The following is a 52,583-nucleotide window of genomic DNA, read 5'->3' as shown; positions in this document are numbered from 1 at the left end:
TTGCGTCTCTGCCCAACCTTGACATGATTCAGGTATGCTTGATTTTGGCGACTTGGCTAGGTTTTCGATTAGCTTTATGGCTCTATTCTTTAGTCGTTTATCACCTAAATCTAAATTACGAAATTCTCTATTTGCCCAATTCATAGCTAAAATGATTCTACTTTACTAAATCTTAACAACTTGTGTGTAAGGAGATGGGTTTAGATTGGTAATGTATACGATTGTCTTCATGACGCAAGCACAAAAAGATGCTAAAAAGATATATGCCAGCGGGCTTAAAAACAAAACCTTAAAGTTAATAAACATTATCAGTGAAAATCCGTTGCAATACCCACCTGACTTTGAATATTTAAAAGGCGACATGAAAGGCCTTATCAGCAGACGAATAAACAAACAACACCGTCTTGTCTACGAAGTTATAGAAACAGAGAATTTGACGTATGTGGAGCCATTACGAATAGACAAATAGTCTCAAAACAAAGCCCTCTATTCATTGTTTAGCATTTAACATAAGCGCCATCATGCGCCGCCGGAGGACGACGGAAAAAAGGAGAAAAGAGGAAGAAAAAAGCGGGTTTCAATCGAGTCTGACCCCATTGACTGTTTGCATTGGTTTTTCTTAAACAGGAAAGAACGCTTTGAGGATTAAAGTCAAAATACCACCAAGCACCAAACCTACCATCCATTTAATAACTATCAATTCGCGCTCCAGGCGATTTATATCCGATTTTGTCGACAACTGCGAATCCATTGCTTCAGAAAAAGCAGTTACCAATGCTTCCGCCTCCGCTTTAGCCTGTGCTTCAGGAACACCTCCAGCCTTAAGTTTTTCAACAAACATTTAAGGTATCAAATGTAATTGTTGCCATAACACACTCCATCAAATTCAGTACGACGATTAGTTTAACATACATACAAATAAACAAACCGTGCCTCAGGTTTCAAATCCGGTTAATTTAACATAACCCCAATTATGAGAAGCTTATTTTACTCTGACCCCAATTATTCCGGCTTATAAAATCTTTACCAACGTAGCAACTGCTCCTATTGCAACAACCATTAACCCGCCTAATTTGATAATCATGCGCTGTTCCAGTTGAAGCAATCGCGCATCCAGTCTTTCATTTAATCGTTCTTCCATTTGTTTTAGGTCTTCACGAGTAGCAACTTCTTTCAAATTCAACTCAAAAACTTCTGCTAGCGCTTCTGCTTCAGCCTCTGCTATCCGTGATTCGGCTCCTGCCGCTTTTAGCCTATTAGCATACTTTAAGGTATCAAACGTAATTGCAGCCATAACCAAATACTCATCAAAAATCACTAAAACCAAAGTATAACACAACAAAAAGCCCTATTGATAACTCCCCACCGATTATTCCTTCATTTGATTTAACATAACCCCAATTATGAGAAGATTATTTTACTCTGACCCCAATTATTTTCCCACGCGGGAGCGTGGGAACGAGGAACATCAAGCTCAGTATCAAGGGCTCCCACGCTCCCGCGTGGGAGCCCATACCGGCTTTGTGTGTGTGGGAATGAGGAAGTTACGCGATGGACATGGTCGAACCGCCGGTGAGGGTTGCCAGCGTAGTGATGCCGCTCAATTGGATCAACTGGTCATCGGCATTGCCGGCGGCGGTGCCGGCGTAATAGACGTAGGTGTTGCCACCGTCAACGAACATCCCGACCGATCCGGCCACATCAAGTTCAGTATCGGCTTGAACCGCAGCAATCTTCAGCGCCAGGGTGCTGTCATCGGCGTGAAAGCCAATCAGGCCGCCGGCAGTCGTTTGCACGTTGGCGCCCGCGACCAGATCCGTTGCATCAACAGCCAGCACCGTGGTGGTAGCGCCAAAGGTCAGGATATCCGTACCGCCAACGTTAAAGTCGGTGATACTATCCATCGACACGCCGATAATCGAATCGTTAGCGCCAAAGACAAAGGTATCGACGCCGCCGCCGCCGGTCATTTTATCCGCGCCAAGGCCGCCGGTAATCAGGTCACTTCCCAGACTCGCCACGATGGTATCGTTACCGGCGCCGGTGCTAATGGTATTGATGGTGCCGGCCGCCGCCGTGGTGGTGACGGTATCGTTGCCGGCACCGGTGGTAATATGCTGTAGGCCCGAAGTGGAGATCGCGGTCACGGCGGTATCAGCGGTGTTGGTGCTGGTAATCGTCTGCGTGCCTGAATTGGCTGTGGCGTTCACCATAGTAAGACTTGCGCCGTTACCGCCCGCATCGCCAATAGTCTGCGCTCCGGCGCCGGTGGTGGTGGCCGACACCAGGGCAAGCCCTATGCCTTTAATGTCCAATGCCCCGGCGTCGGATATTGCTGTCACTGTTGTCAGACCTGAACCGGTCACAAGGGTCTGCGCACCGGCAACGGAGGTGGTGTTGAGCACTGCCTCTCCGGTAAAGGTGCTCATGTCAAGCGTAATCGCACCGGCGCCCGACGTCGTTGTCGTCAGCGCCACGCCTGCCGCGAATGCCGCTTCAAAGTTAACGCCGGTGGTCAGGGTTTGTGCGCCATCACCGGTGGTGTTGATGACGACTTTTTCGATATTGCTAAGCCCCGTCCACAGGGTGTCAGGCGGGGTAATGGCTACATCGATAAGATGGTCGATTTTCAGCGTATCGATACCGCCAAGTCCATCGATAATATCGTCAACACCCAAGGTATCTGTCGCTACGCCGCCATCATAGGTCGCGTTAAAGGTGTCATTACCGGCAGTTCCGGCAAGGTTGTCTCCGCCCGTAGTGAGCGTAAAAGTCTGCCCAGGATTATCCGCAGTCCCAGCCACAATAGCAGCCACAATAGCAGCCAAAGACGCTTGCTGCGTCGCTAAAGAAGCATCGTCCGTCACAGCCGACAACCAGGTTTTAGCCGCCGCATAATTATAAGCCACAAGTTCAGGAGCTGTTTCCAATGCCACAGTAAACGCAGTAGCCGCTATCACTTTATTGTTGAAAGTGGTTAAATCGGTGGTTAGCGCGCCGGCGGCAATATGGGTAACCGCGTCGCTAACCGTCATTCTGCCATCGTCCAAGGCCTTAGCCCAAAATGCCGAGCCTTCGTCTTCAGCGGGGCGGCCAAACAGGTTTTGATAAATGGTGTTGACAACAGCGACGTTACTCATGCCGGCGAAAGCCGCGACATATTCAGGTGATTGGCTAAAGGCGGCGCTAATGGGCGCGGTGTTGCCGGCGTTGTTGGCAACAACACCCTCCCAGTACGCCAAACCGGCAGGATCGGCAGGACGGTTGAAATATGCCACATACAGTTTTTGTACAGAATCCGTGTAAATACCCATGAATAGATCTCCAGTAATTAAAAAATAAATGTTTAAAGAATTAAGAGATTAGAGATTTTTGTTAGGAAGAAAACCTATAGTGCGTTTGTATCTCAGGGTCTGACCCCTTTTATGCATTCTTGCAGGACAAGCCAAAGCCTCCTCAATCCAGCTAAAGCAAATCCGCCGTTTTGCGATTCCTTTTTTCGCATGATCAGTTAACAAATATTCCATATTTTTGATAATTACACCATTCACTGCAAAATACAAATCAAATATCAGCTAAAAGGCTCAATTAATTTAACATAACATCCCATTATGAGAAGCTTATTTTACTCTGACCCCAATTATTCTGAATTTTCAATCGAGTCTGACCCCATTGGCTTTCTTTATTTTTTTAGTGATTTCTCATATGCTTCTTAAACTCATAATACGAGTCCCACGCCAAATATCCAACAAAAACAACAAATACCAAACCCATAATAAACATAACAAGTGAATTAAGCATCTTCCAACTCCCTAATTAAATTCTTAATAAAACGATACTGAAAAACACCAAATATTGCTGCCCCCATAACACCTGAAAGTGCTAGCAATAAAATGAATAAAGGTACATTTAAAAAGTTTGAAGCAGACCAACCAATCAACCCAACAATTACGGCGAGCGCCGCAAAAAACATTTTCTCATGAAAAGAAATATCAGCTTTTATTTTATCTAATTTGCTCATAGGTGAATACTACATCATTAAAAATACACTGTCAGTTTAAACATAAACAACGTAGCCATTACAATTCCTCCAATTCGTTAAAATGACGCTCAATCTTTCTGCTTATATCCATACAAACATAGAGCAAAAAAGGTAACAGTAAGCCCCCATATAAAATAGCATATCAATCGTGTTATCCAAATACAACTTGGACATACCAGCAACGTCAGCCACCATAACGGTGATTACAACCTTAAAAAGCTCTTTCAGCCAATCAATACGCGCCTTTATTATCAGAGACAAAACCTTAAATTTAACATAACCTCCCATTATGAGAAGCTTATTTTACTCTGACCCCAATTATTTCTATGAGAAGCTTATTTTACTCTGACCCCAATTATTTTGAAAAAGAGCCGTGGCTACTGGTTGTGTCGCCGTCTCTTAAAGACTACTCAGCCGTGCGTATCGTAAATTATTACCGCGCTCGGATGCAAATCGAGGAAGGAGGAAGGGTTTCGCGATACCAAGAGTACGCGTTATGGCTTAAATTTAACCCGTGAAAGCAGGATTCAATCCGACCGCAGGGCGAATCTATTATTGATCGCGGCGCTTATTATCTTTGTACTTTGGCTGGTGAGCCTGAGCCTAAAAGGCTCTGTCACTGAACGGCAGATCCGGGTTAATAGCGGATCAAAACGTTCGCCGTACTCCGTTATTTTTCTCGGTAAAATCGCCTGCCACTATGCTGTGTTTGACCTACCGGGTGATTATTTAGAGCTGGCGCAGGCGCTATTGGTCGGTTATTTTGAAAAATTAGAGAAAGGGTGATTTGTGGGGATACCTCAGAGTCTGACCCCATTGGTTCCTTGGTTGTGTGACCCCATTGACTCATTGGTTATCTTGTTCCAAGAGGAACAGAATATTCGTAAAGCGTTTCAGGTGCAATGTCGATGTCGCCGGGCCAAGTAACCGTACCGTAATCGACATGAGCTAACGAGAAGAATCCAGGATTCTCCAAGCGACGAAATACCGGGTAGTGCAAATAGGGTCTCATATCAAAGCAACGTCGCTCACCGCCACTGAAAGTCAGAAGCAAGACAAAATCAGACATAATCTCAACAGAATTAACGTTAATCATCGCCAGTCTTCTCAGCGCAAAGGATCAATCGAGAATACAGGCTGACCGCTCACCGCCAACGACCAATCCGCCATTAACTCATCTTCATGAATAGCGATCCACGCCTGCACCATGCGCAACTTTTTGGCGGGAATATCACCCTCCAGAAGATTTCCATCAGGAATGGAAATCACAGCTTGCACGCCCTGATACTCAATATGAAGATGGGGTAAGTGATGTTGCTGGGTATCCATAAACAGCATCCGGATAATGATCCCGTAAAACATACTAATAGTCGGCATGACCAAGAACCTCTAACAAAATAAGAGAAATAATTGTAGCTCAAATCAACGAAAAATAACATGAGTCTGCATGATTTAACATAACATCCCATTATGAGAAGCTTATTTTACTCTGACCCCAATTATATGATGCAATCTTTTAGCCGTACCATCAGGGACAACGAGTTGCTCAAATAACTTTGCAGGATAAAGATAATCTTCACCGGAATCATCAATAATCCGTAACATGCCATGCAATTCAATATCACTAACGACTTCATAAAGACGACCGATAGTTAGGTCATCTGTAGAAAAATCGCCTAATGCTGTTTTCTCCATACAAACAACAAACTTCATAACCACCTCTTTATTTTTAGCTTAACTTTTCCAATACCATGCGCTTCATACCAGTGTATTTCGGCCATAGCTACCTCACCATTGAAGTTCTCAACCGCTGCAATACCTTTTTTCTTACGCCAAGTCCCTTGTCCGTACCGTTGTCGAAGTTGATGGAGTTCACGAATACCATTACCTTCCGCAATGGTTTCAATCGCACATACTTGACCAATAATCTTGGGTAATTCTGACATAACCGAAGTATACCAGATAATTTGAAAGGGAAAAATATCAACTTATTCAACATCAGCGTAATATTATTTAACATAACATCCCATTATCGGCAGCGGACGGGAGAGGGAAAATCAAGCTGGCTGATCCCTTGATTTTTCTGGTTCCCATGCTCCTGCGTGGGAACCTATATGCCGTTGGTATGTTCTCCTTGTGTACCGTATGCATTCCCACGCGGTAGCGTGGGAATGCGGAAAAAGAGGGGGAAGATGTGTTTAAATGGGGATTTTTAAAGGGGTCTGACCCCTTTGTTGGTTTTGCTTTGTTTTTTGCTTGAGGTTTTGTTTGGCCTATTGACACCGGCAGGCTAATGGGTGACCCCTTTCTCATGGGCAGAAAAGCGCTACCCCGCTAGGGTCATTCTTCCGATAGCTTATAAACGGCAAATAACATCAAAGCAGCTGTCAACACCGCAATACCAACAATTGCAAATAAACCCATGTCCATAACTACAAATCCTTGATCTCTTTTGTTCTCTGAGAAATCTTGTTTATCAATAAAAAAATAACAGCCAATAAAAATACGGCAAATAATGTACCAAGCCAAAATACAGAATCTACATGATTATCATCAAATCGTTTGATTATTCCACTAACTACAATTATCAACATACCAAATGACAAACTCATCGCCACCCTTAATGTATTTAGAATTTCTTTAACTTCATCTAATTTACTCACAAAATTATCGTACACCAATAGAATTTTATTGTCAATTTAACATAAACCCATTATCGGCAGCGGAAAGGAGAGAGAAAAACGGAGGAGAAAACAACAAAAAACGGGGAATGAATGTGTTATTTTTTCTAAAGGGGTCTGACCCCTATGACCCCTATTGTTCCTAAAAGGCCCAATTAATTTAACATATCAGTCATTATGAGAAGATTATTTTACTCTGACCCCAATTATTACGCGGGAGCGTGGGAACAAGGAAAAAGAGGGGGGAAAGATCAAAGCAAGCAAAGACAAATGTCAAATGTAAGGCCTGACCCCGTTCTTTCCCCGGCTAATGTGTTTTTAATACAGGATAAATTAACACTACAGCGATCATTACAAATGCCATAATCATAAACAACGTAGCCATTACAATTCCTCCAATTCGTTAAAGTGACGCTCAATCTTTCTGCTTATATCCATACAAACATAGAGCAAAAAAGGTAACAGCAAGCCCCCCATATAAAATAGCACATCAATCGTGTTATCCAAATACAATTTGGACATACCAGCAACGTCAGCCACCATAACGGTGATTACAACCTTAAAAAGCTCTTTCAGCCAATCAATGCGTGCCTTTACTCCATCAATCTTTGCCACAATGGAACTCATAATTATAAAAATTATAATTATAACACAACACGAAAACAGCCCTATTATCAGAGACCAAATCTTAAATTTAACATAAACCCAATTATGAGAAGCTTATTTTACTCTGACCCCAATTATTTGAGCACCATCTACATCATAAAAATTGCTTAGAGAAATTAGCAATGGCGAGGGCGATAAGAGCGCCCATCATCCATTTGATCAGATTAAGATCGGCCTTGATGGGTGCAAGCTCGATCTGTAAATCCTTTTTAGTGACCAGTTCCGATTCTTCAATTGCCGCTCGCATTGCCTCGGTCAAACCCTCTGCTTGCTTTTGATCAAAGCCCGCCTCTTCCAATTTGCGAACAAATTTATGCGTGTCAAATGTAATCGTTGCCATAATAAGCCCCAGCAAATTTTAAGTTGTCTGTAGTATACCAAATAATTAAAGAAGAAAAACTCAATTGATTTAACATAAACCCAATTATGAGAAGCTTATTTTACTCTGACCCCAATTATTTTTGACCCCAATTATTTCTCTGACCCCAATTATTTTCGGAAGCAGAACAGCGCCTAAAGCCAGTATGGGTTCCCACGCAGGAGCGTGGGAACCAGACCAAACCCCGCCCCGCTTGAATCATAAATCAAAGACCTGACCCCGTCTTTCCCGCTAAACATAACATCTTAATCTTGACGCCACATACCCACAAAACGCAAAGCAAAAAAAAACCACCCAACCCCGTGAAGGATTGGATGGTTTATTTGGGTGCGATTAAACGATTACATACAGATTAGGCGTTTAAGCGCGTGGGCACGAACAGCATGTGCCCACCCTACATGGCTTCTTAAGCCGCAAAGAGAGTCGTTGCGCCAGAAGCTGTTGTGCTAAGTCCAGTTACTCCGGTCATGCCAACCAACTGGATTACTTCATCAGTACCTGCTGTGAAACCAGCCACTCCATCAATTTCGTGGGCAACATATGTGCTACCTGAATGCTCAAAGATCACGTAAGCATTGGCAACGTTATTATCACCAGCTGCTGAGAAAGCACCAGTAATCTTATCTGCAAGAGTGGCTGTTGCTGCCGCAGTTCCACCGAATGTCAGAATACCTTCTGTCACGGTACCGGTAAGATTGGTAACACCGGTTGCTGTGCTAGCTACGTTAATACCAATTGTAGCTGTACCAATAAGATTAAGCATGTCGCCAACAGTCGTGGAGGCAGAGTTGGTGAACCCAGTTACCTGCGGAAATAGCGTCGATGTATCATTGGTAGCCGCAGTAATTATTACTTGATCAGCCTTTTCTGTCGATGCGGACAGATTTACTGTATCACCACCACCAGTTAAAGTAAGCAAGTTAATTCCAGTACCGCCAGTAATAACATCATTACCTGTACCTGTTGTGGCTGTCAGCTTACCGGTGAAGGTACCTGCATTCAAAGTAACATTGGTACCAGAAATAAGACCTGTGTTTAAGTCTGCCGCACCTGAGATGTTAACAGTTGCGTTTGTATTAACTGTTAACCCAGATGCTGTACCCACACCCGCACCCGCAACCAAGGCGTTAGCAGTCGTTGTGCCAGCTGCATTAGCATTAGAGACAAGATTAACTACTTCATATGTGCTTGCAGCAATGCCAGCACCAACAGTAGTATCTGAAGCACCACCAGTAATATTCACACCACTCAGTGTAACGCTTAAAGCGTTAGCGCCATTGTCAACAATTGGTCCAAAACTTACACCTGCACCAGCAGCTTGCCCAGTTGTAGATTCCTGACCAGTAACTGACGCATCAAAAATAAATGTTTGAGTATTACTTGTATTTGTAACAGTCACCCCTGCAACAGAAGTACCAACAACAGTTGATTGTGTTGCGTTAGCAATAGCAGTAGTTACATCAAAAGATGACATTGCTGTAACCAATGAAGCATCTAAGGCCAAAGTCGAGACTGTTGCACCAGCAGCAGCATCCGCAGCACCTGCAAAACCTAATATTTCAAAGTTCTTTGCAGCACCATTAACACCCGTCGCAACAGTTGCAAACGCAGTAGTGTTGGCGTCAGATATAACTAACATGTCACCAGTACCAGCGCCACCGTCCAAAACCTGAGTTTTGACAATTGAAGCACCTGTCATTGTTAAGCTATCGTTAGCTGTTCCACCCGTGAATGCAAAAGTTGATGCTTGTGTACCAGCTGCAACATTAACAACAACCCCACCCGTATCTGTTGAAGCATTGATCGTTGTTACTTTTGCAGCCATCGCAGCTGACTCTGTCAAAGTCAGCTTGGCAGCACCAGCAAGATTCAGAGTGGTAATAGCAGCACCTGTAGTGTTTGCCAAGTTAACAGTACTAGCAGAACCGGTTCCTGTGATGGTTGCGGAAGTTACTTTGCTACCAGTAGTGTCAATAGTAACGGCACCAGTAGTAGTGTTAGTTTGAACCACACCATTCAAAGTTACGTTTTCTGTAGTATCTGTTGTTGATGCTAAAACAAATGTAATATTGTTAGTAGCTGTAATAGCTGCGCCAATTGTGTTTATTGCAACAGCCTGGCCAGCCAATGTGAGTGTATCAGTAGAGTCTGCACCAATAACCGCGCTGTATGGAGTATCAAGAACAAGGCCTGTCAATCCTGTAACAGCTGACACATCTAAATTCACACCAGTACCAGTACCAGCTAAATTGTTTATGTTTATAGTTTCAATACCTGTAATATTCGCCGCAGTGAATATTGAGCCAGCAGCTAAACCATCACTATAGATCTTTAGCGTATCATTACCACCACCACCATTGATTGTATCCACAGCGGTCAGCGTGTACTTAGCAGCACCGGCTGTATTGTCTGCAGTAATAGTATCGATACCAGAAGTACCAACAATGTTATCCACACCAGTAGTGAGCGTAAAAGTCTGCCCAACATTAGCATCAGGCGTCGCAGTCACAATAGCAGCCACAGTAGCATCCAAAGACGCTTGCTGTGTCGCTAAAGAAGCATCGTCTGTCACAGCAGACAACCAGACTTTAGCCGACGCATTGGCGGTAGCGCCGCTATAAGCCAAAATTTCTGCAGTCGTATCGAGTGCTACGGTAAACGCCGTAGCAGCCGTCACTTTATTGTTGAAAGCGGTTAAATCGGTGGTTAGCGCGCCGGCGGCAATGTTAGTCACCGCGTCGCTGACAGTCATTCTGCCGGTGTTTAAGGCCAAAGACCAAAATTGCAGGCCGGCAGGCTCAGCGGCACGGCCAAACAGATTTAAATAAATAGTGTTGACAACGGCATCGTTGTTCATGCCGGCGAAAGCCGCTACATATTCAGGTGATTGGCTAAAGGCGGCGCTAATGGGCGCGGTGTTGCCGGCGTTGTTGGCAACAACGGTTTCCCAGTAGGCTAAGCCGGAAACATCGGCAGGACGGTTGAAATATGCTACATACAGTTTTTGTACAGATTCTGTGTAAATACCCATGAGTAGAGCTCCAGTAATTAAAAAATAAATGTTTAAAGAATTAAGAGGTTAAGAGATTAGAGATTTTTGTTAGGAAGAAAACCTATAGTGCGCTTGAAGTTGAAGTAAGCCGTTTCATGTGCTTTCGCCGCACATCAAAATGCATAAACAGGTTCTTATCCTGCATACGGGGGTAATTATTGCACGCACAATTATCAATCTGCAAGTATTTGGTGTTTTTTTTGGAGCTTTTGCTGATGCATTCATATTGACTTAAGGAACACCGCTGCCGTTTCGGCAATTACGTTACCCTACCCGGCTTGGCCCTTCGACAAATTCAGGGCGAACGGTTGGCCGACAGGAAATGTATCACGAATCGGCGCTTAGGGCACCGAATAATTTTTTTCAGGGCTTTATTTGGCGTTGACCTGCCCTTTAAACCTAAAAACCGCAGTTAGTCCACGAAAAGCACGAAAGACACAAAAGAAATCAGTATGTTGTATTACACAGTCATTCACCCTTTGGGCATAGCTATCTACACAAGCCCGTAGGATGTGCTGAGGCACGAAGCGCATCACTCGCGAACGATGCGCTTCACGTTGTTCAGCACATCCTATGGCCCTCCGTAGGAGCGGGCCGCGCCCGCGATATTTGCACAGCGATTGCAGAGTTGTAGCACCATCATCGCGGGCGCGGCCCGCTCCTACAACGCTTAACTTAATGGCAGTGAAGTTAAAGAGTAGGGGCGATCCGGCACGACTTGCATGGATGCAGGAGGTAGAGCAACGCAGGAGCAGTTGCCGAGGTCGCCCGCATTGCGATAATTCTGATGTATCGTCAATGATGTGCTTCACGTTGCTCTATCTCCTGCATAATCCAAAGGAATGTGGTGAATGCAGCCGTAGGGTGTGCCGGATCGCCCCTACCCTGTATCGCACAACGGGAAAATAACTTGTGTAGATAGCTATGCCCTTTGGGTGACGATCTACAACTTGGTATCTCTTTGAATATTTTCGTGCTTTTTGTGTTTTTCGTGGATCAAATGATTTTTCTAGGTTAAAAGGGCTTCGATGTGTCGGGTTACACCTTCGCTAATCCAACCTACCGTCTTTTTTAAACAGACCGATTTGTCGGCAACCGTGTTGCCGGATCAGGACATCGAGCAGTTGTTGGGTACTTTGTTGCCAGGTGAGCCAGGGCATCCGGGTGGATGCAGGGACCCGTCCTTCGGCGTACTGCTCTTGCCAATCGAGCAGGGCGTCGGCGAGCGCCTGCGGGCTGTTGCCGCTGAAGTAATAGGCGTGGCTACCTGCGACTTCGATAAATACCGGCAGGTCGCGGGCGATGATGGGCAGTTGGTGCTGGGCGGCTTCGATCAGCGGCAGGCCGAAGCCTTCGCCTTCGGAGGCTGCCAACAACGCGCTGGCGGCATGGTAAAGCTCAATCAGTAATTCGTCGCTGATGCCTTGAAACCAGAACAGGCGGTGGCCGTTTTCGGGGTGATTTTTCAGGCGCTGTGCCAGCTCGTCGACCATCCAGCCTTGATTGCCGACGATGATCAGGTTGACGGCCCGGTTTTGTTGCCAGAGGATTTCGCAGGCGGCCAGTGCTTGGGCATGACCTTTGCGGGGCTCTACGGTGCCGACCATCAGCAGGTTAGTCTGTCCCTGGAATTGTTGCATAATGCGCTGTTGTTGGGCGCTGATGCCGTAGCTGGGCGCGCTGGCGAGAATGTCGGCGCCGAGGTGGAAATGGCCGATATGCAGGGGGATGACCGGGCTGTCGGTGGCTGCGGTTTGCACTCCGGCATTTTGGGACTGGGCGCTTAGCCAGGCCATCAATTCGTCGGCGACCGCTTGCGATATGCAGACCAGTCCGTGAGCTACGCCGGCGATGGTGTCTAGCCAGGCATGGAAGTGGCGTTCGGTGTCGGCAGGAAAGACGTCGGGACGCAGCACCGGCAGCAGGTCGTAGACGACGAAGTAGATCTGGATGCCGCGGCGGCGTAATCGGGCCAGGATGTTCTGGTTGCGATGGCTGCCGTCGAGGTAGAGGTCTAGCCCCAGGAAGATGTCGCAGGGACTGAACTGAACGGCGTCGTCGATCAGGTCTATTGGCGTTTCGCCGATGAGTTCGACGGTGTAGCGGCGGGCATGGCGGTAGCAGCCGTTGTCATCGTAGATCGGCTCTACCCGGTATCCGGCGGGCGGCTCGATCAGCAGCTGCTGGAGCACGCTGCGCACCACGCGCTGGATGCCGGTTTTAAGGTCAACCTGAACCAGCGCGGAGATGTCAACCCAAAGGGTTTTTGGGGGCATGCCGGGTTGGTTTTCGGCGATACTTTCGGCAATGGCCAGGGCATCTTGCTCACTGGGCGCTTGTGCGCGGTAAAGGCTGGCCAGGGCCTGGATAAGCTGTTGGTAGCGGGCACGCGCGCTATGGCTGCTGAGCTGTTCAATGGCGTGATAGTAGCGCTCCACGATTTGAACGGGGTGGTGGGTCGCACGGGCGTAGGCAATAGCGTGCTGGCTGAGTTGTTGGCAACGCTCGGGTTGGGTGCGCAGCGTGTAAAGGGCTTCGGCGAGTTGGGCGTCGGTAAAATCGTCGGGGAGTTTGTGCAGGGCGTGTTCCGGCAGCTCGGCCGCGGCACCGTTGTTGTTGATGATAGTGGGCAGGCCGTAGGTCAGGCAATCGAGGATCGAGGCTGAGGTTTCGCCGCGACTTTGGCTGCGCAGCTGAACCGCGAGGTCGGCAGCGGCCAGGTAGGTATGGTATTGCTGCGGGCTGACGTAGCCGGTGATGGCGATGCGGGTTTGGCAACCGCTGGCGGCGATGGTTGCGGCGATGTCCTGACCGTAGTCGCCGGTCTCTTCGCCACCGACAAAGATCAGATGACAGTGATGGTCGTGAACTAATGCTGAGCCCAGCCAGGCTTGCAGCAGACGATGATTGAGCTTGGTTGTCCCCATCAGGCCAAAGCTGCAAATAATGAAGGCTTCAGGATGAATGGCGAGTTGTTGGCGGGCGTGGTCTCGGTCAATGTCGGCGGGCTGGGCGCGCAGCAGCGGCAGTATCTGCCAGTCTTGGGCGGCCTGCTCGCCGTAATGTTGCCGGGCAAGCTGTTGGGCAAATTGGGAGTGGACGATGATGCCGGTGGCCTGCTCGAGCACCGCTTTGTTACAGGGATATTGCCAGACGGCGGCTTCCAGGCCGTCGCGCTGCAAGCTGAGCACGGCAGGGTAACCGTGTGCCTGGTAAAGCGCCTTTTTAAAGGCGGCAGGCTGGTCGCCGTCGCGCTCGCTGTTGCTGAGTACGCCGCTGAGGTAGTAGTCGTGCAGGACGACAATACCGGGATGGGCAGCAAGCAGGGGGAACATGTAACGGTGAAAGTTGGAATTGCCAAGGTGATAGACGATGCGCTGATAGTTCCCGGCGTGGCTATTGAACCACTCGGCATTGTAAACGGGAAAGCGGACGCCAGCGAAGCTGTCCTGGCTGTCGGCCTGGTCGGTGATGATGTCGATGTCATAGTAGCGCGCCAGTTCGGGCAGGAGTACCGCGCTGTAGTCGGCAATGCCGGTTTGCTGAGGCGGCAACGGCGAAACATAAGCCAGACGCGGGCGCAAGGTTACACTGGCGACCGGCGGGAGTGGGCGTTGCTGACGGTACTGTTCCAGCGCCTCGATAATGGGCTGAATATTCAGGGCATCGGCAGTTGCTGGCAAGGCTTGGTCGACGATAACGATGCGCTGATCGGCTATGTTCAGCAGGTCTCGGGCCTGGTCGGCCGCCTGGGCAGAGAGGGCGAGCAAGCCATCGGCAGCGCTGAGGATTTGGCTGCAGTGCCGATGCCAGAGCGCGTAATGCGGGTCGGTACGCCCTGATTCCGCTTCAACTGCGGCGGCCGGAATGTCGCCGAGTATCATGATGCTGGCGTGGCCCTGGTTTAGCAGTCCGCCCGATACAATCGCCTGATCGTCGTAGCCTTGAAAGGCTTGGCTGAGCAGGACGATGTCGGCATTGAGGTTGGCCAGGTAATTTTCGCGCAGGTACTGCGCGGCACGGCTGCGCCAATGGTTATCGGGGTTTTGCTGGTCAATCGGGCCTACGGCGCTGAACACGTGAATATGCTCAGCGGGCAACACGTCGGCGAAGCGTTGACGCAGGCTGTCTATATGTTTGGGGAGCAAGCCGTTAAGCAAAAGCTGAATGTCATGTTGCGGGGCTTGGCGGAGTAGCGCTTGCGCCAGTGCCAGGGTAAAGCGGCTAAGCGGGTGTTGGTCGCCGTGAACTTGGCACACTTGCAGGTCAATAATAATTTTCATGGTTGTTTTGTTACGGGTTGCTGTGAGTGAGGCGTTGGATGTCTTGATAGATGTTGCGCGCGGCTGCTGTCAGCTGGTCCAATCTCATTGGTTGGTTTTGTACGGGTTGCTGCAGGCCGACCCATTGGCGGGCGCTGCGCCGCGCCAGACTATCCAGCGCCGGATATCGGCCCAGCAGGGTATTGACTATCCGGCTTTGTCGAGCATGGCTGATCAAAGTGCGACCGGCAGCAATGCGGGTGCTTTTCAACGGTTGCTTGAAGCTGTTGAGCGCATGGGCAGTGGGCAAATGCAGCCCTTGCCTAACTTTTTTAAGGCAATAGTTGAGTTCGCGCAGCGGCCGGGTGATACGCCATGACAGACTGGCGGTGACAACGGTTAACTGCTGCCCCAGGTTTAGGGCTTGCTGTTGGCTGCTTAGCAGCTGGTCTTCTAGTGCGTGCAATTGCGCTTGCAATTTGAGCTGTTGCTGCTGTTGCTGTTGCAGCTGTCGTTGGTATTCGTCTTGTTGCTGTTGCAGCTGCTGTTCCCGTTGTTGTTGCTGTTGCAGCTGCTGTTCCCATTGTTGTTGCTGTTGCTGTTGCAGCTGTTGTTGCAGCTGTTGTTCCCGTTGTTGCTGTTGCTGCTGGCTATGTTCATGTTCGGCCTGGATACGCGCCAGTTGTTGCTCGGCTTGCTGCAGAGCTTGTTGCGCACGGTGATAGCCGATAAATTGATAGTCGTCGAAAACGTTGGGTTGCTGCGCCAGTACGGCGGCCAAAGCCCAATGTTCTTGTGCGACATAATAGCGGTTTAGGCCGTCGCTATAGGCGTATTGGTAGCCGTTGTCGAGCACCATAGGCTCCCAGGACTGATGCTGGCTGTCCTGGCTATTGGGCCGGGTGGCTTCGATAATCAGTATCCAGGGACGCCACTGCTCGAAGTTCATGCCTTGCAGGACTTGGTCTTCAAAGCCTTCGACATCAATTTTGAGAAAGTGGATGTCGGTCACGCCAAACTCGGCGCACAGGCTGTCGAGCCTGCGTACCGGTACGGTGGCGGCGGTGACTTCCAGGCCTTGTTGGCGATAGTGGTCGGCGACGTCCGGATCCGAGGTGGCCCAGCCGCGGACGCTGGGCACGTCGTATAAGGTCAACGCGCCATTATGATCGCCGGCGGCCATTTGCAGGTTAATGTCGCGGGGACGGTATATTTGCAGGCAGACATGGTGCTGGTACAGAGGTTCGATATTGATGCCATGCCAGCCACGGTCGTAAAAGGCCTTGGTGACGGAATCGTCTTCGGGGTCGTTGGCGCCGACATCCAGATAAAATCCGTTGTCGATATGCTTCAGGGCGCGCCAAAGTATGACGTCTTCGGCGTTTTGTGCGTAAGAGATGAAGGTCATGTGCGTTGTATGTCCAAAGTGGGGTCCAGCCAGCAACTACCGATAAAGTAATCGTGGCTGATGTTGACGACGGTAAAGAGCAGTGCCAGATCGCGCCATTCGTAGTTGTTTTCAAGGTGGGTATCGGTACTGACCAGCGCGGTGGCGATTGAGTAGGTGCCGGGGCCGAGATTGAGCGCAAAGTCAAAGCGGTAGGTTAGTACGTCGCCGGGGTTGACGTTTTCAATCGGTCGATTTTTGATGTGCGTGTTGGTGCCATAGATGGTCTGCCCCAGACGATCTTTGATCATGTAACCCACTATCAACCGGGGTATGGGCTGATGGATGGCGACGGTAATATCGAGTGTTACCGGACTGCCAACGTCGATGACTTCGACACGCTGGCCGTTTGCGTCGAGGAGGGCGATGTCCTGGACGCTGGCTTCGCCGGTGCCGGACAGGGTTTGCAGCTTGCCATTTTGTTGTTCTAGCTGGCGGACGGTTTGGTTTTCTTTTTCGGCGATCAGGGCGTTGTAGTAGTCCATGACTTGCTCAGGTTCGCCTTGCATGACTAGCTGCCCCCCATTAAGCAAGATGGCGCTGTCGCAGAGGCTTTGTATGGCCTGTTTGTCGTGTGAGACCAGCAAGAGTGTGGTGCCCTGTTTTCGAAATTCGCGGATGCGCTCGAAACTCTTGTGCTGAAAGTAGGTATCGCCCACCGATAACGCTTCATCGACAATCAGCACATCCGGTCGCCTGGCCGTCGCTACGCTGAACGCGACGCGCATTTGCATGCCACTGGAATAGACCCGCACCGGCTGATCGATGTAATCGCCAATCTCGGCAAAGGCTTCAATCTCGGGCATCAGGCCGGTGATTTCTTCAGCGCTCATGCCTATAAGTTGACCGGCCATGTAGACGTTTTGCCGTCCGGTAAAATCGGGATGAAAGCCCATGCCCAGTTCCAGCAATGCTGCGACACGCCCGGTGATGTTGACGCTGCCGGTGGTGGACTGGGTGGTGCCGGTGATCATTTTGAGCAGGGTACTTTTACCCGCGCCGTTGATGCCGATGATGCCAAGCGCCTCGCCCGGTTTAACGCTGAAGCTGATGTCCTGCAAGACCCATTTTAGCTGATGCCGGGGTTTGTTAACCGGCGTTAGCCATTCGGCCAGCCGCGACCAGCGCGTGGGGTATTGTTTGTAGGCTTTGCCTAAATTGGTGATGGTGATGGTGCCCATAGTTACAGCGATTTCAATTTGGTTGGTTAGTCGGTTAAATCATCCAAAGCCAGTTTTGGACTTCGAAACTACATCATTATAGATTCCCACGCGGGATTAAGCACATCGACACTCCGTAGGAGCGGGCCGTGCCCGCGATATTTGCACAGCGATTGCAGAGTTGTAACACCATCATCGCGGGCGCGGCCCGCTCCTACAGCGCTTAACTTAATGGCAGTGACGCAGGAGCGTGGGAACCAGAAAAAATGACGTGTGCCTGTCACTGTGGCTTCACCGTCAGAGTAAAGTTGACTGAGCATTCGATACTTATCGAGCCGGGTCATAGTTCATCGACCATTTCGCCGGCATGCCTGCTGAACAGGCGCATGCCGAAAGCACACAGCGCAATAGCCAGCAGGGTTACCGGCCACAGGCTTTGCCAGACCGGCCATTGTCCGGTAACGAGAATATCCTGACAGGCCGCGATAAGCGCAGCCATGGGGTTATAGCTCATCAGCGAGCGCACGGCTTCGGGCAGGATGCTGACCGGGTAAACGATCGGGGTGAGCCAGAACCAAAACTGGATGACGATGCCGAAAAATTGTCCGACGTCGCGGAAGAATACATTGAGCACCCCAAGACTGATGCCTAGGCCGATGGCAAAAGCAACCAGGATGGCAAAAACCGGCAATAATGCCAAGTAGACCAAACCGGGAAAGTTACCGGAAACCACTAGAAAAATGCTGAACAGACCGAAGACGATGGAAAAATTCAACAGCGCGTTGGCGACTACGATAACCGGCAAACAAAGCCTTGGAAAACTCAGTTTCTTCAGCAGGTTGGCATGCTCAAGAAAGGTGTTTTGTGCGCGCGTCACAATTTCCGCGAATAAGCCCCAGGTCAGCACGCCGGCGCAAAGGTAGATGCTGTAAGCAAACGTACTATCGATGCCGGGCAGCTTGGCACGCATGATTTGGGAGAAGATCACGGTATAGACGATGATCATGGCCAGTGGATTCAGTACTGTCCACGCCGCTCCCAGCAGCGAGTTCTGGTATTTGCTTTGAAATTCGCGCTTGACGCTGCCGAGAATAAAACCTTTATAGTGGTATAGGTACCTGAGTCTACTGATGATCATATAGTTATAAGTTTCATAGAAGTAACTACTCCGCCATCAATATAATAGAACGCAGATGACGCTGATAATTATGATTGAATAAGATTTTTCTTGTTTGAAAAAACTTTGCGTTTAAACTCGGGCTGCTTTCCGAAATTCAACAATAAACCCACTTCAATTCCTGTTGCTTTCAGATAATTAATTAATTGAAATTCGTGTTCTTTACATAAGGATTCTGCTGTTTTTAATTCAACAATTACACATCCCTCAACGATTAAATCTGCAAAATACTCCCCCACTTCTTTGCCTTGGTAATAAACTTTCCTGATTAGCAAGATGCTTCAGCTAGTGACAAAAGGTTCGTCATCCCGGCATGGATTGCCGGGATCCAGACGCCATGGATGGCAACATTGGATCTCGCAGACCATTTTTCGTCATATGAAGCCGCTTTTGATCTATTTTTCACATCCCTGTGTTCTGGATTCCGGCAATCCCTGCCGGAATGACGGTGCTGGCTGAGGTTCCTTGCTAATCAGGTAAATTTTTATCAGTTTTTGTTTTTCAACGAATAAACCCATCGCGACAAGTTCAATGAACAAAGCATTCTCATAAACCTTCTCTAAAAATCCATATCCCAATGCATTGTATCCTTTGTAGAATGCCTCAATAATTTGTTCGGTAATTTCTGAATATTTATAATTATCTGCGTTCATCATATTAATCTACGTCGCCTCGGCAACTGCGTTCTATATGTATTTTATGCCGCTGAGTAGTTACTAAAAATCTTATACATCATAATTATCAGCGTCATCCGCGTTCTATTTTTAATTATCCGCGTTCTATTTTTCTAACCGCTGAATAGTTAAGATTTTTCCAGCCAACCGTTGATTTCCTGTAAATTTTCCTCGGCTATTGAGCCGATGGCATGCATGAAGCGGATACGGTTTTTTATGTAGTTGTACTTGGCTTGTGAGAAATCTTTTTTGGCCGAAAATTCATCCTGCTGTGCTTTGATCACGTCGCTGATGGTTACTACGCCATAATGGTAACCGCGCTCCATCGCTTCCCGTGATTTGCCGGCAGAGTCCAGCGCTTTTTGTGCGGCCTTGATATGCCGCGCATTGGCATTGGCACTGAGAAAGGCGTCGCTGGTTTCTTTGGTGATGCCGCGAATGGCGGCTTCGTTGTCGTTTTTGCTGAGCTGCAAACGATGCTTGGCTTCAAACATTTGATGAGTGGTGGTGCCGCCTGAAAACAAGGGCACGCTGACATTAATCGCCGCGACTTCGGTTTGTACGTTTGCACCTAAATTTGAACTCTGGAATCCGGTGTTGGTGTCATAGTAATTCAGCTGCAAATCGGCGACCGGCAGGTATTTGGATTTCTGCACCGTCACATTATTTTCTGCCGCTTCTATGGCAATTTGTTTTGCCGAAATGGCCGGATTTTGACTTTCCGCCATCTCAATCCATTGTTGAAGATCGCCCTGGATTTCCTGATAATCGACACCATCCCGCAGCTTGCTGAGCTCGGCCGGACTGACGCCGGTTAATTCTCTCAGGCTTTGTTGCGCGGTCACCCGCTGGCTCTCGGCCAATATCTCGGTAGCAATAAGTTGATCAAGCCTCGCTTCTACGGCATAGAGGTCGGTGATTTTTAATAGTTGCTTGGCATATTGTTTTTGTATCTGTTCAAGCTGTTTTTGCGCGGCCAATTTTTCTGTCTTGGCAAAATTGAGCTGGTCTTCCGCTTCCAGTTCGTTGAAATAACGCTCCACCACGTTAAACATCAATTGATTGTTCGCTTCGATAGCCTCTGCGGCGTATTGATCTTCCACTTTAGACGCGCGTCGCCATTCCCAAAATTTGGCGAAATCAACCAAAGTTTGATTCAGTGAGACGTAGTAACGGGTACCATGGAAGTTGTTGGTTGAGTCCTGGCGGCTTCCACTGGTGGTTTGCTTGTTGGCAGACCAGTTACCGCTGGCGCTGATTTGCGGCAACATTTGACCTAAGGCTTGGCCTTTTTGCGCCGAACCAATGTCGACTCTGACTTTGGCGCTTTGCAGTTCCGGATCGGCTTGCAGCGCCTGTTGATAAACGCCGAGCAAATCTTCGGCCAGGGCTGTTTGAGTACACGCAAAAATGATCAGCATTAGCCCATGTCTGTGTATATTCATATTAGCTAGTCTTCTATGAATGCGCGTGCGAAGGCGTTGGTGGCGGGTTGAGACAGGTATTCGAACAGTGTTCTTTCACCGGTGTTAATCAAAACCTCGGCCGGCATTCCGGGCAGTAATTGCAAATCACCCAGTTTTTTACGACTTTCCGGGGTCAGTTCGACCCGCGCCTGATAATAGGTATTGCCGGTTCTCTCATCGGTCAGATGGTCGGGGGATAAGTGCGTCACTCTGCCATCCATTTTCGGGGTTTTCGACTGCTTGAAAGCGCTAAAGCGGACTTCGGCCTCCAGGCCAACGACAACCCTATCTATATCCATAGGCGACACTTGAGCTTCTATGATCAGCTCGGCATCTTGGGGAACGATGTCGAGTATAGGCCGCCCCGGGGAAATAACGCTGTTTTCATTATGTACGGTCAGACCCAGCACCATGCCGCTAGCCGGCGCCTTGATTTCGACACGGTTAAGTTTGTCCTGATTGGCAGACAGGCGTTCCTGGGCATCGTTAAGCGTGGATTGAGCTTCGCTGAGTTTGCCTGCGACTTCCTCCTGAAACTGTTTTTGCACTTGTAAAATTTGCAGGCGGGTTTCGCTGATCAGCATTTGATTGGTAGCGATTTCGGCGTTGAGTTGGGCGATTTCACCCCCTTGCAAGGCGTGATTGCGCTGTAAGTCGCGTAACCGTTGCTTATCGGCAAAGCCTTCTGCCAACAGTTCTTTGAGGTCCTGAATTTCTTCTGCATAGGAGGCGAGCAGTTGTTTTTTGCTGCTTACCTGGCCTTGCAAGCCGTTTATCTTGCTGGAAATCTGGCTGATGCGTTGATTTAATACCGCGATTTCCCCATCATAAGCATTTTTTCTGGAGTGAAACACGTTATTTTCGGAGAGTTTGGCTTCTGTGGTTCTAGGATCGGCGGCATCATCAAGCAATTCGGGGTAGTCGATTTTTTTAAGCTGATCTCTTTCGGCGCGCAACCGCGCTACCTGAGCTGCCAGGGTAATGTTTTGGCTGCGCGCTATTTCCAGCTGGGCTTTGATTTGCGCATCATCGAGCATCAGCAAGGTCTGCCCTTCGCTCACTAAATCACCGTCTTTAACCCATATTTTGGCAACAATGCCGCCATCGAGATGTTGCACTGTTTTTCTGTAGGATTTTACGACGACAGTGCCGGGAGCCAGCGCCGAACTATCCATAGGCGCCCAAAACGACCAAATGCCGAAAATACCGAAGGTCACAAGAACGATTGCTGCACCGATGTTGCGTATGCCTCGATCATTGGTATGCAAGGGTGTAGGAGCGTTATTTACTGCGGTTTTTTCTATCATAATACTTCTATGTTATGCGGGTTGCGCTACAGGCGCGACCGCTTGTTGTTGCTGTTGTTGCAAATGGGCGATAACCTGATCTCTCGGCCCGTAAACGGCTAATGTGCCCTCGCTGAGAATTAACAGCTTATCGACTTTGGACAGTACGCTATTACGATGGGTAACAATCAGCACGGTCGTTTGTTTTTCCTTGAGCCTTATCAGCGCTTTTTCCAGCGCGGCCTCGCCTTGTTCGTCGAGATTGGAGTTTGGCTCGTCCAGCACTACCAGTACCGGGTTGCCGTACAGCGCCCGCGCCAAGCCGATACGTTGCCGCTGGCCACCCGATAAATTGCCGCCGGTAGAGCCAATAAGGGTGTCGTAACCTTCGGGGAAGCGCAAAATCAAATCGTGGACATCGGCCATTTTCGCGGCCTCAACGACCTGATCAGAATCTATGTCGCCAAAGCGGGCGATGTTTTCGCTGATAGTGCCTTCAAATAGTTCAATATCCTGCGGCAAATAACCGATAAAATCCCCCAGATGCTCGCGATCCCAACTGAATACTTCTGCACCATCCAGGCGGATGGCGCCATTGGCGGTAGGCCAGATGCCCAATATAGCCCGCGCTAAGGTCGATTTTCCGGCGCCGCTAGGCCCGATAATGCCGACAATATCACCTTTTTCAATGACCAGATTGATGCCTTTGATGACCGCCACTTTACTGCCCGGCGGCACCACTACTGCGTTTTCCAACTGAATGCGACCATGCGGGTCGGGCAGTAGCATACGGTCTTTATCCGCCGGAATTTGCAATAAAATGTCGTTAAGGCGCTTGTACTGTCCGCGAGCACTGATAAAGCCTTTCCAGGTACCGATAATAAGATCGATTGGCGCCATCGCTCTGCCCATAAGAATGGAGCCGGCAATCATTAATCCGGGCGAGATTTCGCGCTCGATGACCAGATAAGCGCCCAAACCCAAAATCAGCGATTGCGAAGAAATACGGATGATTTTAGATAACGCGGTTAGCAATCCGGCACGCGAACTGGCAATGGCTTGCAACTCTAAAACCTTGACCGCACCTACCATCCAGCGTTGCCGTATTTTACCCAACATGCCCATCGATTCGATAACTTCGGCATTTCTGAGATTTCTGCCCAGGGCGCCCCGTGTCGCCATCGCGACATTATTGGCTTCGCTGAGTATTTTGGTCGTGGCCTTTTCTGTAACCGCAGCGACAATGCACAACAAAATCGCGGTTAATACTGAAAACCAGCCGAACCACGGATGAAATAAGAACAGTAACGCCAAATATACCGGCATCCATGGCGCATCAAAAAAGGCGAACAAGCCGTTGCCGGTCAAGAACTGGCGCAAGCCGGTCAAATCATCCAGCGGCTGGGTTGTGGCCCGCTGCCCGCCGGAGTACAGCGATTGCTTAAAGGCTATTTGAAACAAACGCTGATTTAACAGCATTTCCAGGCGGGTACTGACTCTGACCAGAATTTGCGAGCGCACCCATTCCAGTGAAGCCATGGTAATAAATAGTACGATCACTATCAGTGTCAACATCAATAATGTTGTTTTATTACCGGTAGCAACGACGCGGTCATAGACCTGCAGCATGTAGATGGATGGCGTGATCATCAAAAAATTGATGAGTAGACTGAAACCGGCTGCGGATAGGAATGCGCCTTTACAAAGTTTAAGCGCTTCTTCTAAATCGGACTTAATATTTATTTTCATTCCTGGATAACAACAATTTCAAACCCAACATTTTCACATATTTGGCATTGAATTAATAGGGAAGCCTTTTCCTGATAAAGGCGGGATGAGGACGATGATTATTTGCTTCGAATCCTAGAGGTAATTTACGCACGGTGGTCCTGCCCCGGCTTGTTTGACACAAATGATCATTATGTAAGGTGAAAAAGAATTTTACTCTGCCCCCAATTCTCTTCTCTTAAATCAATATAACAATAGCATCATGTGCGCCCATAGTTGTCTTCAAAACGCACGATGTCGTCCTCGCCGACGTATCCGCCGCTTTGCACTTCGATCATCACGCAAGGCGCAGTGCCGGGGTTTGTCAAGCGATGCTTGTGACCTGCAGGAATAAATGTGGATTCGTTGGTGTTGATCACGATTTCTCGCTCACCATTGATAACCTTGGCTGTGCCGCTAACGACGACCCAATGTTCACTCCGATGGTGGTGCATTTGCAAGCTCAAGCTCGCACCGGGTTTGACTTCGATGCGCTTGATCTTGAAGCCATGGCCTTCTTCCAATACGGTGTATATGCCCCAGGGACGGTATACAGTGCGATGTGATTTATGAGCCTCGTGGCCCTTTGCCTTCAATTCCGCATAAATGTGTTTTACATCCTGCGCGCTGGATTTATCGACCACCAGAACGGCATCCGGCGTGTCGATGATGATAAGGTTTTCGACGCCAACCGTGCCGACCAGACGGTCATTGCTTTGGATGGTGCAGTTCCGTGTATCGTACAACAGGGCATCGCCCTGGATTCGGTTGCCATCGGCGTCCGGCTCGGTAAGGTCGCCCAGCGCCGTCCAGGTACCGATGTCGCTCCAGCCGATATCGCACGGGACAACGGCAACCTGATTCGACTTCTCCATTACGGCATAGTCGATGGAATCATCAGGAACATTGCCAAAGGTATCGGGATCGAGCTCAAGTAGCGTAAAGCCCTGGCCTTCGGCGGATCGTGACTGTTCAATGCAAGCCTTTGTAGCGGCAAGTATCTGCGGACAGTACTGTTCCATCTGTTGCAGCATGGCGCCAACGGAAAAGCAGAACATCCCTGAATTCCACAGGAACCGGCCAGAAGCGAGATATTCCTGTGCTTTTTCAAGTGACGGCTTTTCAACGAAACGCAGCACCGTGTTGCCGTCGGCCTCGATGTAGCCGTAGCCGGTTTCGGGCGAGTCGGGCTGGATGCCGAAGGTAACCAGTTTGCCCGAGGCTGCCAGTTCAGCGGCTTTGAGCACCGCTTGCTGAAAGGCCTGCTGGTCAGCAATCAGGTGGTCGGCGGCAAGCACCAACATGATTGCATCATTGCCATATTTTTGGGCAACTTGGGAAGCGGCAGCAGCAATCGCTGGAGCGGTATTACGTCCGAAGGGTTCCAGGATGAAGGATGTTGCAACCGTGTCAGCATTGACCTCGCGAAACTCATCTTCTGTTTTGAAGAACAGTTCCCGGTTGGTGACGGTTAGAACTTCTTCCACGCCCGGCAATAATGCGCCGCGCAAAAACGCCTTTTGCAAGAGGCTTTGCCCATCATCCAAGCGTATGAACGGCTTGGGGTGCAACTCACGAGAGACAGGCCACAACCGGGATCCTGCACCACCGCAAAGAATTGTTGGAATTAATAGCACGAACGTCCCTTGGATATTATTTTGTCGTCCACGAAAACCGCGAAAGCATAACAAGTCATAAAAATTTGAAATTTTACCACACGGAGCGGAAGAGGTGAATTCTTAATACGCAGGTCGGTGGGATGGACTCATCCTGCTTATCGGCATCGATGTGCCAGACTGATATGATTAACCACAAGCGGAACGGGGCATGTCAGTCATGGCTACGTTCCAATTTCTTGGTGGTGTTTTTGATCTCAGACTCAAGTATTGAGCGAAGCGGTAATGCACAGATACCACGGGTCGTTATTTCACCCATCACCTCTTGCACACAGGCGTCTAGAGACTCCACCCCAGTATTCAAGATAAGCTCTGGCGTTTCCGGTGCTTCGTAAGGAGACGAGATACCAGTAAATTCGGCAATTTCTCCAGCACGGGCTTTTTTATAAAGGCCTTTAACATCTCGTTTTTCACAAATTTTAATGGATGAATCACAATAAATTTCAATGAAATCACTCGGCTCAACCATGCCGCGCACTCGTTCACGATCCGCACGGTAAGGCGAGATAAAAGCGGTCAAAACGATGATTCCTGCCTCCATAAAAAGTTTGGCCATTTCACCAATCCGCCGTATGTTTTCTTGGCGATCTTTGTCAGAAAAGCCCAGGTCGCCACAAAGTCCATGGCGAACATTGTCGCCATCTAATACAAAAGTTCGGCAGCCCCGCTGATGTAGGGTTTCTTCAACCGCATGAGCCAGTGTAGATTTACCTGACCCTGATAGCCCCGTAAACCAAATAATTGCACCACGATGTCCGTTTTGCGCTTCGCGCCGTGCACGCGTAACAGTGGCATGGTGCCAGGCAATGTTGGTTGAGACTGGTAATTGTGAATTCAAGTCAGAGGACATCTGCAAACCCTTTTCTGGTTTTTGGGGACAAGGCGTAGTTGTCGTAGTTCTGGTAACACTTACTGAGATTTTCTACCTTGATGGTGACATCACTGGATGATTTCATTTTTATTTCCTAAGGTCATTTTGGCGCCATATGCAGCAAACTTTTGCGATATCTGAGTTAAATGGATACATTTAGCCAACGCCAAACGCTTCGGACGGGAGCAACATGCCCCGTCCGGCTTGAGCATAAAATTAATTTGCCAAGCTCAGACCAGGCTTGGGCAGGTATTAATCTAATTAACTGATGTTACGCACGGATGGTACTTCTCCCGTTTGTCGCGCCGAGCACCGGAGCTTTTATCGAGAACAGCCCGTTAGGGGTGCGGCAGAGATGCCGCACGTCAGCAGAGGGGCAGGAGCCCCTTCTGCTGACCCTCGATAAAAACGAGGAGCGCAGGAAGCAAGCGGCAACCGGGTCGCCTTTTCTTTGGTTACTTTCTTTTGGCGAAGCAAAAGAAAGTAACTCGCCTTCGGGTGCGAGAACCCGATTCAAATAATCGTCGCGGTAGCGACACTTTTAATAATAAAAATGTTAATGCAGTCTAAATTCGAATAACTGCGTAACATCAGTAATTAAATATTTTCACCCGGCAGCTTTTACAACACCGTCAAATGATCGCTACTTTCGGTATGAACCAAATCACCGCTACGTTGCAGCACAAAATAACCGCGTCTTAACGCTTCTTCTTTGGCATCATCATTGATATGGAAAGCCGCTATGGCACCATATTGCTTAAATGCCTGATAGATCGGAAACAACTGTTTAAAATGCTTCATTTTACGATCTAATTTATCCAGATCATTTTTATGGGCTTTGTATTTCACTTCAACAACGGCAATGGCATCACCATTGGTCATCACCAAATCATATTCTTCCTGAATTTGACCCCGGTGTTTTTCCATATTTTTCACTACATCATCAAAGTGGATTTTACCCAAGTGATTATTTTTTATCAGGCTTTGAAAAAAGAATTCTTCAGCAACATCACCCTGGTTTTTACCGATATTCCCCAGGCTAATGCCCATACGCTCCAGTTTCTCATCGGTACGCTTCATTTGCTCATCGGTACGCTTCATTTGCTCGTCTGTTACCTTTTGCGCCTCATGCAAGTTCTTGCTGTCAACAGCAAGACTGGCAACCAATGCCTTTAATTCATCATCAGTCATTTTCTTCTCCGGATATTCTATGCAATGCTAAAATATTGAGCATTGCAAGCAACTACAACCGAGCGGATACGCTTAACCAACGCCAAACGTTTCGAACAGGACATCATGCCCTCAAAACCCAATATGGGCCTTATTTATTTGATATTTCACTCGTCGTTGTTTTCAGCAATCTCAAACAAATACTCTCCATACTCCGTCTTAGCCAGCGCTTCAGCAGTTTTTATTAAGTCCTGCCGTGTTAGCCACCCTTGATTAAAAGCAATTTCTTCCAGGCAGGCTATTTTAAATCCCTGTCGATGTTCGACGGTTTGTACAAACTGGCCTGCTTCGATTAGGCTTTCATGAGTGCCTGTATCCAGCCAGGCAAAACCGCGGCCAAGAATTTCTACGTTAAGCTTTTGGTTTTGCAGATAAACCCGATTAACTTCGGTTATTTCCAATTCACCGCGCTCTGACGGCTTGATTTGTTTGGCAATCTCAATAACTTGATTGTCGTAGAAATACAGCCCCGTTACTGCAAAATTTGAACGCGGCTGGGCAGGTTTTTCTTCAATGGATATGGCTTTATTGTTTTCATCAAATTCGACTACACCGAAGCGTTCCGCGTCTTTGACTTTGTAGCCAAAAATGGTTGCACCCTGGTTACGATCCAGAGCGTGTTTTAAACTGGCAGTAAATCCTTGTCCAAAGAAAATGTTATCCCCCAAAACCAGACAAACATTGCTGTCACCGATAAATTTCTCGCCGATCAGAAAAGCTTGAGCAAGCCCTTCCGGCTTGGGTTGCACTGCATAGTCGAGCTGTATGCCAAAATCCGAACCATCGCCGAGTAGTTTTTTAAAACTGAGCTGATCTTCCGGCGTAGTGATAATCAGTATTTCCCGTATTCCGGCCAGCATCAGAACTGACAGCGGATAATAGATCATCGGCTTATCATAAACCGGCAACAGCTGTTTAGAGACCGCCTTGGTAATAGGATGCAACCTTGTGCCTGCGCCACCCGCCAGAATAATGCCTTTCCAGTTCATCATGCTTCTCCAAGCCCCAGCCTTTCCCGGCGGTAACTGCCATCTTGGATATGACGACACCAGTCAAGATTATCAAGATACCATTGCACGGTTTTCTTCATGCCGGTCTCAAAGGTTTCTTTCGGCGTCCATCCCAGTCGATCGGCAATTTTTGTCGCATCGATAGCGTAACGAAGATCATGCCCGGGCCGGTCTTTAACATAAGTTATCAGCTCCTGATAAGAACTGATTCCACCCGGCTGATCCGGCTGAAGTTCATCCAATATGCGGCAAAGGGTTTGCACCACGCTGAGATTGGTTTTTTCGTTATGCCCACCGATGTTGTAAGTCTCGCCAATTTTGCCTTTTTCCAGCACGACAAGAAGCGCTCTGGCATGGTCATCGACATACAGCCAATCCCTGATCTGCTGCCCGTTGCCGTAAACCGGTATGGATTTACCTTCCAGCGCATTCAGCATGACAACCGGAATTAATTTTTCCGGGAATTGATAAGGGCCATAGTTATTGGAGCAATTAGTCACTACAACCGGGAGGCCGTAAGTGCGGTGCCAGGCACGAACAATATGGTCCGAGCTTGCTTTGGACGCAGAATAAGGTGAACTGGGCGCATAAGATGTCTGTTCAGTAAAAAGACTATCGTCATCGATTAAATCGCCATAAACTTCATCGGTGGAAATATGATGAAAGCGGAATTGTGCTTTTTTAGCCTCTGCCAGAGATTGCCAATAGTGCCGTGCGGCTTCGACCAAGACATAAGTTCCGACGATATTGGTTTCAATGAAAGCGGCAGGGCCATCGATAGAGCGGTCTACATGGGATTCCGCCGCCAGATGCATGACCGCATCCGGCTGGTATTCCCTGAGCAGTTGCTCCATTTTAGCTGCATTGCCTATATCGGCCTGTTCAAAGCTATAGCGGGAACTGCACTCTATCGGCTTGAGTGATTCAAGATTGCCCGCATAGGTGAGCTTATCAATATTGATTACACTGTGCTCTGTCTCAGTGAGTAGATATCGGATAAGGGCCGAGCCTATAAACCCCGCACCACCGGTGATAAGTATTTTCATATTTGTTGTCCTTAATGATGTACAGAATCGGCTATATCTTTGATACAAAGCGTTAAAGCTTGATCCCATGCAGGCATTTTCAAGCCAAAATGCTGCTCCAAGCGGCCTGTTGCCAAGCGCGAATTGGCTGGTCGCTTGGCCGGCAAAGGATAAGCTGTAGTCGCTATGGGGTTAATCGTGTGGTTTTTTAATGCTTGGTTTTCCTGTTGCTTTGCAACATCAACAATCATCCGGGCAAAGCCATGCCAGGATGTTTCGCCCGCTGATGTTAAGTTATACAGACCTGAGTTAAAACCGCCTTCACACCGTTCAAACAGCGATTGCCGTAAAATATGCGCCGTTGTTTCAGCTATCAATCGCGCCCAGGTTGGTGAGCCAATCTGATCGGCAACAATATTCAGCTCTTCGCGTTCTGCCGCTAAGCGCAGAATACTTTTTAAAAAATTATGGCCCCTTGCCGCATAAACCCAAGAGGTCCGAAGTATCATGTAATCGACTCCACTGGCTTGTATAGCCTGTTCACCGGCTAATTTGCTTTGTCCGTAAATATTAACCGGATTCGGCACATCGTCTTCTGCATAAGCAGAAGCCTTGGTACCATCAAAAACATAGTCGGTTGAGTAATGAATCAACAAGGCACCGGTTTTTTTTGCGGCTTCCGCTAAAACACCGGGCGCTTCCGCATTAATCAGAAACGCCAAACCCTTTTCAGTTTCCGCCTTATCCACCGCGGTATAGGCTGCCGCATTGACAATGACATCAGCATTATATTTTTGCACGGTGTGCCGCAAACTATCAAGATCGGCAAGATCGGCTTGGGTACGGTTGACTGCAATGATTTCCCCCAAAGGCAATAACGCCCTGGCTAACTCCCATCCCACCTGTCCGTTACTGCCGGTTAGCAGGATTTTCATGCAAACACCTCGGCATCTCGAAAAGATTGCCCCTGCTCATCCTTGGCGGAAAGAAGGGGGATATGGTTTTCCGGCCAATCAATGGCAATGTCAGGATCATCCCAGCGGATACATCGCTCGTATTCAGGGGCATAGTAATCGGTGGTTTTATATAAAAAATCCGCCTGCTCGGATAAGACTAAAAACCCATGGGCAAAACCCGGTGGTACCCAGAGTTGTCGATGATTTTCTCCACTTAACTCTGCACCAGCCCAATAACCAAATGTGGCCGACGATTTTCGCAAATCGACCGCCACATCAAAAACACATCCGGCTATGACACGAACCAGTTTTCCTTGCGGTTGTTTTATCTGATAATGCAAGCCTCTTAATACATTTTTACCGGATCGCGAATGATTATCCTGTACGAACGTCGCAGCTACGCAGGTTAAATCATGAAAAGTTTGCTGATTATAACTTTCTAGAAAAAAACCGCGCTGATCGCCAAATACTTTAGGCTCAAGAATGAGTAAATCTGGAATTGCTGTTTGGATGACTTTCATTTTGAAAAAAATATTTAAGTGAAAAAAAACGTCTCATGCACTCAATTGCCAAAACAATCCTTATCAGATGCTCCGGCGCATCAGTTTAGCACCAATACTAACGCTGACCATAAGTACTAATACTAGCCATAATTTTATAGTCAAGCAGGGTACGCGGCACGTATATGGACTCTGGATACCGGCGGCGGTGCAGGCTGAGGTTTCTTGCTAACCAAGTCATAAAGTCAACGTTTTCTGGGTAAGAAGAAAGTAAACACTATCGGTTTTACTCCAATGAAAGGATAAACTCCCACTGGTCTTTGCTGACCGGCATGATGGACAATCGATTGCCGCGTCTTACCAGCACCAAATCTGCCAGTTGTTCGTGGCATTTCAATTCTTTAAGGGTGATGGTGCGCGACAGGGTTCTGACGTATTTAACGTCAACCATCATCCAGCGAGGATGTTCATGGTCGCTTTTGGGATCGAAATGCGGGTCATCCGGATCGAATGCCAAAAAATCGGGGTAGCCTTCCTTAACAATTTCCATGATGCCGACTATGCCCGGTACATCACAGTTGGAATGATAAAAGAAAACTGGGTCGCCCAGCTTCATATCGTCCCGCATCATGTTTCTGGCCTGATAATTACGCACACCATCCCAATGTTCGGTCTGTTTGGGCTTGTTGTACAAATCGTTAATCCCGAACGTATCCGGTTCGGATTTCATTAGCCAGTAGTTCATGGGGATTTTATGTTGAATAAGTAGCTATTATTAGGGTGCATCTCCCGCCTGCGCCGTAATGTGCTTTCGTCCTTGAACCGAAGGTTCAAGTGGGGACGTGGCTGGTAAATCAGGCTTCCCGTATAAAACGGGCATGCACACCAATACCGGTATCCGCCCCCGGGGTAAAAGCAGGTTCAGGAAACACCCAGCACACTCTCGAACGCTGCAGGAGATACAGGACAATAGTTTAGCGTGTTTACTGGTTTTCTAAAACGTTTTCTATTTTGTGAGTCATTTTTGCCAGACATTCGCTCAAATTTTGACTGAGCATCGCATTTTGACTTTTCATCAGCTGTAACTCATGAGCCAGATTAAGCGCTGCCATAACCGCAATTCTATCGGCGCCCGCCACTTTGCCCGAATCTCTCATTTGACGCATTTGCCAATCAAGCTGCTGTGCCGACTGAATCAGATCGTTTTGCCCGTCAGCTGCGCAGGCAATTTTGTATTCTTTGCCCATAATGGTCAGGGACACAGGCTGGGGTTTATTGTTCATGAACCGTTCTCCATTGCTTTCAGACGAGAAATCATCGCTTCAACTCGGATTCGGGCCAGAGTGGTTTTTTCCAGCAGCTTGGCTTTTTCCCGAACTAAGGAATCCTGCTTGGTTTTCAGCGAACTGTTTTCATTTTTTACGTGGTCGTATTGCTCGATAAGCTGATCCAGCTTGTTTTCGAGGCCTTTTAACTCTACAGATTGATTTAATTGTATCATGGTGGTAACTAGGTTATTGCCGGCAAGTAAATACGTGATATTTTACGCCTTTACCGGGCGATTCAAGATGAACAAATGTGATTCAAATTAACGATCAATGGTAGCATAAGCGATATTTTTAGTCCGCGATAGTGAAATTATTATGTGGAATTTATGACTTACCAAGTAATCAATACAATAGTTGTACGAAGCGATGCCGAACTCTCTGCTGCAGAAGCTCATGGTCTGGCAGCAGGCATGTTATGCGCCAATCAGCAGGCTCAGAGTGCCGAATGGTTAACCGAACTGTTTCGGCATGCAGCACCGGCAGCCGATGAAGGCCTGTCAACATTGGTGCATTTGTTCGAGGAAACGCGAAGCTTATTGGCAAACGATGAATTCGAATTCGACTTGTTGTTGCCTGATGATGAGACCTTGCTGGGTGAACAGGTTGAAGCATTAACTTACTGGTGCCGAGGCTTTTTATTCGGTGTGGGTTTTACCCATACCGCCTCCGACTTGTCCAAGGAAGCGACCGAAATACTAAAAGACATTGCCGAATTTACCAAGCTGGACACCGACGCTGAAGGAGAAGGAGAAGAAGATGAGAGCGATTTTATGGAAATCACCGAATACATGAGATCGGCTGTTTTATTACTGCGCAGCGAATTGAATAAAGAAGGCGAAAGGTAAAGGGCAAAAGACGAAAAAAACCACTTGAACCCTTTGTCCTTAGCCCTTAGTCTTTTTCCTGATTTTAATATGTTTCAATCCACACTCGACCTCATCCGTCGAGTGACAACCGCCGACGGATAGAGGTCGGTGGATTGTTCCTCCCCGTGAACGAGGAAATTCCCAAAAAGGATAACGATGCCAGTGCATCGTTGTCAAACTCAAATAATCCCCCTGAAGGGGGAGGTTTCAGACCAGCGAAGAAATTTGATGAAACAAAGTGAATTTAAAAAACGCCGCAAGCAATTAATGCAACAGATCGGTATCGGTAATATTGCGATTATAGGCAGCGCTGCTACCCGAACGCGCAACCGGGATGTGGATTATCCGTTCCGACAGGATAGCGATTTTTATTATTTGACCGGCTTTAATGAACCGGATTCCCTGGCCGTTTTTATCCCCGGACGCAAACAAGGCGAATACATTTTATTTTGTCGCGAATTCGATGAAAAAAAGGCCTTATGGGAGGGCGCCCACGCAGGTCTTGACGGCGCTACCACGCATTATAAAGCTGATGATTCTTTCCCGATTGATGACCTGGACGACATTTTGCCGGGCATGCTGGAAGACAAGGCCAAGGTTTATTATCCTATGGGCCGTGATTCCGATCTCGATCACAGCTTATTGACCTGGATAAATCATATCCGCAGCCAGTCCAGAACCGGCGTCAATGCGCCGGGCGAACTGGTTTCGCTGGAGCATATTCTGCATGAAATGCGCCTGTTCAAGAGTCCCGAAGAACTCAAGCTGATGCGTCGCGCCGTCGATGTTTCCGCCAACGCCCATGTCAAAGCGATGCAAAAATGCAAGGCTGGGGTGTATGAGTATCAGATAGAAGCGGAAATTATTTATCATTTTATTCAGGATGGCTTGCGTGCGGTTGCCTATCCTTCGATAGTAGCCGGCGGAAAAAATGCCTGCGTACTGCATTACACTGAAAATGCCGATAAATTAAAAAACGGCGACTTACTGCTGATTGATGCCGGTGCGGAATGCGACCATTACGCCGCCGATATTACCCGCACTTTTCCGGTTTCCGGGCGTTTTAGCGAGCCGCAAAAACTGCTGTATCAACTGGTTCTGGACGCCCAGACGGCAGCCATCGCACAGATCAAACCAGGACTGCCGTGGAATTTGGCGCATGATGCGTCGGTTGAGGTGCTCACCAAAGGCTTGGTAGCGCTGGGACTGCTCAAAGGCAAGGTGACCAAACTGATCAAGGATGAAAAATACAAACAGTTTTACATGCACCGGATCGGCCACTGGTTAGGCATGGATGTGCATGATGTCGGCGACTATAAAGTCGATAAGGAATGGCGATTGCTGGAACCCGGCATGGTACTGACCATAGAGCCGGGCTTGTATATCCCGGTGGATTGCCAGACCGTTGATGAGCAATGGCGCGGCATAGGCATACGCATCGAAGATGATGTGCTGGTAACCGCTCTGGGCTATGAGATTCTGTCCGCCGGCGTCCCTAAAACCATTGCAGAAATTGAAAGTTTAATGCAGGCAAGCTGATGCAACATGATTATGACCTAGTGATTGTCGGCGGCGGCTTGGCGGGTAACTGTCTGGCGCTGGCGTTAAAAGACACCGGACTGAAAATGGCGATAGTTGAAGCCAGCACCGCTGAACAATTGCATGACTCCGCTGCCGGCGACCGGGCTTTGGCTTTGGCCGCCGGTACCGTAAAAATGCTGGCGGCACTGGGTATCTGGCAGAGTATTAGCCAGGCCGCTACAGCCATCAAAAATATCCATATTTCCGACCAAGGTCATTTCGGCAAAGTCCGGCTTTCGGCGCAACAAGAAAACGTGGCTGCGCTTGGCTATGTTATTAGCGCACGGGATATCGAGACGCATGTCGCCAAGCTGGTTAATGCGGCCAATATAGAACTGATTTGTCCTGCCCGTCTGGTCGGTTTGATGGCCGGCAATAATGCCGTCAATGTCAGCTTAAAACGTGGCGATGACTCATTAAACTTATCCGCCCGATTGCTGGTCGGTGCCGACGGCGGTAACTCTTCAGTGCGCAAGCTGCTGGAAATAGCCCAGCATATGAGCGAATACGGACAGACCGCATTAGTCACTACAGTCCAATCATCCCTGCCCCATAAAAACACCGCATTCGAGCGTTTTACCGCTTCCGGGCCGCTGGCCTTGTTGCCGGTGAATACCGATCATTGCGCCGTGGTCTGGACGCGTAGCAGTGAAGATGCCGATGCGCTGATGTCCGGCAGCGAGACCGATTTTTTAGCCGAGCTTCAGCAGTGTTTCGGTTATAAATTGGGCGCATTTAGTTTGGTCGCTCCCCGGCGGGCGTTCCCCTTGTCGCTGATACGCGCTGAAAAAATGTTCGTAAACCGAACCGTGATTATCGGCAATGCCGTACATCAGCTGCATCCGGTTGCAGGACAGGGATTTAACCTCGGCCTGCGCGATGTTGTGCAACTGGCCGAAATGATCATCAACCGGCATCAGGCAAATCAAGATATTGGCGCAGCCGAGTTCTTAACGGCCTATGCACAATCCAGACAGAATGATCACGACCGAACCATCGGCTTTACCGATACGCTAGTGCGGATTTTTTCGAACGACTGGTTGGCATTGGCAGCCGTTCGAAATGTCGGCCTTGCGATACTGGATCATATTCCTGCCGCAAAAACCTTACTGACCCGTCACGCGATGGGACTGGCCGGACGCATGCCCCGGCTGGGCAACAGGGGATAAGGTAATGACTGAGCATTATGAAGTAATTGTCGTCGGCGGCGGCATGGTGGGTGCGACAGCGGCTTGCGCCTTGGCGCATGGCGGCATCAAGGTTGCGCTACTGGAAAGGTTTAACCCGGAAAGGCACTGGCCGCCGGAACCGATTGATATTCGCGTATCCGCCCTAACCAAAGCCTCCCAGAACATCCTGGAAATGTTGGGTGCATGGCCGGGCATGCAGCAGCGCGGCGTTTGCGCGTATCGGGACATGCGGGTATGGGATGCCGGTGCCGACGGTGAATTGCATTTTGATTGCGCGGACACCTCTTTTTCTGAGCTGGGGCATTTGGTCGAAAACAGGGTCACCGTTGCCGCCCTTTGGGATCAGCTGAACACCCTGCCCTCGGCCACTTGCATTACACCGGCAAAAGTTGTCGATATGCAGCTTAACGAAAACGGCAGGCAGTTGCGCCTGGAAGACGGTCGAATCCTTGAGGCTGATTTGATTATTGCCGCCGATGGGCGCGACTCTGCATTAAGAGCGATGGCAGGTATTAATGTTACCGGCTGGGAATATCACCAGGATGGTCTGGTCGCTACGGTAAGCACCGAAAAAAGCCATCAGTTCACCGCATGGCAACGTTTTTTGGCTGAAGGGCCATTGGCTTTTTTACCGCTAAAAAACGGGCAATGTTCAATTGTCTGGACCCTCAGTTCAGCAACCTCAAAAAACCACCTGGCGCTTGCCGATAAAGACTTTCTACAGGTTCTTGAGCAAGCCTCCGGCGGCATTCTTGGAAAGATGCTGGACGTTGGTCCACGCGCTGCATTCCCTTTACGTTTTCAATACGCAAACATCTATATCGATCAACGTTTCGCCTTGTGCGGCGATGCCGCCCATGCGATGCATCCACTCGCCGGTCAAGGTGTGAATGCCGGGCTGTTGGATGCCGCTGCGATTGCGGAACTGGTCATCCAGACCAAGCGGGAAAAAAGGCCGCTATCCAGCTCGCGCTTCCTGCGTCGTTATGAGCGCTGGCGTAAAGGCGATAACCTGATGATGATGTCCACTATGGATGTGCTTAACAAGACCTATAGCATGACCGCTGAGCCCTTGGTCGGCTTGCGCTCAGCAGGAATGAACCTGGTTAATAACTCGGTACTGGCCAAGGCTTATTTTAACAACTACGCGATGGGCTTGCGTGATGATTTACCTAAACTGGCAAAAAAGCAAATATGCTGGTAATCGCCGATTTTTAATACTAAGTACCGGCCAGGTTTGCAGTTTTTCGAATTAGAGTTTTGCCTGCATGGATGCAGGTAAGGGGCGTGAGCAGGAGAGGAAGCTTTCCCTACACACCGGCTTCTGGTATATTCCAGCACTAGCGATACGGTTTACCTGCTTGGATTGTTGGTAAGAGCTTTGCCTGCGACCGAGGGCGCTTAAATTTAAAGTAGTGAAGAAAAAAATTAACATAAAAAGGTGGAGAGCCATTATGACTGAAGGGTTGTTTATATTAACTACTATTTTTGTTGCCTATGTCGTTTATGTGATGATAGGCGAACAGAAAGCAACTGCTAAATCCAAAGCGCCGAAGGCAAAACCTGAAGCGCCGGCAGCCGCTGTCGAACAGCCAAAACCCCAGGTTGCTGTTGCGACAGAAAAACCGGTTGCAGCTAAAACCGTAGCGCCTAAAGCAGCGGCGACTAAAATAGAGCCCCCTAAGCCGGCGGCAACCAAAACCGCTACGTCTGAGGTAGCCGCTAAACCTGCGGCAGCCAAGGCAACTACAGCCAAACCGGCAGCCCCCCAAAAAGCCACCGCTGCCTCCGCGAAGAGCGCGGGATTAAAGGATCCAAAAACGGGCGATATTACTACAGCATATAGTAATTACCGCTTCACCAAGCGCTGGATAAAAGACGCATTGGTTGCAGAAGGTTTGCTGGAAAAAGTCTATAAAAATAACGAGCTGAATGCAGAGACTGATGCGAAAATAAAAGAGGCGATAGGAAAGCTGGAAGCCATGGATAAATATAAAGTTTAGGTTTAAGGTTCAGGGAATATTGAAGGGGAGGCTAAGTTAGTCTCCCCTTTTTATTGAGCTTTAAAACGCCTTTCACCTGCTCTACCCAATATCCAGTTTTTTCAAGCGGTAGCATAACGATCTGCAAGATAGCCCCAGCTGCTTGGCGGCGGCTGTTTTGTCCCAGTGGTTTTCTTCCACCGCAACAGAGAGCGCTTTTCTTTCTATTTTTCCCAAATGCTCTTCCAGGGATACTAAGCTCGGATCAAAATCCTGCGACTTAGCCATGTCATGCGCACCTACCGGCAGGCTCAAATCATCACACTCTATGCGGTTGCCGTCATACAGCGCCAAAGCTCTTTCCAGGATATTTTCAAGTTCACGCACATTGCCCGGAAAATGATACCGTTGTAATGCCGCTGCTGCGGCTGCCGATAAGGCTGGCTGACCCTGTTTGTCGGCAGCGGTCAGTTTGGCCAATATGTGCCCGGTAAGAAGGGGTATATCGCCAAGTCGCTCACGTAAGGGAGGGACATGAAGATCGATGACATTGATACGGTAATATAAATCCTGCCTGAAACTGCCGTCGTTCACCATAGCGTTAAGGTTTTTATGGGTGGCGCTGAGCAAACGAATATCGACCGGAATTTCCTGTTGCTCGCCAACGGGGCGAATTTTTTTTTCCTGGATGGCGCGCAACAGTTTGACTTGCAAAGACAGAGGCAAATCAGCGACTTCATCGAGAAATAAAGTGCCGCCTTCTGCAGCCTGGAACAAGCCTTTTTTGTCGCTGACAGCTCCGGTAAAACTGCCTTTTTTATGACCGAAAAACTCGCTTTCCATCAATTCCAGCGGGATGGCGCCGCAGTTAATTGCTATAAAGGCATGATCGCTACGGGAACTGTGCTGATGAATCAGCCTGGCGACCAACTCCTTACCCGAGCCTGATTCGCCGCTGATATAGACCGGTGCCTGGCTGCGGGCGAGTTTATTTATTTTTGCCCTGATCTCCCGCATGATTAATGAGTCGCCCAGCAAGGTGTGCCGGGACCGTCTTTCTTTAGTGGGACTGGCAGCGGAAAGTTTTAACGCATTGTTTACCAGCAACCTAAGTGCGGGCAAATCAACCGGCTTGGATACAAAATCGAAAGCGCCTTTTTTCATCGCCAAAATGGCCGACTCCATGTTGCCGTGTGCGGTAATAACGGCAACGGGTATCGGAACGAACAGCGTTTGTATGAAGCCGACCAGCTCCAGGCCGTTGCCGTCAGGCAGCTTCATGTCGGTCAGACAAAGATCGAAGGACTTTTGTTGCAATAATGCCTTGGCATCACCTATATTTTCGGCACCGCAAGTTTGAATATTCATCCTGTTAAGAGTGATTTCCAGCAGTTCGCGAATATCGGGTTCGTCGTCTACAATCAAGGCCAGTGGTTTTTTCATAGGTCAATTAGGGTCTGTTCCGCGTTCAACAAGCACAGTCTAAAACAGCTTCGCTTATCGTCGGTTAAATAATAGTTCAATTTTGCCTGATTTAATTCGGCTAATTCTTTGGAGATATAAAGTCCTAATCCTGTGCCGCTGGACGATGTGGTAAAAAAGGGTTCAAACAGGTGAAGTTGCTGTTCACTGCTAATGCCGGCACCATTATCGATGATGGCTATGCAGGGCGTCTGTTGTACGAAAAACACCTGTAAAATTATCGGCCCGGCCTCAGGCTTGCCATGTCTCAGGGCGTTGCGACATAAGTTGTCCATAATCTGCCTTAAATGACCGGGATCTATCAGTACACAGACCGATTCAGCCGGATATGAAAGCCTGAAAGCATCCCTGTTAACGGAATGTTCCAGCGTGAAATTTTCCAGGTAATTGTCCAGCCATGGTTTTAAATAAAGCTGCTCCCGCCTTGAATCGGTTCTTCTGGACAGCTGTAAAATATCTTCAATGATATGGTTGACGCGAATTGAATGGGTCTGGATGATTTGGGTCAAGCGCTTATCCTGAACGGATAACAGCGAGTTTTCCGCAAGTAATTGTCCGGCATGGCTGATAGCGCCTAAGGGGTTGCGTATTTCGTGGGCAATACTGGCGGTGAGTCGACCCAGCGAGGCCAGTTTGCTTTGCTGTACTTGCTGATTATAAAGCGCAATATCCTCAAGAATAATCATGTAAAAAAACTCATTACCTGTCGGCAAAGGCGTGAACCGGCTATGAACTTGGGACTGATCCGGTAGTTCGAGCAGCACAAGACCCTGTTCCGGATCAGCTAACCACGTTTGAAATGCCAGCGATAAATGGCTTGAAATATCGCTTAAATTAACCGGCAGTACCGCTAAATTTATCAGCCGTAATGCGGACTCATTGGCCATCTGAATGTTTTGCTGTTTGTTGGTGATAATGATGCCTGATTGCAGATGCTGGATTATGTACTTGTTGAGATCCTCCAGTTTCGTGATAGTTCGTTTCTGCTGATCGGCAAGCTGTAATATTTGTTCGCTACGCTTTGCGAGAATATAGGACAGCAACGCAATGGTAAAAAATGCAGCACCCAGCATGCCGGCATTGGCATAAGAGGTCGAGTCAAAACTGCGCGTGTAATCGGCAACAACTTGTTCGGTCAACACCGCCAGACTGGCTAAGGCGGCAAAAAGCATCGCACAACGGCCGCCGATTAATAACCCGCCGGCGGCGATGGAGACCGCAAGCAATACGCCCATGCCGCTGTTAATGCCGCCGGAGGCATGCATGATCAAGGTAAGTATCAGTATGTCGGTAAAAATGAGCAACTGCGCTTGTGTGGTGTAGCTTATGAGTCTCCAGACTACGCAGATACCAGAGATGATTGAGAGTATCAGGTAACTTTGGCTGCTGTAAGTGAATAAGTTACTGTCGTAAGTACCGAGTAATGAAGTATTGGTGCTACTGTAAAACAAACCGACAAACAGGCCTGCCAGGACCAGTCGATAGCCTAAAAAAACTTTCAGCAATAACCAGGCTTGTTGGGCAGGAATTCCGTAGCCTTTGGAGAATGGGCAGGGAAAGATGGTCTCATTGGAATTTGGCGGCATAGTTGTTTTTAGAATAGCGTTTTACAGGGACTTGGTTAAAATGCTCAGTAACGCCCTTAATCGTAGCATTTAGTTATCATCTGCGCGTGAAAAATACCCGCCGGACCTTACAGGAGCAATCAATGAATATTCATGAGTATCAGGCTAAACAGCTGTTTTTGCATTACGCGATACCGGTGCCTGACGGCAAACAGGCGAAAACCCCCGAAGCTGCCGAACAGGTTGCCGAGGAACTGGGCGGCGACGGTTGGGTGGTTAAGGCTCAGGTTCATGCCGGTGGTCGTGGCAAGGTCGGCGGTGTAAAGCTGGCCAAGAGCCTGGCTGAAGTGGCCGAATTTAGCCGGGACATGCTCGGAAAGCGGCTGGTAACCAAACAGACCGGCGCGGAAGGCTTACCGATTAACTCGCTGCTGATAGAAAAAACCTACCCGATCAGGCGTGAGTTATATCTGAGCATTCTGGTCGAGCGGAGCAGTGAGCGCATTATTTTTATCGCCTCCGCAGCGGGCGGCATGGATATAGAAACCGTCGCCCACGAAACGCCCGAACAGATTATCTCGGTCCCCGTCCATCCGGCCACAGGCTTGCAAGGCTATCAATGCCGGAAGGTCGCCTATGCCTTGGGGCTCAAAGGCGCGCAGATCAAAGCCTTGGGAAAAATCATGCAGGGTTTGTACGACCTGTTTCTAGCCAAGGACGCCAGCCAAATTGAAATTAATCCGCTGATAGAAACCGACAGTGGCGAACTGATAGCACTGGATGCCAAGATCAATTTCGATGATAACGCGGTAGAGGCGCATCCCGATATTCTGGCGATGAAAGACGCCGAGCAGGAAGATGAAAAAGAAAACAAGGCCCAGCAATTCGGGTTGAATTACATTACCCTGGACGGCAATATCGGCTGCATGGTCAACGGTGCCGGACTGGCTATGGCGACCATGGATCTGGTCAAACTCAAAGGCGGACAACCGGCCAATTTTCTCGATGTCGGCGGCGGCACCAGCGTTGAAAAAGTCTGCGAGGCGTTCAAGCTGATCCTGTCAGATCACAGCGTCAAGGCGGTATTGGTGAATATTTTCGGCGGCATCGTCCAGTGCGATATTATCGCGGCGGGCATTTTAGCCGCTGTCGAACAGGTTCACGTTACCCTACCTGTAGTCGTGCGCCTGGAAGGCACCAATGCCGAGCAGGGCCGTGCCTTGCTAAGCAACACCGGATTGAATCTTTATGCGGCGGATGATTTGGCGCACGCGGCTGAACAAGTCGTAGCACTTGCCCTAAAGGGTACAAGGGCGGAGGCCGCAGCATGAGCATTCTAATCGACAAAGACACCAAAGTAATTTGCCAGGGTTTTACCGGCAAACAAGGCAGTTTTCACTCCCAACAGGCGCTGGATTACGGCACCCGATTAGTCGGCGGCGTAACTCCGGAACGCGGCGGCGAGACCCATTTGGGTTTGCCGGTGTTTAACACGGTACAGGATGCAGTCAACGCTACCTGCGCCACCGCCAGCGTCATTTACGTGCCGCCTTTTTACGCCGCCGACGCGATTCTGGAAGCCGTTGATGCGGGAATTAAACTGATCGTCTGCATCACCGAAGGCATACCCATATTGCAAATGCTGCGCGTCAAGGCGGCGATGGCAGGCACCGGCGCCTTGCTGATCGGCCCCAACTGCCCCGGCATCATCACCCCAGGCGCATGCAAAATCGGCATCATGCCCGGCAAGATTCACCTGCCCGGATCCATCGGCATCGTGTCGCGCTCCGGCACCTTAACCTATGAATCGGTGCATCAAACCACCGCGCAAGGCCTGGGGCAAAGCACCTGCGTCGGCATCGGCGGCGATCCGATACACGGCATGAACTTCGTCGACGTGCTCAGTCGTTTTCAGGCCGATCCGCAAACCCAAGGCATCGTGATGGTCGGCGAAATCGGCGGCGGCGAAGAAGAAGAGGCCGCAGAATACATTAAAGCCCACGTCACCAAACCCGTGGTAGCTTATATCGCCGGACAAACCGCGCCTCCCGGCAAGCGCATGGGCCATGCCGGCGCGATTGTGACCGGCGGCAAAGGTACGGCGGAAGGCAAAGTCGCCGCGCTTAAAGCGGCGGGGATTGAAGTGGTCAGTTCGCCGACCGATATTGGCGTGGCGATGAAGCGGTGTTTGTAACCCAACCTGACATTGGTAGCTAAAGAAATGGAGAAAACATGAAAACCAAAGACCTCATAGCTGAAGCTGTTTCGTTGCCCGTCGAAGAGCGGGCCTTGGTGGTAGACTCTTTGCTTCGAAGTTTAAACACACCGGACTCTGAGATCGATACGAAATGGGCTTTAGTTGCAAAGCATCGTTTACAGCAACTGAGATCAGGCGAGATAACCGCAATTTCTGCTGCTGAGGTGTTTAAAAAAATAGAAACCAGATTTCAGCAGTGAACGTCTTATTTCACCCAGCTGCGGAATCTGAATTTAATGCAGCTATTGATTATTACGAAGAGATTGAAAAAGGTTTGGGATATGACTTTTCACTGGAGGTCTTTGGTAAGAAGATTTCCCTATGGGATTTTATATGCTGAAGAAAAAGATAAAATCTATGTTGTTGCGGTTATGCACCTTCATAGAGATCCCGAGTATTGGAAACATAGAATATAGTGACCACATGCCGGTAGTCTTTACCGTAAATGGTTAACAAATACCACCGACAACCTATAAAAATTATTTCTAAGAATGACCCTAAAAATAGCCCTGGCCCAAACCAATTTCCTGGTCGGCGATATAAACGCCAATGTTGATAACATAGTCAAAGCCGCCATTCATGCCCGCGATCAATTGGGCGCCGATATGATCGTCTTTCCTGAGCTGACGATTACCGGCTACCCGGCGGAAGACTTGTTATTGCGCACCGATTTTATTACCACCGCCAATAATGCGCTTTATCAACTGGCCGACCGCGTTACCGGTATTGCGCTGATCGTCGGTTTTCCCGAACGTGATGGCGACAAGCTCTACAACAGCGCCGCGGTGTTGCATCAGGGCGCGATACTGGCCTGTTACCGCAAACGGGCGCTGCCCAATTACGGCGTGTTTGATGAGCAGCGTTATTTTACGGCGGGCGACCAGCCGTGCGTGTTCGAGTTCAACGGACTGTTTATAGGGCTGACCATTTGCGAGGATGTCTGGAGACCCGGCATAATTGAGGACAACAAACAAGCGGGAGCCGAATTGCTGCTGACCATTAACGCCTCGCCGTTTAATTCGGGAAAAATCCATCAGCGCGAAACTATTGTTTGCAGCCAGGTTAAAGCCGCACAGATTCCGTTGGTGTATGTCAATCAGGTCGGCGGCCAGGATGAATTGATTTTCGACGGCGCATCCTTTGTCGTTGACGCACACGGAGAAATCGTCTTTCGTGCTGCGGAGTTTAAAGAGCAGGTCAGTGTGGTCGAGTTTGACGGCAGTCAACCGCTTAAAACCAGTTGCGCGCCGCTGTATGCTGAAATCTCCAGCGAATATCAGGCTCTGGTGCTGGGCATTAAAGATTATGTCAGAAAAAACGGTTTTCAGGGAGCCCTTTTGGGCCTGTCCGGCGGCATCGATTCGGCGCTGGTGCTGGCTCTGGCCGTTGACGCCTTAGGCGCGGATAAAGTCGAAGCGGTATTGCTGCCGTCACGCTATACGCAAGACATGAGCAACGAAGATGCGGTGCTGGAAGCGGAAGCTTTGGGCGTCAAATACCATATTATTCCGATAGAGCCCGCCGTGAATGCCTTTACCGGCATGTTGGCCGATATTTTTGTCGGCACGGCCAAAGACGCGACCGAGGAAAATATCCAGGCGCGTTGCCGCGGCGTGGTGTTGATGGCGCTGTCGAACAAGCAGGGCAAGCTGTTGCTGACCACCGGCAACAAGAGCGAAATGAGCGTCGGTTACGCGACCTTGTACGGCGACATGTCCGGCGGCTTTGCGCCGATCAAGGACGTACCCAAACTGCTGGTTTACCGCTTGGCGCGTTATCGCAATTCGTTATCTCAAGTGATACCGGAACGGGTCATTATCCGCCCGCCTTCTGCCGAACTCGCGCCCGATCAGGTCGATGCGGACTCCTTGCCGCCTTACGACGTGCTGGACCCGATTCTGGAACGTTATATCGAGAAGGACCAATCCGCCGATCAAATCATCGCCGCCGGATTCAGGCGCGAAGACGTAGCTCGAGCCATCAGCCTGGTAGACCGGAACGAATATAAACGCAGGCAATCCCCGCCCGGAATCAGGATTACGTCCAGGGCGTTCGGTCGCGACCGACGCTACCCGATCACTTCCGGCTATAAGGGAATTTAATGAAAATCAGATACAATAGGCGACCGACCGGTCGGTCGCCCCTACGATGATTAAGAAGGCAATACCCTTTCTCAATTCCTGTCTATTTGTAATACAATAGACAAGTTTACAACCGTTTGTTTCGATCACCAGATGTTCCTGCCGGCGGATTATAAAAACAAGGCTATAGCTGCGTTGGCTGACGATATTACCTGTTGATTTTCAATAGAAACATACTTTCTAACAACTCGCATAGCCCATAAAACATTACTGCTGCTTCAGATACATTCAAGAGTAGACAGTATTTAATAATTTAAAAAGGTCAGTTTTATGTGTTGGAGTGGTGAAGCGTCCGGTGTTTTAGCCGTCGCAGGTCTTAGTACCGCAGCTTATGTTGCAATTAAACAGGGGGAATCAAAAGAACTCTGGGTCCCGTTAACTTATTTTGCCTTAATGGAATTATTACAGGCGGCAACTTATGTCTATATCGATTTATGTGACAATCCGAATAATCAGATACTCACACTTTTGGGCTATTTACATGTCGCATTCCAGCCGTTTTTTGTCAATATGGTCGCGATGTACTTCATCCCGGAAAGCGTCAAACTAAAAATACAAACCACGGTTTATACCCTATGCGGCATCGGCACGCTGTTCATGCTGATCAAGATGTACCCTTTTGCCTGGGCGGGATCCTGCAACATCGGCATAGAAGGTTTTTGCGGGCCGAGCGTCTGTTCCACCTCCGGTTCCTGGCATATCGCCTGGCAAATGCCGTTGAACGGACTGATGTCAGACCCGGTCGGCTGGCTGTTCGGCTTTAACTGGGGTTTGCATGCGTTTACTTATATCGTCGTCGCTTTTTACCTGCCGCTTATGTACGGCTCGTGGCGTTTCGTGGGCTTCCATTATTTAATCGGCCCGTTTATTTCCGATATTACCACCACCGATCCCAACGAATATGCGGCGGTTTGGTGCTTGTTTTCCATCGCTTTATGCGTATCGGTCATTAAATCCCCGATCAGAAAACACCTGCACGTTAAAACCTGGCCTTTTTATAAAAAGTATATTGGCGATTCGCTGTAGCTTCCAAATATTACTATCTCGTTCCCACGCGCTGCGTCGCTGCCATTAAGTTAAGCGGATTAGACAAAATAATGGCTAATGTCTTAACTTAATGACAGTGACGCACTACGTCCCATATACGCGAGACGCTGGTCGCAAATCCGCTACCTCCAAACCCCGCCTACATTACTTTTTCCCTAAGCGTTTTTGTTGATTTATCCTCGAACGCAGCCATTGCAATAGGGCTACGCCGCGCTTGATAACATACGGCGCATAGTATTTTGCCCTTTGCAGCAGTAATACCAGCAGCTGAAAAAGCATCATCCCTAGTCGATACAGCGCTTGTTGCACTCGATAAAATAAGGGTCGCAGCGCCGCAACATTCAGCTCTCTATCCCTGATGTTGCCGCGCCGATGCAGCCAGCGTAGCAAGCCGCTGACATACAGAACGAACAAGCCGATACCGGCAAGAAACCAGAGCAACCGGCCGGTCGCGCCAAAAGCCTCGCCGGTGTGCAGCGGCCATATCCAGATGGTAAAAACTTCACCCTGATTAAATCCGGACGGGTCGCGCACTTCTTTAATCTGTCCGCTCCAGCGATCCACCCAGACCGTCGTATAGGGATGCCGAAGATTGATTTCATCGCCTTGCCGCAAGTTAATCCGATAAATTCCGCTGTCACCGGCGGGCGTGGTCACACGTCTGAGTTCGGCTCTCGGAAACGGGCCGCGTGCGATGAATTCCGCCGATTCCAAGGCGACCGGGTGATTGTTCGGAATCGCCGAGCTGATGATGTTTTTCCCGGTTCCGCCGTGCTCCATGCCCGATGTGCCGACCAGCGCTGCCAATATCGACGGATAACTCAGATGAAAACCGGTGAACGCCAGCAACAATAAGATCGATGCACTCAACAGTCCGATCAGACGGTGCAGGTCGAAGGCAAGCTGGATCATGCCGACATGATGACGAATCCTTAATGCCAGGGAAGGTTTGTATGCCGCCAGCCTGCCGGGAACAGTCGGGGAAAACGCTGCCCGAATGCCCCGCAGTCCCGGCCACCACAAATAAATGCCGGTACCGATAGAAACCATCAGCAATAAGCCCAAAATACCCACCGCATTCCAGCCGAAGCGATTTAGCTGTAACTGGGTATGCAAATCAAGCAGCCAAGTGCTTACTGTTTGTCCCCAGAACCGACTGGCAACGACCTCGGCGGTATACGGGTTTACCGACACCATCAGCGGCGCGTACAGCTCGAAGAACGTCTCTCTGGGTTTCTCGTACCAGACGGTAATCATGCCCCGCGGAGACCTGGGCATTTCCATAGTCCAGGAGCCGTAACGGTCGGGATGTGCCGCTCGCACGGCGCTGATGATTTTATCCAGCGATTGCCGCTTGCCCAATGGTTGCTCGATAACCAGCGTGGGGTTCAACAGCTCATCCAGTTCTTCGCGGTAAACGCTGATACTGCCGGTCAAGCCCATCAGCGCAAAAAAGAATCCGGCGATTAAGGCCAGATAAAGATGAATCTTAATCCAGGTTGCCCGGTTGAGCAGGCGTTGAATGGGCAATTGCATGGCGTTGTTTTGAGATAAAAACGATTATTATCCCATACGGAATTCTGTCGTGTTTATTTTGTCCAACCCGCCGAACGGATGTTGATTCCAGGGAATGTTATTTGCTTTTACCATGAAGGATATGAAGAATTTGCTGTATTGACTTGCTGCGTTTTCTATAGCGATTATTTTATAAAGCAAAACTTTTTAGTCCTCGCTTTAATAGCTTTACAGTAAAGTTGAGGAGAAATCCTTATTCGACAAATCGCCAAATTTTATTTACTTCATTATCTTCATGTCCTTCATGGTTATAAAAACAAGTTATAAACTGGATAAACCTAGAAAAATTATTTGATCCACGAAAAACACAAAAAGCACGAAAATATTTAAAGAGATACCCAGTTGTAGATCGTCACCCAAAGGGTGAATGACTGCGTAATACAACATACTGATTTCTTTCGTGTCTTTCGTGGACTAACTGCGGCTTTTAGGATAAAGGAACAATGAAACATTGTTGCATCAGCATCCTTTTTATCGAGATTTATATCAATGTATTAGAACAATAATGGTATTTATCTTCATGAAAGTTTAAACTTCAGCTTATTCTTTTGGAATTGAAAAGACGCCTATCGATGATCCGACTCCGTCATTCGTCGGCCCCAATACAAAAGGCCTACGACACTACAGAGCTTTATTGTTGCCCCGCCTCAGGTGATCAAAAATCCCCGAGTGGCATGACTCATGCATCTAGCCACTTGCTCACAAACCTTACCCGACTTTTACCCGGGCTTTCGATGTTGACTGTAATAATGAACATGTCCACCGTATCAATCTCTAAGAGAAAGCAGCGATGAGTTATTGGGATTCCCAGACGATGGGACTGATCTACCTGGTCTACGGTCTGGCTTTTTTCGTGCTGGGTGTGGTTGCCTGGATGCTGCCCAAGCGGAATACGACGTGGTACCACTTCGCCCCGCATTTGTCACTGCTGGCCGCATTCGGCATTCTGCACGGCATCGTGGAGTTCATTGAAATGCAGAGGCTTAGCCATTCAGCCGAGTGGTTAACTGGCTTGAGCCGTTTGTTGCTGGCCGCTTCCTATCTGTCGTTACTGGAGTTCGGTCGGCGCACCTGGGTCGTTATTTCGCGATCGACCCGGCTGTCGGCGCCTTGGGTGTACGGCATTGCGATCCTCGGGGTAGTAATGCTGTCACAATGGACAAGCGACCCCTTTATCGGTCTGGCGGTAGGAGCGCGTTGGTTTATCGGTGCCCCGGCGGCGATGCTGACCGGTCTGGCGCTGTTCGCCGTCCAGCGGAAAATAAAAACAACCGGCCGCAATGCGAACTGGCTGCGCCTCGTTGCGCTGGCATACATCTGCTACAGCGTGCTTAACCTGGTTCCGTTACAGAGCGACCCGTATCTACCCTCATGGCTACCAACGCAGGCGAGCTTCCTCGCGCTGTTTGACCTTCCGATCCAGTTGTTACGCACGCTGTGCGCAGTGGCGGCAACCTTTGGCTTGGTGTTACTGGTACGACTAGCCGGTGATAACTGCCAAGTGGACGCTACCATCTTCGAGTCGCATGAACCGATAGTCATCACCGATATCAATTCGGTCATTTTACGCATCAACAAAGCCTTTACCGCCTCCACCGGCTACACTGTCGAGGATATAGTAGGCCGTAAAATAAACCTGCTCAAATCGGGTCGCCATGACGATGCCTTTTATGCGGCGATGCGAGAAAGCATCAATCGCACTGAAACCTGGCAGGGGGAAATATGGGATCGGCGCAAGAATGGCGAAAATTTTCTCAATCGGTTAACTGTCTCTACGGTAAAAGATGCCGCCGGTGCAGTCATTTATTACGTTGGCATGTATTTTGACATCACCGATCGTCAAAAAATACAGCAATTATTACAGGACAAAGAGCAGATGTTGTCCGAAGCGCAGCGCATCGGCCATGTTGGCAGTTGGTCTATGGAGTTGGCGACCGGTAATCTTAGCTGGTCGGAAGAATTGTATCGAATTTATGGCGTTACGCCGGAGACATTCGGACACTCCGAGCAAGCATTTCTCAATTTGATTCATCCCGATGACCATGCCGCGATGAAAAGGTGGCTCAGCGACTGCCGGACCGGGAAGGAGTGGCGGGAGCTGGATTTTCGTATTATACGGCCGGACAGCAGCGTTCGTTTTATTCGTGGTAGCGGCGGATTGCAAGGCGATGAAATAAACCATCCGCTACGCATGGTCGGAATTGCGCAGGACATCACCGAGCGCAAACAAATGGAAAAAGAGCTAAAAGCCAGCGAGGCAACATTCCGTTCGATTATCGAGGTTTCCCCGGTGCCGATGGTGTTGGATGATGAGCAGTTTAATATTACCTTCCTGAATCCGGCGTTTGTAAAAACCTTTGGTTACGACTTTGATGATATCCCCACCATAGACGACTGGTGGACAAAAGCTTACCCTGATCCGGACTATCGGCAGTGGGCCAAGGATGCTTGGTACACGACACTAAAAAAATCCAAACGGAAAAAAGCCGGCTTGGCGCCTATGGAAGTCGCTATTCGCTGCAAGAACAACAGCATTAAAACGGTATTGGTGTCTGTCGCTGCCGTTCATCACGATTCTGCAAGTTTGTATTTGGTGATACTGTACGACATTACTCAGCGCAAACAAATGGAAACCAAGCTCAACGCCATTTTTAATGCGGCCGCGGAAGGCATTATCACTGTGGATATGACGGGCAATATCGTATCGGCTAATACCGCAGTAGAGACTATTTTCGGTTATAAACCGGACGAGTTGCTGGGTTGCAGTATTGATAAACTGATGCCGTCATCGCCAAGACCAATAAATGATGGCTGTTTGCCTCCTACCATGCAATCTGTAGGGCGAATTCGGGAGATTGAAGGCCTACGTAAAAACGGTTCTGCGGTGCCCCTGGATCTATCCATGGCAGAATTTTCAATCGATAGTGCGCAATATTTTACCCATATTGTCCGCGATGTGAGTTTGCGCAAATACCAGGAGCAACAAGACAAAACGCATCTTGACGAACTCGCCCATGTCACTCGCCTTGGACTGATGGGAGAAATGGCTTCGGGCATTGCTCATGAAGTCAACCAACCTTTGACGGCAATTTCCAGCTATACGCAGGTTAGTTTAAACCTTGTTAACACTGAAAATCCTGATCTGGTAAAACTCACCGAGGTCTTATCCAAAACTCAGCAACAGGCTTTAAGAGCGGGAAAAATAATTCATCGGATGCGGGAATTTGTTAAATCTCATGCTAAACATCGGTCAACCGCCGACGTTAATAGTTTGATTCATGATACTCTCGATATGTGTATTGCTGAGCTTAAACAAAGCGACATAGAGCTGACAGTTGAACTGGAACACGATCTGCCGCCTGTCTATGTCGATCATATTCAAATTGAACAGGTGCTCATAAACCTGATCCGAAACAGCATTGATGCCTTACTGAGCTTACCCGCAAAACAGCAACGTCAATTAAGCATCCACAGTCACTTGGTTCCCAACAAAGGCATACAGGTCAGGGTGAAGGATAATGGACCGGGACTTGATGAAGACCAACAACAAAAAATATCAGCGCCTTTTTACACCACCAAGACAAACGGCATGGGCATGGGACTATCCATCAGTCGCTCGCTGATCGAGGCCCATGAAGGTATGTTACATTTCAACAGCGAACCGGGGAAAGGCACGACTTTCTATTTCACATTACCCCTAGAAAAATCTGATGTGCCATGAGGGTGCTGATGCGTAACCATGTCTCATTGCTCCTTTATCCTAAAAGCCGCAGTTAGTCCACGAAAGACACGAAAGAAATCAGTATGTTGTATTACGCAGTCATTCACCCTTTGGGTGACGATCTACAACTGGGTATCTCTTTGAATATTTTCGTGCTTTTTGTGTTTTTCGTGGATCAAATAATTTTTCTAGGTTTATCCAGTTTATAACTTTTTTTATAACCATGAAGAACATGAAGGGAAGAGAATTTGGCGATTTATCGAATAAGGATTTCTGATCAACTTTACTGTAAACTCGATGTTCAAGTTTTTAAGCTTAGAAATACAGCCGGAAAACGGGTAAGCTAATCAGTGTAAACTGCCACGTATTTCAACACCATGTTGATGTACGAGCCGGCACACTTTATAAAATCGTTTGTCACTGATTTAGATGCAGCCCTGGGAAAGCTAAAGTCCAATGCCAGGCTGACGCACCTACAAAAGACTTGGCTAGGATTTTGTTTAACGGGGATGTTACTGACC

The 52,583-nt window shown here is 48.8% G+C and carries 48 protein-coding genes and 1 other RNA gene; 13 read left to right on the top strand and 36 right to left on the bottom strand.

Features of this window, described 5'->3' with window-relative positions; all coding sequences use genetic code 11:
* The coding region (locus tag RW114_RS20975; protein ID WP_422614784.1) for an IS4/Tn5 family transposase DNA-binding protein at positions 1–144 on the bottom strand (144 nt) is incomplete at its 3' end.
* Positions 145–229: 85 nt separating this feature from the next.
* Between RW114_RS20975 and RW114_RS11105 the strand changes: the two genes are divergently transcribed.
* The gene (locus RW114_RS11105) at positions 230–469 is read left to right on the top strand and encodes a Txe/YoeB family addiction module toxin (RefSeq protein WP_340122819.1); all 240 of its coding nucleotides are present in this window, start codon (positions 230–232) and stop codon (positions 467–469) included.
* Between the two features lie 150 nt (positions 470–619).
* Here the strand turns inward: RW114_RS11105 and RW114_RS11100 are convergent, their stop codons facing one another.
* The 4 genes from RW114_RS11100 to RW114_RS11085 form a co-directional block, all read right to left on the bottom strand.
* On the bottom strand, positions 620–841 hold the full coding sequence (locus RW114_RS11100) for a DUF1640 domain-containing protein (protein ID WP_340122818.1): 222 nt from the start codon (positions 839–841) through the stop codon (positions 620–622).
* A gap of 171 nt (positions 842–1,012) precedes the next feature.
* A complete protein-coding gene (locus RW114_RS11095; protein ID WP_340122817.1) occupies positions 1,013–1,294 on the bottom strand; it encodes a DUF1640 domain-containing protein in 282 nt (93 codons plus the stop codon).
* Between the two features lie 250 nt (positions 1,295–1,544).
* A complete protein-coding gene (locus tag RW114_RS11090) occupies positions 1,545–3,314 on the bottom strand; it encodes a DUF4214 domain-containing protein (RefSeq protein ID WP_340122816.1) in 1,770 nt (589 codons plus the stop codon).
* A gap of 479 nt (positions 3,315–3,793) precedes the next feature.
* Positions 3,794–4,021: a hypothetical protein gene (locus RW114_RS11085; protein ID WP_340122815.1), complete on the bottom strand. Its 228-nt coding sequence runs from the start codon at positions 4,019–4,021 to the stop codon at positions 3,794–3,796.
* A 576-nt stretch (positions 4,022–4,597) separates the two neighbouring features.
* On the opposite strand from RW114_RS11085, the gene RW114_RS11080 reads away from it, so the two are divergent.
* Positions 4,598–4,828, top strand: coding sequence for a hypothetical protein (locus tag RW114_RS11080; protein WP_340122814.1), 231 nt, complete (start codon positions 4,598–4,600; stop codon positions 4,826–4,828).
* Positions 4,829–4,895: 67 nt separating this feature from the next.
* Here RW114_RS11080 and RW114_RS11075 read toward each other — a convergent pair whose 3' ends face one another.
* The 28 genes from RW114_RS11075 to RW114_RS10940 form a co-directional block, all read right to left on the bottom strand.
* Positions 4,896–5,138, bottom strand: a complete 243-nt coding sequence (locus RW114_RS11075) for a DUF2442 domain-containing protein (protein WP_340122813.1) — start codon at positions 5,136–5,138, stop codon at positions 4,896–4,898.
* Positions 5,139–5,149: 11 nt separating this feature from the next.
* The gene (locus RW114_RS11070; protein ID WP_340122812.1) at positions 5,150–5,419 is read right to left on the bottom strand and encodes a DUF4160 domain-containing protein; all 270 of its coding nucleotides are present in this window, start codon (positions 5,417–5,419) and stop codon (positions 5,150–5,152) included.
* Positions 5,420–5,521: 102 nt separating this feature from the next.
* Positions 5,522–5,755, bottom strand: coding sequence for a hypothetical protein (locus RW114_RS11065; RefSeq protein WP_340122811.1), 234 nt, complete (start codon positions 5,753–5,755; stop codon positions 5,522–5,524).
* Complete coding sequence (locus tag RW114_RS11060; protein WP_340122810.1) at positions 5,752–5,988, bottom strand: hypothetical protein; 237 nt, start codon at positions 5,986–5,988, stop codon at positions 5,752–5,754. The genes RW114_RS11065 and RW114_RS11060 overlap by 4 nt, the downstream gene beginning before the upstream one ends.
* A gap of 486 nt (positions 5,989–6,474) precedes the next feature.
* Positions 6,475–6,705, bottom strand: coding sequence for a hypothetical protein (locus RW114_RS11055; RefSeq protein WP_340122809.1), 231 nt, complete (start codon positions 6,703–6,705; stop codon positions 6,475–6,477).
* 402 nt (positions 6,706–7,107) lie between these two features.
* Positions 7,108–7,350: a hypothetical protein gene (locus RW114_RS11050; protein WP_340122808.1), complete on the bottom strand. Its 243-nt coding sequence runs from the start codon at positions 7,348–7,350 to the stop codon at positions 7,108–7,110.
* 133 nt (positions 7,351–7,483) lie between these two features.
* Complete coding sequence (locus RW114_RS11045; protein WP_340122807.1) at positions 7,484–7,729, bottom strand: coiled-coil domain-containing protein; 246 nt, start codon at positions 7,727–7,729, stop codon at positions 7,484–7,486.
* A gap of 445 nt (positions 7,730–8,174) precedes the next feature.
* Complete coding sequence (locus RW114_RS11040; protein ID WP_340122806.1) at positions 8,175–10,799, bottom strand: DUF4214 domain-containing protein; 2,625 nt, start codon at positions 10,797–10,799, stop codon at positions 8,175–8,177.
* A gap of 1,070 nt (positions 10,800–11,869) precedes the next feature.
* Positions 11,870–15,103: a glycosyltransferase gene (locus RW114_RS11035; RefSeq protein WP_340122805.1), complete on the bottom strand. Its 3,234-nt coding sequence runs from the start codon at positions 15,101–15,103 to the stop codon at positions 11,870–11,872.
* A 10-nt stretch (positions 15,104–15,113) separates the two neighbouring features.
* Entirely contained in the window at positions 15,114–16,490 is a 1,377-nt protein-coding gene (locus tag RW114_RS11030; RefSeq protein ID WP_340122804.1) for an FkbM family methyltransferase, read from the bottom strand.
* On the bottom strand, positions 16,487–17,710 hold the full coding sequence (locus RW114_RS11025; protein ID WP_340122803.1) for an ABC transporter ATP-binding protein: 1,224 nt from the start codon (positions 17,708–17,710) through the stop codon (positions 16,487–16,489). The genes RW114_RS11030 and RW114_RS11025 overlap by 4 nt, the downstream gene beginning before the upstream one ends.
* A 319-nt stretch (positions 17,711–18,029) precedes the next feature.
* The gene (locus tag RW114_RS11020; protein ID WP_340122802.1) at positions 18,030–18,827 is read right to left on the bottom strand and encodes an ABC transporter permease; all 798 of its coding nucleotides are present in this window, start codon (positions 18,825–18,827) and stop codon (positions 18,030–18,032) included.
* A 68-nt stretch (positions 18,828–18,895) separates the two neighbouring features.
* Complete coding sequence (locus RW114_RS11015; RefSeq protein ID WP_340122801.1) at positions 18,896–19,141, bottom strand: GxxExxY protein; 246 nt, start codon at positions 19,139–19,141, stop codon at positions 18,896–18,898.
* A 120-nt stretch (positions 19,142–19,261) separates the two neighbouring features.
* The gene (locus tag RW114_RS11010; protein ID WP_340122800.1) at positions 19,262–19,519 is read right to left on the bottom strand and encodes a GxxExxY protein; all 258 of its coding nucleotides are present in this window, start codon (positions 19,517–19,519) and stop codon (positions 19,262–19,264) included.
* Between the two features lie 149 nt (positions 19,520–19,668).
* Positions 19,669–20,985, bottom strand: a complete 1,317-nt coding sequence (locus tag RW114_RS11005) for a TolC family outer membrane protein (protein ID WP_340122799.1) — start codon at positions 20,983–20,985, stop codon at positions 19,669–19,671.
* Between the two features lie 5 nt (positions 20,986–20,990).
* Positions 20,991–22,313 carry an HlyD family type I secretion periplasmic adaptor subunit gene (locus RW114_RS11000; RefSeq protein ID WP_340122798.1) on the bottom strand — a complete coding sequence of 441 codons (1,323 nt, stop codon included), beginning with the start codon at positions 22,311–22,313 and terminating at the stop codon, positions 20,991–20,993.
* Positions 22,314–22,325: 12 nt separating this feature from the next.
* Positions 22,326–24,041, bottom strand: a complete 1,716-nt coding sequence (locus tag RW114_RS10995) for a type I secretion system permease/ATPase (protein ID WP_340122797.1) — start codon at positions 24,039–24,041, stop codon at positions 22,326–22,328.
* Between the two features lie 239 nt (positions 24,042–24,280).
* Complete coding sequence (locus tag RW114_RS10990) at positions 24,281–25,696, bottom strand: mannose-1-phosphate guanylyltransferase/mannose-6-phosphate isomerase (RefSeq protein WP_340122796.1); 1,416 nt, start codon at positions 25,694–25,696, stop codon at positions 24,281–24,283.
* Between the two features lie 193 nt (positions 25,697–25,889).
* The gene (gene cysC / locus RW114_RS10985; protein WP_340122795.1) at positions 25,890–26,585 is read right to left on the bottom strand and encodes an adenylyl-sulfate kinase; all 696 of its coding nucleotides are present in this window, start codon (positions 26,583–26,585) and stop codon (positions 25,890–25,892) included.
* Positions 26,586–27,227: 642 nt separating this feature from the next.
* Positions 27,228–27,797: a hypothetical protein gene (locus tag RW114_RS10980; RefSeq protein ID WP_340122794.1), complete on the bottom strand. Its 570-nt coding sequence runs from the start codon at positions 27,795–27,797 to the stop codon at positions 27,228–27,230.
* A gap of 146 nt (positions 27,798–27,943) precedes the next feature.
* Positions 27,944–28,828 carry a glucose-1-phosphate thymidylyltransferase RfbA gene (gene rfbA / locus RW114_RS10975; protein ID WP_340122793.1) on the bottom strand — a complete coding sequence of 295 codons (885 nt, stop codon included), beginning with the start codon at positions 28,826–28,828 and terminating at the stop codon, positions 27,944–27,946.
* Complete coding sequence (gene rfbB / locus RW114_RS10970) at positions 28,825–29,892, bottom strand: dTDP-glucose 4,6-dehydratase (protein ID WP_340122792.1); 1,068 nt, start codon at positions 29,890–29,892, stop codon at positions 28,825–28,827. Before rfbB ends, rfbA begins: the two co-directional genes overlap by 4 nt.
* Before the next feature lie 11 nt (positions 29,893–29,903).
* Positions 29,904–30,806, bottom strand: a complete 903-nt coding sequence (gene rfbD, locus RW114_RS10965; RefSeq protein ID WP_340122791.1) for a dTDP-4-dehydrorhamnose reductase — start codon at positions 30,804–30,806, stop codon at positions 29,904–29,906.
* Complete coding sequence (rfbC, locus tag RW114_RS10960) at positions 30,803–31,348, bottom strand: dTDP-4-dehydrorhamnose 3,5-epimerase (RefSeq protein ID WP_340122790.1); 546 nt, start codon at positions 31,346–31,348, stop codon at positions 30,803–30,805. The genes rfbD and rfbC overlap by 4 nt, the downstream gene beginning before the upstream one ends.
* 265 nt (positions 31,349–31,613) lie before the next feature.
* On the bottom strand, positions 31,614–32,072 hold the full coding sequence (locus RW114_RS10955) for an EVE domain-containing protein (RefSeq protein ID WP_340122789.1): 459 nt from the start codon (positions 32,070–32,072) through the stop codon (positions 31,614–31,616).
* A 37-nt stretch (positions 32,073–32,109) separates the two neighbouring features.
* Positions 32,110–32,289, bottom strand: a non-coding RNA gene (gene ssrS / locus RW114_RS10950) — 6S RNA.
* A gap of 21 nt (positions 32,290–32,310) precedes the next feature.
* Positions 32,311–32,610, bottom strand: a complete 300-nt coding sequence (locus tag RW114_RS10945) for a cell division protein ZapA (RefSeq protein ID WP_340122788.1) — start codon at positions 32,608–32,610, stop codon at positions 32,311–32,313.
* On the bottom strand, positions 32,607–32,828 hold the full coding sequence (locus RW114_RS10940) for a TIGR02449 family protein (protein ID WP_340122787.1): 222 nt from the start codon (positions 32,826–32,828) through the stop codon (positions 32,607–32,609). The genes RW114_RS10945 and RW114_RS10940 overlap by 4 nt, the downstream gene beginning before the upstream one ends.
* Before the next feature lie 153 nt (positions 32,829–32,981).
* On the opposite strand from RW114_RS10940, the gene RW114_RS10935 reads away from it, so the two are divergent.
* From RW114_RS10935 to RW114_RS10915, 5 genes are all read left to right on the top strand, one after another.
* Entirely contained in the window at positions 32,982–33,500 is a 519-nt protein-coding gene (locus RW114_RS10935) for a UPF0149 family protein (RefSeq protein WP_340122786.1), read from the top strand.
* 249 nt (positions 33,501–33,749) lie between these two features.
* The gene (gene pepP / locus RW114_RS10930) at positions 33,750–35,060 is read left to right on the top strand and encodes a Xaa-Pro aminopeptidase (protein WP_340122785.1); all 1,311 of its coding nucleotides are present in this window, start codon (positions 33,750–33,752) and stop codon (positions 35,058–35,060) included.
* Positions 35,060–36,271 carry a 2-octaprenyl-6-methoxyphenyl hydroxylase gene (gene ubiH, locus RW114_RS10925; protein WP_340122784.1) on the top strand — a complete coding sequence of 404 codons (1,212 nt, stop codon included), beginning with the start codon at positions 35,060–35,062 and terminating at the stop codon, positions 36,269–36,271. Before pepP ends, ubiH begins: the two co-directional genes overlap by 1 nt.
* Before the next feature lie 4 nt (positions 36,272–36,275).
* The gene (locus RW114_RS10920; protein ID WP_340122783.1) at positions 36,276–37,496 is read left to right on the top strand and encodes a UbiH/UbiF/VisC/COQ6 family ubiquinone biosynthesis hydroxylase; all 1,221 of its coding nucleotides are present in this window, start codon (positions 36,276–36,278) and stop codon (positions 37,494–37,496) included.
* A gap of 250 nt (positions 37,497–37,746) precedes the next feature.
* Positions 37,747–38,295 carry a hypothetical protein gene (locus tag RW114_RS10915; protein ID WP_340122782.1) on the top strand — a complete coding sequence of 183 codons (549 nt, stop codon included), beginning with the start codon at positions 37,747–37,749 and terminating at the stop codon, positions 38,293–38,295.
* 81 nt (positions 38,296–38,376) lie between these two features.
* Here RW114_RS10915 and RW114_RS10910 read toward each other — a convergent pair whose 3' ends face one another.
* On the bottom strand, positions 38,377–39,717 hold the full coding sequence (locus RW114_RS10910; protein ID WP_340122781.1) for a sigma-54-dependent transcriptional regulator: 1,341 nt from the start codon (positions 39,715–39,717) through the stop codon (positions 38,377–38,379).
* Positions 39,714–41,342, bottom strand: coding sequence for a sensor histidine kinase (locus RW114_RS10905; protein ID WP_340122780.1), 1,629 nt, complete (start codon positions 41,340–41,342; stop codon positions 39,714–39,716). Before RW114_RS10905 ends, RW114_RS10910 begins: the two co-directional genes overlap by 4 nt.
* Positions 41,343–41,428: 86 nt before the next feature.
* Here RW114_RS10905 and sucC point away from each other — a divergent pair, with 86 nt between their 5' ends.
* The 5 genes from sucC (at position 41,429) to RW114_RS10880 (ending at position 46,745) form a co-directional block, all read left to right on the top strand.
* Positions 41,429–42,652 carry an ADP-forming succinate--CoA ligase subunit beta gene (gene sucC / locus RW114_RS10900; RefSeq protein WP_340122779.1) on the top strand — a complete coding sequence of 408 codons (1,224 nt, stop codon included), beginning with the start codon at positions 41,429–41,431 and terminating at the stop codon, positions 42,650–42,652.
* Positions 42,649–43,515 (top strand): succinate--CoA ligase subunit alpha, encoded by an 867-nt coding sequence (sucD, locus tag RW114_RS10895; protein ID WP_340122778.1) that lies wholly within the window; start codon positions 42,649–42,651, stop codon positions 43,513–43,515. Before sucC ends, sucD begins: the two co-directional genes overlap by 4 nt.
* 38 nt (positions 43,516–43,553) lie before the next feature.
* A complete protein-coding gene (locus RW114_RS10890) occupies positions 43,554–43,778 on the top strand; it encodes an addiction module protein (RefSeq protein WP_340122777.1) in 225 nt (74 codons plus the stop codon).
* 291 nt (positions 43,779–44,069) lie between these two features.
* Positions 44,070–45,680 (top strand): NAD+ synthase, encoded by a 1,611-nt coding sequence (locus tag RW114_RS10885; RefSeq protein ID WP_340122776.1) that lies wholly within the window; start codon positions 44,070–44,072, stop codon positions 45,678–45,680.
* A gap of 309 nt (positions 45,681–45,989) precedes the next feature.
* Positions 45,990–46,745, top strand: a complete 756-nt coding sequence (locus tag RW114_RS10880; RefSeq protein WP_340122775.1) for a DUF5765 domain-containing protein — start codon at positions 45,990–45,992, stop codon at positions 46,743–46,745.
* A gap of 165 nt (positions 46,746–46,910) precedes the next feature.
* Here RW114_RS10880 and RW114_RS10875 read toward each other — a convergent pair whose 3' ends face one another.
* Positions 46,911–48,302: a PepSY-associated TM helix domain-containing protein gene (locus RW114_RS10875; protein ID WP_340122774.1), complete on the bottom strand. Its 1,392-nt coding sequence runs from the start codon at positions 48,300–48,302 to the stop codon at positions 46,911–46,913.
* Positions 48,303–49,131: 829 nt separating this feature from the next.
* On the opposite strand from RW114_RS10875, the gene RW114_RS10870 reads away from it, so the two are divergent.
* Complete coding sequence (locus tag RW114_RS10870) at positions 49,132–52,062, top strand: PAS domain S-box protein (RefSeq protein ID WP_340122773.1); 2,931 nt, start codon at positions 49,132–49,134, stop codon at positions 52,060–52,062.
* Positions 52,063–52,583: the final 521 nt, after the last annotated feature.

It is taken from the genome of Methylobacter svalbardensis, from assembly GCF_037671525.1.
In the GTDB taxonomy this organism is placed as follows: Bacteria; Pseudomonadota; Gammaproteobacteria; order Methylococcales; family Methylomonadaceae; genus Methylobacter_A; species Methylobacter_A svalbardensis.
The sequence above is the reverse complement of the archived record's forward strand: the minus strand, read 5'-3'. Positions and strand labels throughout refer to the sequence as shown.

Excerpts from the sequence above, each read along its gene's own strand:
- cysC (WP_340122795.1), bottom strand. The coding sequence starts at position 26,585 with ATGTCCTCTGACTTGAATTCACAATTACCAGTCTCAACCAACATTGCC.
- RW114_RS10885 (WP_340122776.1), top strand. The coding sequence starts at position 44,070 with ATGACCCTAAAAATAGCCCTGGCCCAAACCAATTTCCTGGTCGGCGAT.
- RW114_RS11025 (WP_340122803.1), bottom strand. The coding sequence starts at position 17,710 with ATGGGCACCATCACCATCACCAATTTAGGCAAAGCCTACAAACAATAC.
- RW114_RS11045 (WP_340122807.1), bottom strand. The coding sequence starts at position 7,729 with ATGGCAACGATTACATTTGACACGCATAAATTTGTTCGCAAATTGGAA.
- rfbB (WP_340122792.1), bottom strand. The coding sequence starts at position 29,892 with ATGAAAATACTTATCACCGGTGGTGCGGGGTTTATAGGCTCGGCCCTT.
- rfbA (WP_340122793.1), bottom strand. The coding sequence starts at position 28,828 with ATGATGAACTGGAAAGGCATTATTCTGGCGGGTGGCGCAGGCACAAGG.
- RW114_RS11085 (WP_340122815.1), bottom strand. The coding sequence starts at position 4,021 with ATGAGCAAATTAGATAAAATAAAAGCTGATATTTCTTTTCATGAGAAA.
- RW114_RS10890 (WP_340122777.1), top strand. The coding sequence starts at position 43,554 with ATGAAAACCAAAGACCTCATAGCTGAAGCTGTTTCGTTGCCCGTCGAA.
- RW114_RS10870 (WP_340122773.1), top strand. The coding sequence starts at position 49,132 with ATGAGTTATTGGGATTCCCAGACGATGGGACTGATCTACCTGGTCTAC.
- RW114_RS11105 (WP_340122819.1), top strand. The coding sequence starts at position 230 with ATGACGCAAGCACAAAAAGATGCTAAAAAGATATATGCCAGCGGGCTT.
- RW114_RS10915 (WP_340122782.1), top strand. The coding sequence starts at position 37,747 with ATGACTGAAGGGTTGTTTATATTAACTACTATTTTTGTTGCCTATGTC.
- RW114_RS10905 (WP_340122780.1), bottom strand. The coding sequence starts at position 41,342 with ATGCCGCCAAATTCCAATGAGACCATCTTTCCCTGCCCATTCTCCAAA.
- RW114_RS11010 (WP_340122800.1), bottom strand. The coding sequence starts at position 19,519 with ATGAACGCAGATAATTATAAATATTCAGAAATTACCGAACAAATTATT.
- rfbD (WP_340122791.1), bottom strand. The coding sequence starts at position 30,806 with ATGAAAATCCTGCTAACCGGCAGTAACGGACAGGTGGGATGGGAGTTA.
- RW114_RS10940 (WP_340122787.1), bottom strand. The coding sequence starts at position 32,828 with ATGATACAATTAAATCAATCTGTAGAGTTAAAAGGCCTCGAAAACAAG.
- pepP (WP_340122785.1), top strand. The coding sequence starts at position 33,750 with ATGAAACAAAGTGAATTTAAAAAACGCCGCAAGCAATTAATGCAACAG.
- RW114_RS10995 (WP_340122797.1), bottom strand. The coding sequence starts at position 24,041 with ATGAAAATAAATATTAAGTCCGATTTAGAAGAAGCGCTTAAACTTTGT.
- RW114_RS11035 (WP_340122805.1), bottom strand. The coding sequence starts at position 15,103 with ATGAAAATTATTATTGACCTGCAAGTGTGCCAAGTTCACGGCGACCAA.
- RW114_RS11070 (WP_340122812.1), bottom strand. The coding sequence starts at position 5,419 with ATGCCGACTATTAGTATGTTTTACGGGATCATTATCCGGATGCTGTTT.
- RW114_RS10880 (WP_340122775.1), top strand. The coding sequence starts at position 45,990 with ATGTGTTGGAGTGGTGAAGCGTCCGGTGTTTTAGCCGTCGCAGGTCTT.
- RW114_RS11100 (WP_340122818.1), bottom strand. The coding sequence starts at position 841 with ATGTTTGTTGAAAAACTTAAGGCTGGAGGTGTTCCTGAAGCACAGGCT.
- RW114_RS11020 (WP_340122802.1), bottom strand. The coding sequence starts at position 18,827 with ATGATCATCAGTAGACTCAGGTACCTATACCACTATAAAGGTTTTATT.
- RW114_RS11065 (WP_340122811.1), bottom strand. The coding sequence starts at position 5,755 with ATGAAGTTTGTTGTTTGTATGGAGAAAACAGCATTAGGCGATTTTTCT.
- RW114_RS11060 (WP_340122810.1), bottom strand. The coding sequence starts at position 5,988 with ATGTCAGAATTACCCAAGATTATTGGTCAAGTATGTGCGATTGAAACC.
- RW114_RS10935 (WP_340122786.1), top strand. The coding sequence starts at position 32,982 with ATGACTTACCAAGTAATCAATACAATAGTTGTACGAAGCGATGCCGAA.
- rfbC (WP_340122790.1), bottom strand. The coding sequence starts at position 31,348 with ATGAAAGTCATCCAAACAGCAATTCCAGATTTACTCATTCTTGAGCCT.
- RW114_RS10980 (WP_340122794.1), bottom strand. The coding sequence starts at position 27,797 with ATGACTGATGATGAATTAAAGGCATTGGTTGCCAGTCTTGCTGTTGAC.
- RW114_RS11075 (WP_340122813.1), bottom strand. The coding sequence starts at position 5,138 with ATGATTAACGTTAATTCTGTTGAGATTATGTCTGATTTTGTCTTGCTT.
- ubiH (WP_340122784.1), top strand. The coding sequence starts at position 35,060 with ATGCAACATGATTATGACCTAGTGATTGTCGGCGGCGGCTTGGCGGGT.
- RW114_RS11000 (WP_340122798.1), bottom strand. The coding sequence starts at position 22,313 with ATGATAGAAAAAACCGCAGTAAATAACGCTCCTACACCCTTGCATACC.
- RW114_RS11005 (WP_340122799.1), bottom strand. The coding sequence starts at position 20,985 with ATGAATATACACAGACATGGGCTAATGCTGATCATTTTTGCGTGTACT.
- RW114_RS11040 (WP_340122806.1), bottom strand. The coding sequence starts at position 10,799 with ATGGGTATTTACACAGAATCTGTACAAAAACTGTATGTAGCATATTTC.
- RW114_RS11050 (WP_340122808.1), bottom strand. The coding sequence starts at position 7,350 with ATGAGTTCCATTGTGGCAAAGATTGATGGAGTAAAGGCACGCATTGAT.
- RW114_RS10875 (WP_340122774.1), bottom strand. The coding sequence starts at position 48,302 with ATGCAATTGCCCATTCAACGCCTGCTCAACCGGGCAACCTGGATTAAG.
- RW114_RS10945 (WP_340122788.1), bottom strand. The coding sequence starts at position 32,610 with ATGAACAATAAACCCCAGCCTGTGTCCCTGACCATTATGGGCAAAGAA.
- RW114_RS11030 (WP_340122804.1), bottom strand. The coding sequence starts at position 16,490 with ATGACCTTCATCTCTTACGCACAAAACGCCGAAGACGTCATACTTTGG.
- RW114_RS11090 (WP_340122816.1), bottom strand. The coding sequence starts at position 3,314 with ATGGGTATTTACACGGATTCTGTACAAAAACTGTATGTGGCATATTTC.
- RW114_RS10955 (WP_340122789.1), bottom strand. The coding sequence starts at position 32,072 with ATGAACTACTGGCTAATGAAATCCGAACCGGATACGTTCGGGATTAAC.
- RW114_RS11095 (WP_340122817.1), bottom strand. The coding sequence starts at position 1,294 with ATGGCTGCAATTACGTTTGATACCTTAAAGTATGCTAATAGGCTAAAA.
- RW114_RS10910 (WP_340122781.1), bottom strand. The coding sequence starts at position 39,717 with ATGAAAAAACCACTGGCCTTGATTGTAGACGACGAACCCGATATTCGC.
- sucD (WP_340122778.1), top strand. The coding sequence starts at position 42,649 with ATGAGCATTCTAATCGACAAAGACACCAAAGTAATTTGCCAGGGTTTT.
- RW114_RS10920 (WP_340122783.1), top strand. The coding sequence starts at position 36,276 with ATGACTGAGCATTATGAAGTAATTGTCGTCGGCGGCGGCATGGTGGGT.